Source organism: Polynucleobacter duraquae (assembly GCF_000973625.1).
Lineage (GTDB): Bacteria > Pseudomonadota > Gammaproteobacteria > Burkholderiales > Burkholderiaceae > Polynucleobacter > Polynucleobacter duraquae.
Genome location: NZ_CP007501.1, coordinates 1,718,850 through 1,776,520, shown reverse-complemented (window position 1 = coordinate 1,776,520; position 57,671 = coordinate 1,718,850). Strand labels below are relative to the sequence as shown.

Annotated in this window: 51 protein-coding genes (2 of these 51 cut by a window edge); 21 read left to right on the top strand and 30 right to left on the bottom strand. The window is 46.0% G+C overall.

Annotation, left to right across the window (positions count from 1 at the left end):
• Both CL55_RS09125 and CL55_RS09120 read left to right on the top strand, forming a co-directional pair.
• Nucleotides 1–73 carry the 3' end of a TerC family protein gene (locus CL55_RS09125; protein ID WP_046330803.1) on the top strand. The gene continues 626 nt to the left of window position 1, outside the view, so the window shows 73 of its 699 coding nt (coding positions 627–699); its start codon lies beyond the left edge, outside the window; the stop codon is at nucleotides 71–73.
• A 125-nt stretch (nucleotides 74–198) separates the two neighbouring features.
• Nucleotides 199–696 (top strand): pilin, encoded by a 498-nt coding sequence (locus CL55_RS09120; RefSeq protein ID WP_046330802.1) that lies wholly within the window; start codon nucleotides 199–201, stop codon nucleotides 694–696.
• 76 nt (nucleotides 697–772) lie between these two features.
• On the opposite strand, the gene moaC is transcribed toward CL55_RS09120, so the two are convergent.
• Nucleotides 773–1,246, bottom strand: coding sequence for a cyclic pyranopterin monophosphate synthase MoaC (gene moaC / locus CL55_RS09115; RefSeq protein WP_046330801.1), 474 nt, complete (start codon nucleotides 1,244–1,246; stop codon nucleotides 773–775).
• Nucleotides 1,247–1,269: 23 nt separating this feature from the next.
• Between moaC and CL55_RS09110 the strand changes: the two genes are divergently transcribed.
• Complete coding sequence (locus CL55_RS09110; RefSeq protein ID WP_046330800.1) at nucleotides 1,270–2,988, top strand: M48 family metalloprotease; 1,719 nt, start codon at nucleotides 1,270–1,272, stop codon at nucleotides 2,986–2,988.
• Here CL55_RS09110 and CL55_RS09105 read toward each other — a convergent pair whose 3' ends face one another.
• Genes CL55_RS09105 through CL55_RS09085 form a run of 5 tightly spaced genes read right to left on the bottom strand, consistent with a single transcriptional unit; the run spans nucleotide 2,989 to nucleotide 6,314 of the window.
• Nucleotides 2,989–3,603 (bottom strand): DUF2946 family protein, encoded by a 615-nt coding sequence (locus CL55_RS09105; protein ID WP_046330799.1) that lies wholly within the window; start codon nucleotides 3,601–3,603, stop codon nucleotides 2,989–2,991. It lies immediately after the preceding gene.
• Nucleotides 3,604–3,631: 28 nt separating this feature from the next.
• Nucleotides 3,632–4,066, bottom strand: coding sequence for a nuclear transport factor 2 family protein (locus CL55_RS09100; protein ID WP_046330798.1), 435 nt, complete (start codon nucleotides 4,064–4,066; stop codon nucleotides 3,632–3,634).
• Between the two features lie 35 nt (nucleotides 4,067–4,101).
• Complete coding sequence (waaF, locus tag CL55_RS09095) at nucleotides 4,102–5,139, bottom strand: lipopolysaccharide heptosyltransferase II (RefSeq protein ID WP_046330797.1); 1,038 nt, start codon at nucleotides 5,137–5,139, stop codon at nucleotides 4,102–4,104.
• A gap of 45 nt (nucleotides 5,140–5,184) precedes the next feature.
• Complete coding sequence (locus CL55_RS10560) at nucleotides 5,185–5,376, bottom strand: zinc-finger domain-containing protein (protein WP_082091923.1); 192 nt, start codon at nucleotides 5,374–5,376, stop codon at nucleotides 5,185–5,187.
• A 14-nt stretch (nucleotides 5,377–5,390) separates the two neighbouring features.
• Nucleotides 5,391–6,314 carry a branched-chain amino acid transaminase gene (locus CL55_RS09085; protein WP_046330795.1) on the bottom strand — a complete coding sequence of 308 codons (924 nt, stop codon included), beginning with the start codon at nucleotides 6,312–6,314 and terminating at the stop codon, nucleotides 5,391–5,393.
• Nucleotides 6,315–6,525: 211 nt separating this feature from the next.
• Here CL55_RS09085 and CL55_RS09080 point away from each other — a divergent pair, with 211 nt between their 5' ends.
• The 7 genes from CL55_RS09080 (at nucleotide 6,526) to CL55_RS09050 (ending at nucleotide 14,071) form a co-directional block, all read left to right on the top strand.
• A complete protein-coding gene (locus CL55_RS09080; RefSeq protein ID WP_046330794.1) occupies nucleotides 6,526–7,737 on the top strand; it encodes a phosphoglycerate kinase in 1,212 nt (403 codons plus the stop codon).
• A gap of 2 nt (nucleotides 7,738–7,739) precedes the next feature.
• Nucleotides 7,740–9,176 carry a pyruvate kinase gene (gene pyk / locus CL55_RS09075; protein WP_046330793.1) on the top strand — a complete coding sequence of 479 codons (1,437 nt, stop codon included), beginning with the start codon at nucleotides 7,740–7,742 and terminating at the stop codon, nucleotides 9,174–9,176.
• A gap of 64 nt (nucleotides 9,177–9,240) precedes the next feature.
• On the top strand, nucleotides 9,241–10,305 hold the full coding sequence (gene fba, locus CL55_RS09070; protein ID WP_046330792.1) for a class II fructose-bisphosphate aldolase: 1,065 nt from the start codon (nucleotides 9,241–9,243) through the stop codon (nucleotides 10,303–10,305).
• 7 nt (nucleotides 10,306–10,312) lie between these two features.
• Nucleotides 10,313–11,209 carry a phosphoribosylaminoimidazolesuccinocarboxamide synthase gene (locus tag CL55_RS09065; protein ID WP_046330791.1) on the top strand — a complete coding sequence of 299 codons (897 nt, stop codon included), beginning with the start codon at nucleotides 10,313–10,315 and terminating at the stop codon, nucleotides 11,207–11,209.
• Nucleotides 11,210–11,290: 81 nt separating this feature from the next.
• A complete protein-coding gene (gene purE / locus CL55_RS09060; RefSeq protein WP_046330790.1) occupies nucleotides 11,291–11,785 on the top strand; it encodes a 5-(carboxyamino)imidazole ribonucleotide mutase in 495 nt (164 codons plus the stop codon).
• A gap of 4 nt (nucleotides 11,786–11,789) precedes the next feature.
• The gene (locus CL55_RS09055) at nucleotides 11,790–12,974 is read left to right on the top strand and encodes a 5-(carboxyamino)imidazole ribonucleotide synthase (protein ID WP_046330789.1); all 1,185 of its coding nucleotides are present in this window, start codon (nucleotides 11,790–11,792) and stop codon (nucleotides 12,972–12,974) included.
• Nucleotides 12,975–12,976: 2 nt separating this feature from the next.
• Nucleotides 12,977–14,071: an L-threonylcarbamoyladenylate synthase gene (locus tag CL55_RS09050; RefSeq protein ID WP_046330788.1), complete on the top strand. Its 1,095-nt coding sequence runs from the start codon at nucleotides 12,977–12,979 to the stop codon at nucleotides 14,069–14,071.
• Here CL55_RS09050 and dacB read toward each other — a convergent pair.
• Genes dacB through CL55_RS09030 form a run of 4 tightly spaced genes read right to left on the bottom strand, consistent with a single transcriptional unit; the run spans nucleotide 14,017 to nucleotide 19,524 of the window.
• A complete protein-coding gene (gene dacB, locus CL55_RS09045) occupies nucleotides 14,017–15,588 on the bottom strand; it encodes a D-alanyl-D-alanine carboxypeptidase/D-alanyl-D-alanine endopeptidase (RefSeq protein ID WP_205621271.1) in 1,572 nt (523 codons plus the stop codon). The two genes, CL55_RS09050 and dacB, sit on opposite strands and share 55 nt — an antisense overlap.
• A gap of 48 nt (nucleotides 15,589–15,636) precedes the next feature.
• Entirely contained in the window at nucleotides 15,637–18,066 is a 2,430-nt protein-coding gene (locus CL55_RS09040; protein WP_046330787.1) for an ATP-binding protein, read from the bottom strand.
• A gap of 7 nt (nucleotides 18,067–18,073) precedes the next feature.
• Nucleotides 18,074–18,697 carry a response regulator transcription factor gene (locus tag CL55_RS09035; RefSeq protein ID WP_046330786.1) on the bottom strand — a complete coding sequence of 208 codons (624 nt, stop codon included), beginning with the start codon at nucleotides 18,695–18,697 and terminating at the stop codon, nucleotides 18,074–18,076.
• A complete protein-coding gene (locus CL55_RS09030) occupies nucleotides 18,697–19,524 on the bottom strand; it encodes a diguanylate phosphodiesterase (protein WP_046330785.1) in 828 nt (275 codons plus the stop codon). Before CL55_RS09030 ends, CL55_RS09035 begins: the two co-directional genes overlap by 1 nt.
• Nucleotides 19,525–19,841: 317 nt before the next feature.
• On the opposite strand from CL55_RS09030, the gene CL55_RS09025 reads away from it, so the two are divergent.
• From CL55_RS09025 to CL55_RS09010, 4 genes are all read left to right on the top strand, one after another.
• Complete coding sequence (locus CL55_RS09025) at nucleotides 19,842–20,132, top strand: co-chaperone GroES (RefSeq protein WP_015421939.1); 291 nt, start codon at nucleotides 19,842–19,844, stop codon at nucleotides 20,130–20,132.
• A gap of 26 nt (nucleotides 20,133–20,158) precedes the next feature.
• The gene (gene groL, locus CL55_RS09020; RefSeq protein WP_046330784.1) at nucleotides 20,159–21,811 is read left to right on the top strand and encodes a chaperonin GroEL; all 1,653 of its coding nucleotides are present in this window, start codon (nucleotides 20,159–20,161) and stop codon (nucleotides 21,809–21,811) included.
• A 151-nt stretch (nucleotides 21,812–21,962) separates the two neighbouring features.
• Nucleotides 21,963–22,724 (top strand): glycosyltransferase, encoded by a 762-nt coding sequence (locus CL55_RS09015; protein ID WP_046330783.1) that lies wholly within the window; start codon nucleotides 21,963–21,965, stop codon nucleotides 22,722–22,724.
• Between the two features lie 114 nt (nucleotides 22,725–22,838).
• Complete coding sequence (locus tag CL55_RS09010; RefSeq protein WP_082091922.1) at nucleotides 22,839–23,624, top strand: rhamnan synthesis F family protein; 786 nt, start codon at nucleotides 22,839–22,841, stop codon at nucleotides 23,622–23,624.
• A gap of 21 nt (nucleotides 23,625–23,645) precedes the next feature.
• On the opposite strand, the gene CL55_RS09005 is transcribed toward CL55_RS09010, so the two are convergent.
• The 4 genes from CL55_RS09005 to CL55_RS08990 all read right to left on the bottom strand — a co-directional run bounded on the left by CL55_RS09005 (nucleotide 23,646) and on the right by CL55_RS08990 (nucleotide 27,319).
• A complete protein-coding gene (locus tag CL55_RS09005) occupies nucleotides 23,646–23,999 on the bottom strand; it encodes a hypothetical protein (protein WP_046330781.1) in 354 nt (117 codons plus the stop codon).
• Between the two features lie 424 nt (nucleotides 24,000–24,423).
• Nucleotides 24,424–25,791: an NAD(P)(+) transhydrogenase (Re/Si-specific) subunit beta gene (locus CL55_RS09000; protein WP_046330780.1), complete on the bottom strand. Its 1,368-nt coding sequence runs from the start codon at nucleotides 25,789–25,791 to the stop codon at nucleotides 24,424–24,426.
• 34 nt (nucleotides 25,792–25,825) lie between these two features.
• Nucleotides 25,826–26,164, bottom strand: a complete 339-nt coding sequence (locus tag CL55_RS08995; protein ID WP_046330779.1) for a proton-translocating transhydrogenase family protein — start codon at nucleotides 26,162–26,164, stop codon at nucleotides 25,826–25,828.
• 24 nt (nucleotides 26,165–26,188) lie between these two features.
• Entirely contained in the window at nucleotides 26,189–27,319 is a 1,131-nt protein-coding gene (locus tag CL55_RS08990) for a Re/Si-specific NAD(P)(+) transhydrogenase subunit alpha (protein WP_046330778.1), read from the bottom strand.
• Between the two features lie 175 nt (nucleotides 27,320–27,494).
• Here CL55_RS08990 and mnmA point away from each other — a divergent pair, with 175 nt between their 5' ends.
• On the top strand, nucleotides 27,495–28,610 hold the full coding sequence (gene mnmA, locus CL55_RS08985) for a tRNA 2-thiouridine(34) synthase MnmA (RefSeq protein ID WP_046331286.1): 1,116 nt from the start codon (nucleotides 27,495–27,497) through the stop codon (nucleotides 28,608–28,610).
• 26 nt (nucleotides 28,611–28,636) lie between these two features.
• On the opposite strand, the gene CL55_RS08980 is transcribed toward mnmA, so the two are convergent.
• Nucleotides 28,637–29,251 (bottom strand): glutathione S-transferase N-terminal domain-containing protein, encoded by a 615-nt coding sequence (locus tag CL55_RS08980; RefSeq protein WP_046330777.1) that lies wholly within the window; start codon nucleotides 29,249–29,251, stop codon nucleotides 28,637–28,639.
• 93 nt (nucleotides 29,252–29,344) lie between these two features.
• On the opposite strand from CL55_RS08980, the gene purB reads away from it, so the two are divergent.
• Together purB and CL55_RS08970 are read left to right on the top strand one after the other, a co-directional pair.
• Nucleotides 29,345–30,724, top strand: coding sequence for an adenylosuccinate lyase (gene purB, locus CL55_RS08975; RefSeq protein WP_046330776.1), 1,380 nt, complete (start codon nucleotides 29,345–29,347; stop codon nucleotides 30,722–30,724).
• A 35-nt stretch (nucleotides 30,725–30,759) separates the two neighbouring features.
• Entirely contained in the window at nucleotides 30,760–32,109 is a 1,350-nt protein-coding gene (locus tag CL55_RS08970) for a 3-deoxy-D-manno-octulosonic acid transferase (RefSeq protein WP_418054934.1), read from the top strand.
• Here CL55_RS08970 and secF read toward each other — a convergent pair.
• The 5 genes from secF to queA all read right to left on the bottom strand — a co-directional run bounded on the left by secF (nucleotide 32,106) and on the right by queA (nucleotide 37,630).
• Nucleotides 32,106–33,080: a protein translocase subunit SecF gene (gene secF, locus CL55_RS08965; protein WP_046330775.1), complete on the bottom strand. Its 975-nt coding sequence runs from the start codon at nucleotides 33,078–33,080 to the stop codon at nucleotides 32,106–32,108. The two genes, CL55_RS08970 and secF, sit on opposite strands and share 4 nt — an antisense overlap.
• A 3-nt stretch (nucleotides 33,081–33,083) precedes the next feature.
• Nucleotides 33,084–34,943: a protein translocase subunit SecD gene (gene secD, locus CL55_RS08960; protein WP_046330774.1), complete on the bottom strand. Its 1,860-nt coding sequence runs from the start codon at nucleotides 34,941–34,943 to the stop codon at nucleotides 33,084–33,086.
• Nucleotides 34,944–34,968: 25 nt separating this feature from the next.
• Nucleotides 34,969–35,295 (bottom strand): preprotein translocase subunit YajC, encoded by a 327-nt coding sequence (gene yajC / locus CL55_RS08955; RefSeq protein WP_046330773.1) that lies wholly within the window; start codon nucleotides 35,293–35,295, stop codon nucleotides 34,969–34,971.
• A gap of 134 nt (nucleotides 35,296–35,429) precedes the next feature.
• Nucleotides 35,430–36,587: a tRNA guanosine(34) transglycosylase Tgt gene (gene tgt / locus CL55_RS08950; protein ID WP_046330772.1), complete on the bottom strand. Its 1,158-nt coding sequence runs from the start codon at nucleotides 36,585–36,587 to the stop codon at nucleotides 35,430–35,432.
• Complete coding sequence (queA, locus tag CL55_RS08945; protein ID WP_046330771.1) at nucleotides 36,584–37,630, bottom strand: tRNA preQ1(34) S-adenosylmethionine ribosyltransferase-isomerase QueA; 1,047 nt, start codon at nucleotides 37,628–37,630, stop codon at nucleotides 36,584–36,586. Before queA ends, tgt begins: the two co-directional genes overlap by 4 nt.
• Before the next feature lie 30 nt (nucleotides 37,631–37,660).
• Here queA and recG point away from each other — a divergent pair, with 30 nt between their 5' ends.
• Together recG and ubiA are read left to right on the top strand one after the other, a co-directional pair.
• Complete coding sequence (gene recG, locus CL55_RS08940; RefSeq protein ID WP_046330770.1) at nucleotides 37,661–39,757, top strand: ATP-dependent DNA helicase RecG; 2,097 nt, start codon at nucleotides 37,661–37,663, stop codon at nucleotides 39,755–39,757.
• A 48-nt stretch (nucleotides 39,758–39,805) separates the two neighbouring features.
• Nucleotides 39,806–40,657 (top strand): 4-hydroxybenzoate octaprenyltransferase, encoded by an 852-nt coding sequence (gene ubiA / locus CL55_RS08935; RefSeq protein ID WP_046330769.1) that lies wholly within the window; start codon nucleotides 39,806–39,808, stop codon nucleotides 40,655–40,657.
• Here the strand turns inward: ubiA and proC are convergent.
• Genes proC through CL55_RS08910 form a run of 5 tightly spaced genes read right to left on the bottom strand, consistent with a single transcriptional unit; the run spans nucleotide 40,640 to nucleotide 46,188 of the window.
• Complete coding sequence (proC, locus tag CL55_RS08930) at nucleotides 40,640–41,503, bottom strand: pyrroline-5-carboxylate reductase (protein ID WP_046330768.1); 864 nt, start codon at nucleotides 41,501–41,503, stop codon at nucleotides 40,640–40,642. The two genes, ubiA and proC, sit on opposite strands and share 18 nt — an antisense overlap.
• The gene (locus tag CL55_RS08925; RefSeq protein ID WP_046330767.1) at nucleotides 41,500–42,225 is read right to left on the bottom strand and encodes a YggS family pyridoxal phosphate-dependent enzyme; all 726 of its coding nucleotides are present in this window, start codon (nucleotides 42,223–42,225) and stop codon (nucleotides 41,500–41,502) included. Before CL55_RS08925 ends, proC begins: the two co-directional genes overlap by 4 nt.
• The gene (gene glcF, locus CL55_RS08920) at nucleotides 42,222–43,502 is read right to left on the bottom strand and encodes a glycolate oxidase subunit GlcF (protein ID WP_046330766.1); all 1,281 of its coding nucleotides are present in this window, start codon (nucleotides 43,500–43,502) and stop codon (nucleotides 42,222–42,224) included. The genes CL55_RS08925 and glcF overlap by 4 nt, the downstream gene beginning before the upstream one ends.
• 32 nt (nucleotides 43,503–43,534) lie before the next feature.
• Complete coding sequence (glcE, locus tag CL55_RS08915; protein ID WP_046330765.1) at nucleotides 43,535–44,683, bottom strand: glycolate oxidase subunit GlcE; 1,149 nt, start codon at nucleotides 44,681–44,683, stop codon at nucleotides 43,535–43,537.
• Nucleotides 44,683–46,188 carry an FAD-linked oxidase C-terminal domain-containing protein gene (locus CL55_RS08910; protein ID WP_205621358.1) on the bottom strand — a complete coding sequence of 502 codons (1,506 nt, stop codon included), beginning with the start codon at nucleotides 46,186–46,188 and terminating at the stop codon, nucleotides 44,683–44,685. The genes glcE and CL55_RS08910 overlap by 1 nt, the downstream gene beginning before the upstream one ends.
• A gap of 27 nt (nucleotides 46,189–46,215) precedes the next feature.
• Here CL55_RS08910 and CL55_RS08905 point away from each other — a divergent pair, with 27 nt between their 5' ends.
• Complete coding sequence (locus CL55_RS08905) at nucleotides 46,216–46,785, top strand: cob(I)yrinic acid a,c-diamide adenosyltransferase (protein ID WP_046330764.1); 570 nt, start codon at nucleotides 46,216–46,218, stop codon at nucleotides 46,783–46,785.
• Nucleotides 46,786–46,837: 52 nt separating this feature from the next.
• On the opposite strand, the gene CL55_RS08900 is transcribed toward CL55_RS08905, so the two are convergent.
• From CL55_RS08900 to CL55_RS08885, 4 genes are read right to left on the bottom strand one after another with little or no spacing between them, the layout of a single operon-like run.
• Nucleotides 46,838–47,962, bottom strand: coding sequence for a 3-deoxy-7-phosphoheptulonate synthase (locus CL55_RS08900; protein ID WP_046330763.1), 1,125 nt, complete (start codon nucleotides 47,960–47,962; stop codon nucleotides 46,838–46,840).
• Between the two features lie 19 nt (nucleotides 47,963–47,981).
• Nucleotides 47,982–49,472 carry a metalloprotease TldD gene (gene tldD, locus CL55_RS08895; protein WP_082091921.1) on the bottom strand — a complete coding sequence of 497 codons (1,491 nt, stop codon included), beginning with the start codon at nucleotides 49,470–49,472 and terminating at the stop codon, nucleotides 47,982–47,984.
• Between the two features lie 24 nt (nucleotides 49,473–49,496).
• Complete coding sequence (locus tag CL55_RS08890) at nucleotides 49,497–50,330, bottom strand: carbon-nitrogen hydrolase family protein (protein WP_046330762.1); 834 nt, start codon at nucleotides 50,328–50,330, stop codon at nucleotides 49,497–49,499.
• Nucleotides 50,331–50,333: 3 nt separating this feature from the next.
• On the bottom strand, nucleotides 50,334–54,503 hold the full coding sequence (locus tag CL55_RS08885) for a YhdP family protein (RefSeq protein WP_046330761.1): 4,170 nt from the start codon (nucleotides 54,501–54,503) through the stop codon (nucleotides 50,334–50,336).
• Between the two features lie 79 nt (nucleotides 54,504–54,582).
• Between CL55_RS08885 and glnE the strand changes: the two genes are divergently transcribed.
• The gene (gene glnE, locus CL55_RS08880; protein WP_046330760.1) at nucleotides 54,583–57,408 is read left to right on the top strand and encodes a bifunctional [glutamate--ammonia ligase]-adenylyl-L-tyrosine phosphorylase/[glutamate--ammonia-ligase] adenylyltransferase; all 2,826 of its coding nucleotides are present in this window, start codon (nucleotides 54,583–54,585) and stop codon (nucleotides 57,406–57,408) included.
• Here glnE and recN read toward each other — a convergent pair.
• Nucleotides 57,405–57,671: the 3' end of a DNA repair protein RecN gene (recN, locus tag CL55_RS08875; protein ID WP_046330759.1), read on the bottom strand. Its footprint extends 1,404 nt past the window's final position; only the last 267 of its 1,671 coding nucleotides appear in the window; its start codon lies beyond the right edge, outside the window; its stop codon occupies nucleotides 57,405–57,407. The two genes, glnE and recN, sit on opposite strands and share 4 nt — an antisense overlap.

Sequence of the window (57,671 nt, the reverse complement as noted above, 5' to 3'; positions counted from 1 at the left end):
CGCAGGCGCTGTAGGTGCTATTGGCGTCATGGCTCTTGGAGAGCTTGTGAAGCGGAGCGGCAAAAAAGCGTAATTATTTTCTTTTGCGTTAATCAGAAAAGCCGGCCTTGAAAGCCGGCTTTTCTTACATTTGGACATCTTGAATGCGTTAGGTATAGACTGGATGATGAGGAATTTAACCCTCAGGAGCTAATGAATATGTCTACACAAGATCAGCAACAAGAGTCCGGATTTACCTTGATTGAGGTGATGGTAGTAGTTGCCATCATCGGTATTCTAGTGGCAGTAGCCGTTCCTCAATATCAAGATTACATTGCTCGCAGCCGCATCGTAGAGGGCATGAATCTCTCTTCAAGCGCAAAGCTTGCTGTGACAGAAGCTTTTGCCAGTAGAGGCACCGTGCCAATGGATGACGCAACGCATGGTTCGTTTACTTTCGTGCCAACCCGAAGCGTGAAGTTAATTGAAATAACGCCATCTGGTGCTATTGCCATCGACTTTCAGAATAATGTTGCCCCAGAAAATAAAAATACATTACATCTCATTCCCACAAATGACCCAGATGCCAATGTTCCCAAGGCAATTGATTTATCCAAGCCGGAGGGATCGACTTGGGCTGGCGGATGGTCTTGCCGTTCCACCGAAACCAATCTACTATCTCAATTACTTCCTTCAGAGTGCCGCATTACGAAGTGAGATAGTTATTACGAGTACATAGGAAATTAAGCCACCCTAAGGTGGCTTAATCATTTATATCAAGTGGCTAATTAATTTATGCTCTCCACTCCCCAGACTTGCCACCACTCTTCTCTAGCAGATGGACATCACCTATCACCATGCCTCTATCAACCGCTTTGGCCATATCGTAGATTGTGAGAAGGGCAACTTGGACTGCGGTGAGAGCTTCCATTTCTACACCAGTAGGACCAGTGGTCTCAGCTCTGACTTGGCAGGTAATGCTACTAGAATCTTTATTTAGGACAAACTCCAAGCTGACGTGGGTTAGTGCCAAGGGGTGGCAAAGAGGGATCAAGTCAGAAGTCTTTTTAGATGCCTGAATACCAGCTATGCGGGCGATGCCCAAAACATCTCCTTTTTTATGGGTACCTGCTTCAATCATGCTAAAAGTCTCTGGGAGCATGGAGATTCTGCCTGTAGCAACGGCAATCCGATGGGTATTGGGCTTATCACCAACATTGACCATATGGGCTTGGCCGCTTGCATCAAAATGAGTTAGTTTGTTCATGGGATAAGTTTTACCATATAGGGATGCAAGTCATAAAGACATCACAAAGATCATCGCTATTTAAGCGAATTTTGGCTAGTCAGCTCATTCTGAGCCTGGCTTGGCCAAGTGCTGGTTTCGTCTATGCGGCTGGACCTGCGCCTTCCTCTGTAGCGGGTGATGTATCCGTGCAAGGTGAGTCAGCTGCCTTACAAAATTTGGGTAGAGCGGTTCAGTCACCTGATGCTCGCTCCTCAAATCTGCCGTCACGCAATGCACCACCAAGCCAACCCAGTTTTGTTCTCCCGGATATGGGGGATCCTGGTGGCGATAGCTTGAGTCGCATGGATGAGAAAAAGTATGGCGAAATGATCATGCGCCAGATTCGTCCTGATCCAGATTATTCGAATGATTTGCCGATCTATGACTATTTAAATCAAATGGAGCGCCGCTTATTGCAGGCAGCAAAACGTCTGCAATTGGGCGGTGCTAATGAGCAGGGTAGTGGTGCCTATAACTTTGAGGTATTCGCCGTTAAAGATAGCAGTATCAATGCATTTGCATTACCTGGTGGATTTATTGGTTTTCATACGGGATTATTGGTTAGCGCTGAGACTGACTCTGAGGTTGCTTCAGTCATGGGTCATGAGACTGGCCACGTTTTACAGCGCCACTTGGCTCGTCAGATGGATAAACAAACTACTAATACTATGATTGCCCTTGCTGGAATATTATTAGGCGCTTTAGCTGCCTCACGTAATCCTGGCGCTGCTTCTGGTTTGATGCAGGGGGGTCAAGCGGTTGCAGTGAATAATCAACTCTCCTACTCAAGAGATGCCGAGCGCGAGGCTGATCGTATTGGCTTTCAGATTCTGGCAGCGAGTGGGTATGACGTCAATGGTGCTCCAGGCTTTTTCCAACGCCTACAAAAGGCGACAGGGATTATGGACAGTGGAGTGCCGTCATATGTGCGCACCCATCCATTAACCACGGACCGTATTGCAGATATGCAAGATCGTGCTCGCAATATCGCCAACAGAAATGTGCCTACTGCAGTAGAGTTTTATTTCATTAAAGCACGTGCCCGTATGGAGCAATCAGGAAGTTCTAGTCAGATGTATGACTTAAAAAATACTTTTGAAAGCTTAAGTAAGCAGTCAGCCCCTGGCAAACAAATGGAGGGGTTTTATGGGCTTTCACTTGTCGCTCTAAAACAAGGTAAGTTTGATCAGGCTTCAAGCTATCTACAACAAGCGCGTAACCTGGCAAATAGCGTGAGTGCGCCAGGATCACCCATACTGCGACAAAGTCTGTCTTTAGACATTACTACTTCCGAGTTAGCATTGGCCAGGGGAAAAGGTGATGAGGCTTTGCAAATCGCTCAAGCCACATTAAAAGCTTTCCCGCAATCCTATGCTGCTGGAGCGGCGATGATGAATGCATATCTGAAACTAGGTCGTACCAATGACGCCATTACTTGGTTAAAGGCGCGTACTAGGTTACAGCCCAATGAGGTAGTTTGGTGGAGCATGCTTTCTAATGCTTACGATCAGGCTAAAAATGTGCCAATGCGCCATTACGCCCTGGGAGAAAAGTATGCGCTTGAAGGTGCATGGCCTTCAGCCATTGAGCAACTCAAGATTGCTAGATCTTCTAGCGGTGCAGATTTTTATCAAGCCTCCAGTATTGATGCACGCCTTCGTGAAATGCAAAGGGAATATCAAGACGAATTGAAGGAGCAGGGCAAAAATATGCCTAGCTAATTAATTGTTTGGTGCTTTGATGAAGTTAAAGCGATTCGCTAATTCAGAAGAATGAATTGGTTCAATGGGCAGTTGATTGCCTTTCCATTGCCAAGAGCCTCTAAAGCTACAGGCATCTTCCATCACTTTCGACTGATCTGAGAATAGATCTAAATCATGATCGTGTAATAGCGCGACGGATAGAGATTCTATTTTATTAAATACCGCACCATCGAGTTGATCAGAGAGTGATTGTTGAAATAATCCAGTGATGTAGATATTCCCTTTTTCATCACTCAGGGCACCCTGCGGTTTTATCTCTGTACCGCACTGGGTTAATAGTTGCGGACCAATTTCGCTCGGAAAGATTCTAGCAATGAATGGTGTGGCATCTAGCGTAACAAAAACTCGTTGAGGACCATTCTGGAAAAAAAATCTTCCAAAAGAGTCGTGCGCATAATTTCTAGAGATAAATTCATTGAGGGTTATATGGTGAATCACGTTCCCAGGTAGTTGATTGGCCTGGGCAAATTCATCGCGCATGCGCCATTGACCGCGACGATCAAGAGCTAGCCAGCCAAAGCAGTGCGGAACATTTGGCCACTTAATTAACGACCGAAGAACTTGCTCATCCATGAGGCGTCAATCTACATGACATTACTATTTAATGCAGTCCATGTGGAGTTGAGGGCGCATCAAACGTATCTTCGGTGGAGTGGCTAGCATGAAGATGTGCAATCCGCCAGCCTTGACTATCTTGCAGAAGCACTAAGGTGATATTAAGAAAGAATGCTGCTTCAATCTGATCGGGTCGGATGTGGACAGCCTCAGTAGTGTCGTAGACCGCTGCCCCTAAAACAGAATGACTAATGCAGGCAATCGGCTCCAAAAAAAGAGCTTGCTTGGCTAAGAGGCGCTCTAGACCGTCCCGAATTTCTGCATGACCACTGAGGCGCTGGCCTTCTGGAAGGACGCAAGTAATCGAATCATCATCTAGCCAGATTGCCAAAGCCCCTTTAACATCACGATTTTTTAAGGCCTCACGCCAAGCATCCACCACTTCATCGGCGTTGTGAAAAAGTCTGGCTAGTTTTGACATGGCTTACTTTCTGGTGATGTTTGGCGCTACAAAAATTAATGGGATGTTTGAATGGCGCCTAATACGGTGATGGGCAAAATATCTTTCAAGCATTTAAGGTGACCTAATGGACACTCTCTTTTATGGCAGGGGCTACAAGGTAGATTTAGCCAAAGCACTTTAGCTTTTTCGGATAGCGGTGGAGTGTGACGTGGATCACTTGAGCCAAAAATGGCGACTTGCGGTACTTTTAATGCGGCACCAATATGCATTAAGCCCGAGTCATTACTGACTAGTACCTTGCTCACCCCAATGAGTGCAATTGCTTCGTCTAATGAAGTCTTACCGCACCAGTTGTATATTCGTGAGTCATTATTTGCTTCAGCCTTAATGTGCTCACCCAAAGCGTGATCACCCTTGCTGCCCAAAATAATCACCTGAGCATCTGACTGATTGGTAATTAACTGCTGAGCAAGAGAGGCGAAGTGATCGGCAGGCCAGCGTTTTGTTGCGCCGTACTCAGCGCCTGGGCAAAGTACATAAATTAAATTTTCATTAATGACTGCAGCTTGTAATTTGGCGCTGATTGATTCTTTGGCTGCAGGTGAGATATTGAGCTTAGGATCTACAGGTTTGTTGGTATCAATCTCTTGTGAGTGCTCTAGGGAGTTAGCAAGTGCAAGGTAGTGATTCGCCATCGGCGGACGATTCACTTTGCTCGGATTATCTAGAGCAAGATTAATCAGCCCAAAGCGCATCTCACCACGATAGCCAATTCGAAATGGAATATTGGCAAGCCAAGGAATAAGGGCAGACTTCAAACTATTGGGCAGAACATAGCAGGTGGTGTATTGATTTAACTCAAGTTGGTTTGCTAGCTGCTTACGTAAGCCCCATTGCAATTGCTTATGTTCTAGTCGCGCTTCAATGACTTGATGAACTTCTGAGCAGGCACGATAAATCGGTGCAACCCAAGGGCTTGCTAAAACATCAATCTGTGACTGCGGGTAAATTACTTTGAGATGCGCTAGTAATGGCTGTGACATTACGGCATCACCAATCCAGTTGGGGGCGATGATCAGAATACGATTCATATGAGGTATCCCGACACAGCACCCCGCTTTAGGGTGCTGCTAGGCTTAGTGCCCGTGGGGCTCGGTACCGGGAGTGAGTTTGTACTCAGTGCCGCAGTAAGGGCACTTAGCGTCACCCGTTTTAGCGACGTCAAGAAATACGCGTGGATGCGAATTCCAGCTGGGGGTTTTATTGGTTGGGCAATGTAAAGGTAAGTCTTTATTGCCATCAACCATTACAACTTGGGCTTCACTCATTATCTGATTTCCAATTACTTGACGTAGGTTAACCAAGACTTGTATTGATCGCTTCTGCCGTAGACCGCATCAAAGTAGGTCTTCTGGACTTGCTCTGTAATCGGACCACGCTTACCGTCGCCAATGGTTCGATCATCTAACTCACGAATAGGTGTTACTTCAGCAGCAGTACCAGTAAAGAAAGCCTCATCTGCTGAATACACTTCATCACGAGTGATACGCTTCTCACGCAATTCATAGCCAAGATCTTTGGCGATTTGGATGATGGAGTTACGAGTGATGCCGTCTAAACAAGAGGCCAGATCCGGGGTGTAAATAATACCGTTATTAACGATAAAGATATTCTCGCCAGAACCTTCGGATACATAACCCTCTGTATCTAGTAAGAGGGCTTCATCGTAGCCATTAGCCGTTACTTCTTGGTTGGCTAAAATCGAGTTAATGTAGTAGCCGGAGGCCTTAGCGCGAACTAGTGAGGAGTTCACAAAGTGGCGGGTAAATGAGGAGGTTTTAACGCGAATACCTTTGTTAAGTCCGTCTTCACCCAAATAAGCACCCCATTCCCAGGCGGCAATTGCAGTATGAATGCTATTCCCTTTTGGAGAGATACCTAGTTTTTGGGAGCCAATAAAGATAATTGGGCGGATATAGCAAGATTCCAGCTTATTGCTGTTCACGACCTCAATAATGCCCTTACTGATCTCTTCAGGGGTCCAAGGCATATTCATCTGGAAAATCTTGGTTCCGTTGAATAGACGCTTAACGTGCTCTGGAAGGCGGAAAATAGCGGTGCCTTGGGAGGTATTGTAGGCACGAATACCCTCGAATACACCCATTCCGTAGTGAAGACTGTGGGTTAGCACATGAACATTGGCCTCACGCCAGGGAACCAGCTTCCCATCGGACCAAATAAAGCCATCGCGGTCGGACATCGACATTTTCTCTACCTTTTAAATATTTAATAAATTGGGTGATTCAATTCAGTAAAACAGGGTTCTAGGCTGTTGGGGTGTCTCCAGACCTAAAAAACGCCTAAGCCTTTATTGTAGAGCAGGCAGGGCAGTCTGACAGCCCAATTCCTTTGGGGTGGGAAGCTCGGACGATTTAGAATGGAGCATTCCCTCTAAACCACTCTATTTGCCTATTCTCATGCCGGAAACCCTCTTTAAAGTAAAGCGCCTTAGTGAACTAGCTGCTGCAGGTCTTCTCAAGGGAAAGCGAGTTTTGATCCGTGCTGACCTCAATGTTCCTCAGGATGATATGGGCAATATCACGGAAGACACTCGCATTAAAGCGTCCATGCCGGCAGTACAAATGTGTTTGGATGCAGGTGCAGCGGTTATGGTGACCTCCCACTTGGGACGTCCAACTGAAGGTGAATTCAAACTCGAAGATAGTTTGGCTCCGGTAGCCGATCGAATTGCCACACTTTTGAATCGTAAAGTTCCTTTAATCAGCGATTGGGTAGACGGTAATTTTGAAGTCAATTCAGGCGATTTGGTATTACTAGAGAATTGCCGTCTTAATGTGGGCGAGAAAAAGAATAATGATGAGTTGGCTAAGAAGATTGCCGCACTTTGCGATGTGTATGTCAATGATGCCTTTGGTACGGCTCACAGAGCAGAAGCAACCACCCATGGCGTAGCCAAATATGCGCCGATTGCTTGCGCGGGTCCATTGATGGCAGCGGAGTTAGATGCCTTAAGTCGTGCACTAGCAAGTCCTAAGCGCCCCTTGGTCGCAATTGTGGCGGGCTCAAAAGTATCTTCCAAGCTCACCATTCTTAAAGCATTGGCTGACAAGGTAGATGAGTTGATTGTGGGTGGTGGCATTGCAAATACTTTTATGTTGGCCAAAGGTTTGCCAATCGGTAAATCATTAGCAGAGCCAGATTTGGTTAATGAAGCTCGAGAAATCATGGACATTATGGAAAAGCGAGGTGCGCATGTTCCTATTCCTGAAGATGTCGTTGTTGCAAACGAGCTCTCTCCATTAGCGCGTGCAAATCGTGTTGCAGCTGATCAAGTGGCTGATGACGATATGATTTTGGATATTGGTCCCAAGACTGCAGCACGTTTATCTACCATGCTGGCTCACGCTGGCACGATTGTATGGAATGGCCCATTGGGCGTATTTGAGATTGATCAGTTTGGCGGTGGCACTAAGATGTTGGCAGCAGCGATTGCCCATTCACCTGCATTTTCTATTGCTGGTGGTGGTGATACCTTGGCGGCGATTGCGAAGTACGGTATTGAAAATCAAGTGGATTACATCTCTACTGGCGGTGGCGCTTTCTTAGAATTCTTAGAAGGTAAAACCTTGCCAGCCTTTGCAGTATTAACTGAAAGAGCGAAAGACTAAATATGTTGAGAGCAACTAAAATCATAGCCACATTAGGACCTGCATCAGAAAAGCCTGAAGTACTGCGCGAGATGATTCGTGCGGGTGTAGATGTTGTGAGAATGAACTTCTCTCATGGCACCATTGCAGATCACAAAGCGCGTCACGATTTAGTTCGTAGTATTTCTGCGGAAGTTGGCAAAGAGGTTGGCATCATGGCTGATCTTCAAGGTCCAAAAATTCGGGTTGGTAAATTTGTCGATAGCAAAATTCTCCTAAAAGAAGGTGCGCAATTTATTTTGGATGTTGCTTGTGAACTAGGTAACCAAGAGCGCGTAGGGCTGGATTACAAAGAGTTGCCACAAGATGTGAGGCCAGGTGATCGACTGCTATTGAACGATGGCTTAGTTGTTCTTCGAGTCGAGAGCGTAAAAGGTGGAGAAATATTTACCCTGGTAGAGCAAGGTGGTCCACTTTCAAATAACAAAGGTATTAACCGTGCTGGCGGCGGTTTGACTGCACCAGCACTGACTGAAAAAGACATTACTGATTTAGATGCCGCAATTGCGATGGGCGTAGATTTTTTAGCGATCAGTTTCCCCAAAGATGGTGCAGACATGGTCTATGCCCGCAAGCTGGCAAATGCTGCTAGTGCAAAGTATGGCGTTGGGAAGGTTCGTACGATTGCTAAGGTAGAGCGCGCTGAAGCTATTGAAACTGAAGCTCTAAAGAGCATTATCGCGGAGAGTGACGGCATTATGGTTGCGCGTGGTGACTTGGCAATTGAGGTTGGTAATGCTGCTGTCCCTGCTTTGCAAAAGCGCATGATCTCACTCGCACTTGAGGCTGATAAATTTACGATCACTGCCACGCAAATGATGGAGTCCATGATTAATGCTCCAGTGCCTACGCGTGCTGAAGTGAGTGACGTAGCCAATGCAGTGTTAGATGGTACGGACGCAGTGATGCTCTCTGCAGAATCTGCTGCTGGTAACTACCCGGTACAAACTATCAAGGCAATGGCCGAGATTTGTGTTGAAGCGGAGAAGTCAGACCCTGTAAAGCTAGACGCGGATTTCTTGGATCAAACCTTCTCACGCATTGATCAAACGATTGCCTTAGGCGCTCTATTTACAGCACACCATCTGAAAGCCAATGCGATTGCCGCCCTGACAGATTCTGGATCTACTGCAGTTTGGATGAGTCGTCACAATATTCATTTACCTATCTTTGCTTTAACTTCGAAGATTTCCACTCAGCGTGCCTTAAGCACTTATCGCAATGTTTTCCCTATCGGCTTGGATTACACCAAGCAACGTGACACTGCATTGCAAGAGGTGGAAGATTGCTTGAAAAAAATGGGCGCGGTGAAGAAGGGTGACGTTGTTGTCCTGACCTCTGGTGAGCCAATGGGAGAGCCAGGCGGTACGAATTCACTCAAAATTATTCAGGTGAAGTAATTCGCTTTTTTAAAATATTGATCCAAATTATTTATTACCAACATTTTTTAATGAAGAGACCATCATGGCTTTAGTATCTTTACGACAACTCTTAGATCATGCCGCTGAAAACGGCTATGGCTTGCCAGCGTTTAACGTTAACAATTTAGAGCAAGTTACAGCGATCATGGAGGCTGCTCATGAGGCAGATTCTCCGGTCATCATGCAAGCTTCTGCCGGTGCTCGTAAATATGCTGGTGAATCATTTTTACGCCATTTGATTTCAGCTGCAGTCGAGGCTTATCCCCATATTCCAGTTGTCATGCATCAAGATCATGGCCAAAGCCCAGCAGTGTGTATGGCTGCCATTAAAAGCGGCTTTACTAGCGTGATGATGGATGGCTCTTTAGAGGCTGACGGCAAGACTGTTGCCAGCTATGAATACAACGTGGATGTTTCTAGAGAAGTAGTGAAGTTCTCCCACTCTATTGGAGTTACTGTTGAAGCAGAGTTGGGTGTACTCGGTTCGCTAGAGACGATGCAAGGTGATAAAGAGGATGGTCATGGCGCTGACGGCAAGATGACGCGTGAGCAGTTGTTGACAGACGTTGAGCAAGCAGCTGACTTTGTAAAAGCCACCCAATGTGACGCCTTAGCAATTGCGATTGGTACTAGTCATGGCGCCTATAAATTTACTAAGAAGCCTACGGGCGATATTTTGGCAATCGAGCGCATTAAAGAAATTCATACCCGCATTCCAAATACACATTTAGTAATGCATGGTTCATCCAGTGTTCCACAAGAGCTGCTCGCTGAGATTCGTGAGTTTGGTGGCGATATGAAGGAAACTTACGGTGTGCCTGTTGAAGAAATTCAAGAGGGCATTAAGAACGGTGTTCGTAAGATCAATATTGATACCGATATTCGTTTGGCGATGACTGGCGCCATTCGTCGTTACCTGTTTGAGAATCCAAGTAAGTTTGACCCACGTGACTATCTGAAGCCTGCACGTGAAGCGGCTAAGAAAGTTTGTATTGCGCGCTTCAATGCTTTTGGTTGTGCAGGTCAAGCATCAAAAATTAAGCCAATTCCTCTAGAAAAAATGGCTGAGCTATACAAGAGTGGCAAATTAGCCCAGATCGTGAAGTGAGTTAAATATGCCCGCTTTGTACGCCACTTCCATTAAGTCACTCCCTTTGTTCTCCAAAGGAAAGGTGCGTGATGTATACGCACTGGGTGACGACAAGCTACTCATGGTCACTACAGACCGCTTGTCTGCCTTTGACGTAGTGATGGGCCAACCAATTCCTGAAAAGGGAATTGTGCTTAATCAAATGGCTAATTTCTGGTTTGAGAAGTTGGCTAAAGTGATTCCGAATCACTTGACGGGTATTGATCCTGAAAGCGTAGTGACTGTCGATGAGCTTGATCAGGTCAAAGGTCGTGCGGTTGTGGCTAAACGCCTCAAGCCAATCTTGGTCGAAGCAGTAGTGCGAGGTTACCTGGCTGGTAGTGGTTGGAAGGATTATCAAGAAACTGGTAAGGTCTGCGGTATTACATTACCGCCTGGCCTTGAAAATGCACAAAAGTTACCTGAACCTATTTTTACTCCTGCTGCAAAAGCAGAAATGGGTGAGCATGATGAAAATATCTCTTTTGACAAAGTGATCGAGATGATTGGTGAAAAGTTAGCCAATCAAATTCGTGAGGTCAGTATTCGTTTGTACAAGGAGGCCTCCGAATTTGCCGCGACTCGCGGAATCATCATTGCAGATACCAAGTTTGAATTTGGCTTGGATGACGCCGGTCAGTTGGTATTGATGGATGAAATCCTCACTGCTGATTCTTCCCGTTTTTGGCCTGCCGAAACCTATTATGTGGGTGCAAATCCCCCCTCCTATGACAAGCAATTTGTGCGGGACTGGCTGGAAACGGCGATGGTTGATGGCAAGCCTTGGCCAAAAACTGCCCCAGCACCTGCTTTGCCAGTAGATGTGATTGATAAAACAGCGCAAAAGTACCGCGAAGCACTCACTCGCTTAACTAAGGTCTAATTTCTATAGAGCTCTAAAAAGGCTGGGATAATAATGCCTTAGATAGATTAACGATGTAGATCAGGGCATTTGGAGAAGGAAATGAGCAAAAAGCCAGTAGTCGGAATAGTGATGGGATCCAATTCAGATTGGGACACCATGCAGCATGCTGCTCAAATGCTTGATCAATTTGGTATTGCTCATGAGGCTAAAGTAGTTTCTGCCCATCGCATGCCAGACGATATGTTTACCTATGCAGAAAATGCTTCAAAAAATGGCCTCAAGGCGATTATTGCTGGTGCTGGTGGTGCTGCGCATTTGCCGGGCATGTTGGCATCAAAAACAATTGTTCCGATTTATGGCGTTCCAGTCGCTAGCAAATACTTACGTGGCGAAGACTCTCTCTATTCCATCGTGCAAATGCCTAAAGGTATTCCGGTAGCGACATTTGCGATTGGTGAGGCTGGGGCTGCAAATGCAGCCTTACATGTCATTGCTAATTTGGCAGTTAATGATCCTGTTTTAGCAAAACAGCTAGAAGAGTTTCGTGCAAAGCAGTCCGACACTGCGCGCTCTATGAAACTGCCGGGATATTAATCAGATGGTAGATCGTTTGGAGCCCATCTTGCCGGGCTCGTATTTAGGAATTTTAGGTGGTGGTCAATTGGGGCGGATGTTTACACAAGCCGCTCAAGCAATGGGTTACAAGGTCTGCGTTTTAGATCCTGGATCAGATAGTCCGGCTGGCTCCATTGCGGAAAAATTTATTCAAGCTGATTACACTGACTATGCTGCCTTAAAAGAAATGGCAGCATTATGTAAATCCGTTAGTACCGAATTTGAAAATGTTCCAGCGCAAGCCCTCGATGAGTTGGAATCTTTAGGTGTTTTCGTGGCACCACGCAGTAGCTGTGTATCTTTAGCGCAAAACCGCGTGGCTGAGAAAAAATTCTTGGCCACCTGGAAAACAGAGACCAATATTGGTCCTGCTCCTCACTTTGTGCTTGAACATAATGCAGATATTGAGCATGTGCCTGCAGATCTGTTCCCTGGCATTCTAAAAACCGCTCGCATGGGTTACGACGGCAAAGGTCAAATCACCGTTTATGACTCTGCCAATTTAGTTGCAGCTTGGGCTGAATTAGGTAAGGTGCCTTGTGTTCTTGAAAAGCGCATGGATTTGGATTTCGAAGTATCTGCTTTGGTAGTGCGCGGATATGATGATGCGGTGGCGGCCTATCCTGTTTCTCAGAATATTCATCGTGACGGTATCTTGCATACCTCAACTGTGCCAGCCCCATCACTAAAGCCTGCTCAAGAGAAAAAAATTATTGAAGCCGCTAAAGCGCTAATTCGTAAGATTGATTACGTGGGAGTGTTGTGTGTAGAGTTTTTTGTACTTAAGAGTGGCGATATCGTTGCTAATGAAATTGCTCCACGTCCGCATAACTCAGGCCACTACACTATGGATGCCTGTGTGAGCAGTCAGTTTGAACAGCAGGTCAGAAGTATGGCCCGCTTACCTTTGGGTGATACCCGCTTGCTAGCGCCAGTCTCCATGCTTAATCTCTTGGGAGATCTTTGGTACGACGGCAGCGAGGATAAGGCAAGAGAGCCTGCTTGGGATAAGGTGCTTGCTTATCCAGATGCTAAGTTACACCTATACGGCAAGTCTGATCCACGTATGGGTCGTAAGATGGGTCATATCAATTGTTTAGGTGAGTCACTCAACCAGGCTCGCCAAAATTGCACAGCTGTCGCCGTTGAATTAGGGATCGAGCCCTAACAATGTCCAGCGACAGTAGCGCCCTGCATTTATCTGCAATCATTAACGAAGCGGTACAAAATTTGCGAGATGGTGGCTTAGTCGCCTTTCCGACTGAAACGGTATATGGCTTAGGAGCAGATGCAAAAAACCCCGATGCAATTAAGCAAATTTTTACTGCTAAGGGCAGACCATCCAATCACCCATTAATTGTTCACTTGGCAGCTCCTGATAAATTTGATCAGGAACAAATTGACTGGGTACCGATAGTAGCCCCATGGGTAAGAGATTTATCAGAAGATGCATTAAAGCTCATGAATGCATTTTGGCCTGGCCCACTGACATTGGTCTTTAAAAAAGACAAAAGCGTTTTAAATGAACTCACCGGTGGTCAGGATACGGTTGCAATTCGTGCGCCTGCTCATCCAATTGCACAGGAGTTACTCCGTAAATTCAAGGGTGGAGTTGTTGCTCCTTCAGCCAATCGTTTTGGAAAGGTATCTCCAACCAGTGCGGCTGATGTCCGTAGCGAGTTTGAGGATATGTTGGATCTCATGATTTTGGATGGTGGTGATTGCGAAGTCGGTATTGAATCAACCATCATTGATTTATCTTCTGGCGATCATCCAGTTTTATTGCGCCCAGGACTCATTACTCCTAGAGAAATTTTTGCTAAGACAGGCATTCCAGTTTATTTGCCTGGTGAAAGCAGTTCAACAAAGCAGGGTGGTGATATACCGCGGGTGTCTGGCAGTCTGCGTGCCCATTACGCCCCTACAACTCCATTAAGAATGTATGCGCCAGGTAGGGTCTTAGATGCTCTGAGTGAGTTCCCAGATATTAAGTCGCGGGTAGCGGTTGCGGTTTGGGATTCAGATTCTTCATTAGGTGAGGATGGACATCCATCAGTACATTTTGAGGAAGTGATTGTGCCCAGTGATAGCGTTGCCTTTGCAAGTCGTCTGTACCGATCTCTGCGGGATCTAGATCAACAGGGTTGGGATTTAATTTTGTTTCCTGAGCCCCCAGCAGGCGAGGAGTGGGATGGGGTTCGGGACCGACTTCAGCGTGCCTGTTTTGGATCTGGCCCATCATTTAGTAGCCACGCCAATAATTGATCATGCGCCTCTAAGCCTCTCAAAGCATTGGGATGGTTTATGAAGGAGGTCACCGCATACATCTTTCCGGACTTACTCATCACATAGCCTGATATTGCCCTGACATCTACCAGCGCTCCTGTTTTGATTCGAGCCTCAGGCTTTTTCTTCAAATGCAAAAATTTCCGTAAATGTGCAATGAGGCGATTTTTCATTGTGCCATCTGTCCCTGCAATCGGAAGGCTGTTGTAAAACGTGTCCGCAACGGATAAGTTACGAGCCGCAACTAATAATTGCGTCATATGTTCAGCAGAGATTGCTTCAGTACGGGATAAGCCAGAGCCATTCTCAATGACGAGCTCTGGAAACTGAAGGCCCAAGCCTTTTAACCAACTCTGAATCACAAGCTCACCATTTTCAGTAGTTGCTGGTTTGCCCATTTTCTCCAAAGCCAGAGTTAGCATAAGCTGCCTAGCCATCACATTGTTGGAATGCTTATTAATATCTTGTACATCATCTGCCAGCGAAATGCCTTCAAACTGTAGTAGTAGTCGCGATGCCAGGGGAACAGTGCCAGACTTTCCGGTGGGTGCTTGAGCCCAAGTGCCACCAGCGAGTTCCCAGGCTGCAGCAAAACCTTGAGTAATAAAGGTATTGGCATCCAAAGCAACGACGTTGTAGCTCACCCCTTTGCAAGCATTGGGAAAACTACCGGAGAACTGGGCAGTCAGAAGTTGGTTAGTAGGGGCTCCGTCGCCCTCAGGGTCTAGGTTAAAACGAAGATTGCTTCTCCAGTTATCGCAAGGCTGATTAACTAACTGCATTTGGTTAATCACTTTGAGTTGTGATAATGGCGGTGTGTAGCTGATATCGATAAAGTCAGCAGTGCGCGATTTTCCTAGCTGAAACGAGAGAGTTCTAAAAGCATAAAGCAGAGGATCTGGCGGCACGTTATAGGCGCGAAGCGATTCTCCATCAATAGTGTTATGTTCCATGACGCTGGGAGCATAAGCACTTCTATCAAAGAAGAGATTGCCATCAATTTTTTGAATACCCAGATTTTGTAAGGCCTTCATCATTTTGGCGAATTCTTCGGGAATCAGCTTGGGATCACCGGTGCCTTGTAAATAAAGATTACCTTTGAGAGTCCCTTGACGAATCAGTCCATCGGTATAAATATTGGTACGCCAGCGATACTGAGGCCCCAAAATATCTAAGCCTGTGAGTGTAGTGACTAGCTTCATCGTTGATGCGGGGTTCATTGCCTGTTTAGAGCGCCAATCCACTGCTGTTTTTGCCGTAACTTTACCCGCTTGCCCTGGCTTAATTTCAAGCACTGAAATACTGATTGCCTCTTTGGGGATCTGATTTTTTTCAAGGCTGGCGGCTACAGCTTTAGGTACGTACTTCAGGGTAGCCTCTTGGGAGGCTGGATCAGCAGAATGCGCCTGTGGGCTGAATAATAAGTAGGTGAGGACGCAGACCAGTAAACGATTAACCGGAGTCTTATTAGAAGGCGAAGTATTTTGGGTGCGCATTCCCCATAGAATAAACCTTGTCGACTAATACGCCATTACTACCTCAAATTACTGCCGGTATTTTTCCTTGTAATACTCGATGGTTTGGTTTTGTTGTTTGAGTAGAGTGGTGAAACGCTCAATACGATCTAAGAGTGAACCTTCAATTTCAAGAGATTCGCAGGCATGAATAAAGCCAGTAGCTTCCAGCAGTTGCGCCCCACCTTTTACTTTATGAATCAGGCTCTGAAACTGCGTCTCATCAATAGAGCTCGCAATAACATCAGAGTGTAATTGCTCCAAAGTCTCTAGATGAACCTTTTCAATTTCCTCCAAAATTACAATGATTTGGAGGGGATCGTCTTTGATAAGATTGGAAAAAGCATCGAACGAATACTCCTCATCAATGTGGAATTTTTTTTGGCTGGTTTCAAAATAGCGCATGAGTTCATTCTCAAGAGCACCTAAGCTCAATGGCTTGATGAGGACACCGTTCATACCAGAGGATAAGAATTGATGGCGTGAGTCTAGTGCGTATATATCAGCAGTGACAGCAATAATGATTAAGTCACGATTACCTAGGGATCGGACTTGTTTCGCCAATTCAGAGCCCTGCATGCCCGGCATAGATTGATCCGTTAGCATCAAGTCAAAATGATGGTCTTTCAATAGCTCTAGTGCAATAGTGGCATTCTCGCAAACGCAAGCACTAATTCCAAGCGCCTGCAACTGTAGTGACAAAATTTGACGACTAGCCGAATGGTCTTCAACTACCAAAGCCTGAATTTCGCAGTTCTTTCGATCTGACCTTTTAGGGATTAAGCTCCTAGATGACGCTGCGCGAGAATCAAAGCTGGTGGACTGAGGTGCGGCAATGCTAGTTCTCGGCAGGGCCACAGAAAAATGGACATTGCTTCCAAATCCCGGAGCACTCTCAAAATAAAGATGGCTATTCATAGAATTCACCAAATGATTGGTGATGGTGAGCCCAAGACCCGTCCCCCTCGTTTGCTCTGATAGATAAGACTCTTGCGTGGCTGGTAATTGTTCAAAAGCTTGCAGAGCCAATTTGATTTGATCGCTCCCCATTCCAACCCCAGTATCAATCACCCGGAACTCGAGTAGTTGGCCGGCATGATCATCGGCGAGGACACTGACAGAAAAGTACACTTCACCCTCAGCGGTGAACTTGATCGCATTGCTGAGTAAATTCTGTAGAACTTGTCGCAGGCGTAAAGAATCAATCATGAGTACTTCAGCAATCCTGGGATCAATTGTGGTGTGGAGTATTAAATCCTGCTTTTTTGCTACTGTAGAAAATGCTGCATGAATATCCATAATTAATTGATGTGGATTGCAAGGCTCCAAGTTGAGGGTGAGTTTTCCAGCCTCAATCTTAGAAATATCTAACACTTGATTTAGCATACCCAAAAGAGATTCGGCAGAAGCTTGCGCACTCTTCAATAGCGTCTTATCTTTCTTAGGAAATTGCGCGCTACCAAGCAGTAGTTCTTGAACCCCTAAGATGGCATTCATTGGCGTCCGAATTTCATGGCTCATAGTTGCTAGAAAGGCTGACTTTGCAGCATTCGCTTTTTCAGCCAGCTCTTTTGAGTGCAGTAATTCACGAGCGGTTTTCTTTTGGTAAAAATATTTTCTTTGGAGTTGATAAAACATCGCTCCGCCAATCATGAGAATAAGTGTGGCGCTCAGCCAAGGAAGTAGGGTTGAACCTCGCTTGTACTCATCGTCTAGTGCAAAAATCTGGCGTGATGTAATAGGGTTTAAGTCATTTAAGAAGTGGCTCAGTACGTCGTGAAGTGGGGCGTCCTGGTCTGAGATGAGCCAGCGATAGGCAAAAGGATCGCGACTATATAAACCATCAATTTTGAGATCTGAATTTTGGGTTTCACGTAACAGTTGACGGGCCAAGCGAATGGGCATGACTAGTGCCTCGATGTCACTTTTAATGAGAGATTGAATTAAGCTGGCGGGCGACTGTTCTTCTTTAATGTCACTGAAACTATTAATGCTGGCGGGCGCGTTTTCAAGACCTCGATCAAAGTAGCCAATCTTCACAGAGCTTGAGTCCAGCTTGCTTGAGGACTTAGTGACAATAGCATCATGACCCCAAAAGATAGCTTCAGATAGAGATCCAAATTGCAATACGTGGTCATCAATGTTTGGTGGATCAATGATGAAATCCACCTCACCTTTTATGAGTTGCTTTAAGCCTTCTGGGTCTGATTTTCTCCATACTGGAACATATTGCTGTTGTGTGCACTCTTCAATTTTGGATAGCAGCGCCATAAAGGGTGCCGCACCCTGCTGATGACTAGATGGGCTGAGATAGGAGGCATATTTTTCGTGAATACTAAATCGTACAACTGGATGGGCATCGATCCATGATTGCTCAGCAACGCTAAAGGGTCCGGCATCCGCTAGACCTGCATAGACATAGCAGAGTATGAATACTTTTTTCAATATGAACCGATGCATACAGTTTTTAGCTTTCGATGATGTTGTTCATGCGGCAGAACAAGATCAAGTCAGCAATATTATTAATACCTAGTTTGTCAAAGACTCTGGTCTTGTAGGTTGCTACTGTCTTATTGCTAATGTGCAGTAGGTCTGATATCTGCTGGTTGGTATTGCCTTTGCCCAGATACTTCATGACTTGTAGCTCACGATCCGATATCAAGGCCAATTTGTCGTTATCGCTCAGGGAGGTATTACCGTTTTTGCCATGTGTAAAGAAGGTATATCCCTGGGAGATAGCAACACATGCAGCCAAAATGACATCAGCCCCAGCAGTCTTATTCACAAAACCATGCGCACCTAAGGACCGCACTCTGCCACCATAGACTGCTTCATCCAGGCTAGATAGCACCAAAATACGAACTTCTGGATGCATCAAGCCAATGCGGCGGATGACATCAAAGCCATCTGTCTTGGGCATATCTAAATCTAAGATGACCATATTAGGATTTACTTCTTTGATTGAGCGTAGGCACTCTTCACCATGCTGCGCCTGTCCTGCGATCTCAAAAAGCAATTGATCTTGCAACATACTTTTTAATGCCATCAGCATAGCTGGATGGTCATCTACCAACATCACGCGTTTTCTCATTACTTGTCTCCATTTTGGGTTTTATGAGGGTGCAGCGAAAAAATGGCCTTGGCGATGCGGCTATCGCTCAGGTGTAGCATTTGATGTCGGCTTACTGGAGGCATCATGAGTCCGCCATAGCTATGGCGCGCTCCCATTGCCATGACATTTTCTAAATCCTTTACCAGGGTGATGTTGCTGGCATAAATTTGGGTGCGAAACTTCTGGCCAAGAGCAATCATTTCTTTTGGTAAGCCATCGGCTCGAAATTGCCCCATCTCAATATGAATGCCATCGGGCTCAATTTCTTCAATCAAGCGGATTTGTGGGCTGGTGCCAGAAAAATGAAGCAGATGGATAAGGACACCAAGGCGACGCATTCGCAACAAACCTTCCATACACGATTCCATGGAATCGATATCGCTGAGTTTATGCATGCCTAAACTCACTAAGCCAACAGGGAGTCGTGAATTCAGCATCAGATCGCTTAAAGCATCTATAAAACTACTGGATGCAAGATATTGTGCTGGCATCGGTAAGATGCCCGGAATGAAGCGTCCGCTACGGTACCAATACGTAATAGTGTCTAAGCCCTCCATGAACAATCTGAGGAGCTGTGAGTCGGTGGCGGTCAGTAATGGTCTAAATAAAGAGCTCGTCAGCTTGGTTCCTTGGCTATTAAAGATGGGTTCGTTACTAATCGCTTGTCGCTGGGACCAGGATTGGTGTTCTTCTAGCGCTTCGCCACTAAGACCAAGCCAAGGCTGGCCGCAGGCATCGCGTACTTCTTGGAAGGGTTTGTTCTTCCAAGCCTTTACAAGCGTGTACAGCCGGGATTTCGGGCTCATCAGCATTCTCCAATCATTGAACAGTCAGTCTAGGCAGGACAGATTGGAGGAGTAAGGGCTTAAGGCTTATTTGTGTGTAGGAATCTACCTACTTGCCTAGCTCCATTATAGAAAGAGCAGGAGTCTCATTTGAAATTTAAGGTGAATTTGCCCTTGAAATCCTTAGAAACAGACCTATATAATCAGCACTCCCTACACGCGAGTGCTAAAACAGGCTTATTCAGCTGAAAAGCTTGTTTTTGCGTGTTAGGAGAATGCAACATATTGATTTATATTGGTTTTTTAATTAGTTAACACTTACTAACATAGGAGAAGGAATGAATCTGCGTCCTTTACATGATCGCGTAATCATTAAACGTTTAGATCAAGAATCAAAAACTGCCTCTGGAATCATCATTCCGGATGCTGCTGCTGAAAAGCCGGATCAAGGCGAAGTATTGGCAGTTGGCCCAGGCAAGCGTGATGACAGCGGTAAGTTGAATGCACCAGACGTCAAAGTTGGCGATCGCGTGTTATTTGGCAAATATGCAGGTCAAACAGTTAAGGTCGGCAGCGATGAGCTTCTCGTCATGCGCGAAGAAGACATCATGGCTGTTGTACAGAAGTAATTAGTACCTAAGAAAGGAATTCAATCATGGCAGCAAAAGACGTCGTATTTGGAGATAACGCCCGTACCAAGATGGTAGAGGGTGTCAATATTCTCGCAAACGCAGTAAAAGTAACTTTAGGACCAAAGGGTCGCAATGTGGTGATCGAGCGTTCATTTGGCGGCCCAATCATCACTAAAGATGGTGTATCCGTAGCAAAAGAAATCGAACTTAAAGACAAGCTCCAGAACATGGGTGCTCAGATGGTGAAGGAAGTTGCTTCTAAAACCAATGACATCGCTGGTGACGGCACCACTACCGCTACTGTATTAGCTCAGTCTATCGTTCGCGAAGGCATGAAATACGTAGTTTCAGGCCACAATCCAATGGACTTGAAGCGCGGTATCGACAAAGCAGTTACAGCGGCACTCGAAGAGCTTAAGAAAATTAGCAAGCCTTGCACAACTACTAAAGAAATTGCTCAAGTTGGCTCTATCTCGGCTAATAGCGACCAAAGTATTGGTCAGCGTATTGCTGAAGCAATGGAAAAAGTAGGTAAAGAAGGTGTAATCACTGTTGAAGATGGTAAGTCTTTGGAAGATGAGCTTGAAGTAGTTGAGGGTATGCAGTTTGACCGCGGTTATCTCTCTCCATATTTCATTAACCAACCTGAAAAGCAAGTTGCCGTATTGGAAACTCCGTACGTTCTCTTGTTTGACAAGAAAGTTAGCAACATCCGTGATTTGCTCCCAGTACTCGAGCAAGTAGCCAAATCTGGTCGTCCATTGTTAATCATTGCAGAAGATGTTGAAGGCGAAGCCTTGGCAACTTTGGTCGTGAACAACATTCGCGGCATCATCAAGACTTGCGCTGTTAAGGCTCCAGGCTTTGGGGATCGTCGTAAAGCCATGTTGGAAGACATCGCAATCTTGACTGGCGGTACAGTCATTGCTGAAGAAATCGGCCTGACACTCGAGAAAACAACTCTTGAGCACTTAGGTCAAGCTAAGCGTATCGAAATTGGTAAAGAAAACACCATCATCATTGACGGTGCTGGCGATGCTAAAGCAATCGAAGCGCGCGTGAAGAACATCCGTGTTCAGATCGAAGAAGCGACTAGCGACTACGACAAAGAGAAATTGCAAGAGCGCGTTGCCAAATTGGCAGGTGGTGTTGCAGTGATTCGTGTTGGTGCTGCTACTGAAGTAGAAATGAAAGAAAAGAAAGACCGCGTTGATGATGCATTGCATGCAACTCGTGCAGCGGTTGAAGAAGGTATTGTTCCTGGCGGTGGCGTAGCTTTGTTACGTGCAATGCAGGGCATTAAAGGCTTGAAGGGTGATAACCCCGACCAAGACGCTGGTATCAGCATCGTATTGCGTGCAATGGAAGAGCCAATTCGTATTATCGTTTCTAATGCAGGAGATGAAGCCAGCGTAGTTGTGAACGCAGTATTGGCAAGTAAGGGCAATAACGGTTACAACGCAGCAACTGGTGAATACGGCGACCTCGTAGCTCAAGGTGTGATCGATCCAACCAAGGTAACAAAAACTGCATTAGTTAATGCGGCATCTGTTGCAGCCTTATTGTTGACTACCGATTGCGCAATTTGCGAAGCCCCAAAGGATGATTCTGCTGGTGGTGGCATGCCTGATATGGGCGGTATGGGTGGTATGGGCGGTATGGGCGGCATGATGTAATTGCTGTTAATTTCCTCAGCTATCTAGCTGTAGAAACTAAAACGCCTGGTTCAAAAGACCAGGCGTTTTGCATTAAATGATAATAGTTTCGATTAAATGAGAAAAGTAAAATAAAATTGAGTGGCTAAACTATCGATATATTTAGATAAAAATGATTCCAATCATAATTCCGTACTATAAAAATCCAGAAGCTCTAGCAGGCTGCAAGCTATCAATAGAGAGTCAAGCATATTCACCTGTTGAAGCATATATTCGCGATAACAGTGACGACAACATTCTCTACACCAGAGCTGTCAATGAAGGATTAAGAAAATATAGCCAGATGACTGGTATTAAGTACATTCTCGTTTTGAATCAAGATGCTTTTCTTCAGAAGGAAACAATCAATAAACTTGTCAATTCCATGGATAACAATCAGAAATGCGGGATATGCTGCCCAATCCAGATTAATCCAAGCGGAGGAGAGGTTTTTTGGAGTGGGAGTTATGACGCCTTTCCTGTTGGGAGGCACTCTACCGAGAAATTAGCTACGATCACAGCAGATTTTGATACCTATTGGGCAAATGGCGCTGCGATGTTATTGCGAGTAGAGATGATTAGGGAGATCGGTTTGCTGGATGAAAATATGCAATTTATTTGCTCGGATGCAGACTATTCATTTACGGCTAGAGCTCGCGGCTGGAGAGTTACTGTTGCTCATGATGCATATGTCAATCATGTTGGAACATCATCTACTGAGTCAAAAAATGACCATTTGAATACTATTAAAGCTAGAGACGCACTATATTTCTCTAATAAATGGCTATCTGGAGATTTATATCGCCAGCTTTCATATGAGGGCTTAAGAATTTCGAATACACAGATCCGTGCAAATTCAATCACACTTAATAAAATTATTAATGGCCGCGGTTAAAGGATGAAATTAATCGATTCTTTTACATTTTTTAACGGGCATGAGAAAGTACCCTCATCTTTTAAAAAAAGAATTACTTTAATCTCAACCTATATTTACGCGGCTTAAATAAAAATGCATCCATCAAATCAAGCTCTTGTTGTGGCTCATTTTCATCAAGATGGACAATTACGGTCTGATACATTAAATTTTTTAGAGGCCTGCCAGGGCTCATTTAAGAGATTAATTTTTGTATCGACAAATTTATCTGAAGCTCAAAGAGCTTTAATTCCTGATTTTGTTGAGTGCCATCTCCGAGAAAATATTGGCTATGACTTTTTTTCTTATCGACTAGGTGTTTCCCTATTAGTTGACACCAGTATTGGATGTGAGGGTCTTGGGGAGACTTTCGATAGGTTAACTCTAATGAATACGTCTTTTGTTATTAGTGATGCGGAAAAATTTATAAAGAATTATTTCTTTGATGGGTTATCGAAATTGGATTCAGATTTTGTAGGCCTAACATTGCACTTATCCGATGGGACTATATATCCACATTTACAAAGCTTTTTGCTTTCATTTGGGAAAAGAGTCCTAAACGATGAGAGATTCATTGCATGGTGGAGTGGCTTGGAGTTGCTTGTTAATAAGGATCAAATAATTAGAAATTACGAAATTGGATTGAGCAAATTCATAGATGAACTTGGCTATACAAAAACTTCAATTTATTCCCCAGCTAAATCGCAAATGATTCTTGACCCGATGCATGGGAATTTTGAGGAAATACTTGATAAATATGGAGTTTTGAAGATTGGACTGTTCAAAATTAACCCCTTCAGGTTAAAGTTAGATCCCCTTATATTAAGGGCCCAAGCAGATGAAAAATTTAGACTGTTATTAGTTGATGGAATGGAAAATTAGACTCTTTAGCGTTACTTTATATTAAGTGGCTATAGTTTTTTCTCGATATGGCTGACTGCCACATTTTGCACAGATGTATGTTTTGAAAAAGGATTTCTTTGAAACTGATATATCTATAAATCCAAATTTAGGTTGATATGGCAAAACCATTTCTAAATTAGGTAGTAGCCTGTCATTCTTGCAGTAATCGCATAGTGGTGCCTCAAAGTCAAAATTATGCAATTTGCAATATTCCTCAGCATTCGGTCTTTCCGCAAGCCAATTCGTCCACCTTGCTTCATCTTTTTTTATTTTTTTTAAGATAAGATAATTTTTTAAAGGGAATGCTGCAAGGAATACTGCGACGCAGATCGCTAGGATGATTGCTATTTGCATGTCTAATGGGGTGTTTATATACTATTCTGATTCGAATTTAATATTTTATTAAAATTTATTTGTTGGCTCTCCCTGTAATTGTTGGTCATAAAAAGCCACTCTTTAGTTTCTAGATATGACCACGCTAGAGGGGTGTACAAGGGCTTATTTGCGCCATAAGCAAAAAGAATTTTCGGGATATCAGAGGCGAATAATTGCCTTTTGCTTGGAGCGTATTCATTCCCATCTAACTCTTAAAAAGGTTGCAAAATATAATCTCGGCAATTCCAGTCTTGGATATCAGACTTTAATTAGTGAAGATGGTGTGGCTAGACCATCTAGTAGAGATCGGGCATCTGAATAGATTTTTGCTTGAAAACTTCTATTTTCTTTGCCAAATAAAAAAGCCGCTTTTAGGCGGCTCTTTTATTTGGTTGGAGAAACACTAGCTGACAGACTTCACCATATCCTCCACAACCTTCTTCGCATCACCGAAGACCATCATAGTTTTATCCATATAGAAGAGTTCGTTATCAAGGCCGGCATAACCTGCAGCCATCGAGCGCTTGTTGACAATAATTGTTTTAGCTTTAAATGCCTCCAAAATCGGCATGCCAAATATTGGGCTACCTGGCGTACGAGCAGCAGGGTTTACCACGTCGTTTGCACCAAGTACCAACACGACATCAGCTTGACCAAAGTCGCTGTTGATATCTTCCATCTCAAATACTTGATCGTATGGAACTTCAGCCTCAGCCAAGAGTACATTCATATGACCAGGCATGCGACCCGCTACTGGATGAATGGCGTACTTCACGGTCACACCATGATGAGTCAGTTTTTCTGTTAATTCTTTTAGTGCGTGCTGAGCACGAGCAACTGCCAAGCCATAGCCAGGAACAATCACAACTGTATCGGCATTCTCCATCAGGAAGGCAGCATCTTCTGGTGAACCGGTTTTATAGTTCTTTGGACCACCATCATCAGCACCACCGGCAGAAGCTTCGGCACCGAATCCACCAAGCAAGACTGCCAAGATAGAGCGGTTCATTGCCTTACACATAATGTAAGACAGAATCGCGCCAGAAGAGCCTACGCAAGCGCCAGCAATAATTAATACAGGATTGTTTAATGTAAAACCAATACCTGCAGCCGCCCAACCAGAGTAACTGTTAAGCATCGATACAACCACTGGCATATCTGCGCCACCGATTGGGATGATCAAAGTCACACCTAACACCAAAGCAATCGCACACATCACTAAGAATGCTTCGTGACTACCTGTCATGAAATACATGACGCCACCAGAAACCATAGCAATTGCGAGAATGAGGTTGAGTAAGTGCTGGCCAGCAAAGGTCACCGATTTGCCACTGACCTTGCCGGACAATTTCCCAAAAGCGATGATAGAAGCAGTGAAGGTGATCGCGCCAATAAATGCGCCAATAAAGAGCTCAATTTTTTGCGCGCCAGTATGGTCTTGGGCTGGATTAAATACTGCTGCAATCGCAATCAATACCGCTGATAAGCCAACAAAAGAGTGCATTAATGCTACGAGCTCTGGCATCTTGGTCATTTGCACGCGTTTAGCAGCAAGTATTCCGATGATTGCACCCGCAACAACCGCACCAATAATCAATGAGAAGACAGGTTTAAAGTCAGGAATCATGAAGGTGGTGATCACGGCAAGCAGCATGCCGATCATGCCGAAGGTATTACCTTGACGTGATGTGGTTGGTGAAGACAATCCACGCAAGGCGAGGATGAAGAGCACCGATGAAATGAGGTAGGAAATCGCGGTTATGTTTGACATGATTATGGTCTCTATATAGATCTTGTTCTAGTTTTTATTTGGTTCCAGTCGCATCAGCTTTAGGGGCTTTTTTCTTGAACATTTCAAGCATGCGACGGGTGACCATAAAGCCACCAAAAATATTAATTGATGCTAAGAAGACGGCTACAGCACCAATGATGCTGGTGAGAGTGATCTCGTCGCCACCAATAACTTCAGTTTGAAGCAGTGCGCCGACAACAATAATTCCAGAGATCGCGTTTGTAACCGCCATTAGTGGAGTGTGTAGTGCAGGGGTCACATTCCAAACTACTTGATAGCCAACAAAAATGGCCAAAACAAACACGGTGATGTTTTGGACTGTGAGAATGCTTTGAAAAGCAGCGAGATCCATGATGTTTCCTTTGAATATTCTGTATTAGTTTTTACGGATAGCCTGGCCATCACGACACATAAGGCAAGCAGTAACGATGTCATCATCGGTTGGGATAACCAACTTCGCTTCTTGGCCAACGATTAGCTTCATGAAGTCGAGCAAGTTGCGTGCGTACAAAGCAGAAGCATCCGCAGCCACCATGCTGGCGAGATTACTGTAACCAATAATCTTCACACCATTTTTCTCAACAATCTTGCCCTCTTCTGTCAAAGGACAGTTGCCTGATCCATTGTCACCACGACCAGCTGCTAAGTCGATCACGATCGAACCGGGTTTCATATTGGCAACGGTATCGCTATGCAATAAGACTGGCGGCTTGCGACCTGGAATTAAGGCGGTAGTAATAACGATGTCAGCTTGTTGAGCACGTTCCGCAACTAATGCTGCTTGACGTTTCATCCAAGCCTCTGGCATTGGGCGCGCATAACCACCAACGCCTTTAGCAATTTCACGCTCTTCATCTGTTTCGTAAGGAACGTCAACAAACTTTGCTCCTAGAGATTCAATTTGCTCTTTAGCAGCAGGGCGCACGTCAGATGCTTCGATCACGGCACCCAAACGCTTTGCAGTTGCAATGGCTTGGAGGCCGGCAACACCAGCACCCAAGATCAGTACGCGTGCTGCTTTAACAGTTCCTGCTGCAGTCATGAGCATTGGCATAAAGCGCTGATACTCATTAGCGGCAACCATCACCGCTTTATAACCTGCGATATTGGCTTGCGAAGACAAGACGTCCATACTTTGTGCACGAGTAGTACGTGGGGCAGCCTCTAATGAGAATGCAGTCACGCCTTGGGCGGCCATCGCGGCGATATTGTTGTTATCAAATGGATCGAGCATGCCAATGAGCACGCTACCAGATTGAATTTGTTTAAGTTCTGCGGCTTCAGGTGCGCGGACCTTTAGAACAATCTCTGCTCCAAATGCATCAGCAGCGCTACCAATCGTCGCACCAACAGCTTCATATGCGGAATCAGGCTGGCTGGCTGTAACGCCCGCATCTTTTTGAATAACAACTGTGTGACCTTGGCCAATCAGTTTCTTAACGGTTTCCGGTGTGGCGGCAACTCGAGTTTCCCCAAGTCTGATTTCCAGCGGTACTCCTATGCGCATGGCATTTCTCCAAAAGCAAATTTTTCAAAAAAATCTATTTTAGTTAGTTAGGCGAGAAGCTACCTATCTATTTACCCTTAATGCCATTTATTTGGTTTTGCCACAAATCTCGTAAATTTGGAGCAAGACTTCTACAATGGGTTTTTTAGCTGATAACGAATTCTCGCATTTTTTGATGATCTCCCTCGATTCTGTCGTAATACCCGCCTCAAAACCCTCCAAAGTCGTGATTGGGATGTCTGGAGGGGTAGATTCGTCTGTTGCAGCCTGGATGCTCAAGCAACAAGGCTACGAAGTGATTGGACTTTTCATGAAAAACTGGGAAGATGATGATAGCGATGAATACTGCTCTGCACGTCAGGATTGGCTAGATGTGGTGTCTGTGGCTGACCTCATTGGGATTGATGTCGAAGCCGTCAACTTTGCTGCCGAGTACCGCGAACGCGTTTTTGCGGAGTTTTTGCGGGAATACGCTGCCGGCAGGACACCCAACCCAGATGTTTTGTGCAATGCAGAAATTAAGTTCAAAGCTTTTTTAGATCATGCCATCAGTTTGGGCGCGGATGCCATTGCAACAGGCCACTATGCGCGGGTTCGACATGTGAATGGTCGCGTACAGCTATTAAAGGCCTTGGATGCTAGTAAAGACCAAAGTTATTTCTTGCACCGCTTAACCCAGAGTCAATTGGCCAATGTGCTTTTTCCTTTGGGGGAGATTCCAAAGACGCAAGTGCGCAAGATTGCCGAGCAAATCGGCTTGCATAATGCCGCTAAAAAAGACTCCACAGGGATTTGCTTTATTGGGGAACGCCCTTTCCGCGAATTCTTAAACCGTTATCTGCCACGCACTCCCGGACTCATTAAAACCCCAGAAGGTAAAACGGTGGGTGAGCATATGGGCCTTGCCTTTTTCACACTAGGGCAGCGCAAGGGTATTGGTTTGGGTGGCAGCCAGGATGGCAATGGCGATGCTTGGTATGTCGCTCGCAAAGATGTCGCTAATAACACCTTATACGTCGCTCAGGGCCATGAGCACCCGTGGCTATTGGCCAATCAGCTTTCCACAATTGACGCTAGTTGGGTTGCTGGAGTTGCACCCACGCCTGGACAGTACTCTGCAAAAACCCGCTATCGTCAGGCAGACTCACTATGCACGTTTGCTGCTGGAATTGCAGGGCCTTTGAGTTTTGAATTAGTCTTTCCGGAAGCGCAATGGGCAGTCACTCCGGGTCAGTCTGCTGTTTTGTACGACGGAGATATTTGCTTGGGTGGCGGAATTATTTCCGCCTGAGTCTTTGCGGCTGCTGGTGCCCTGATTTAAGCGGGTGGAGGCGCTGTTTCTGCAAAGGAGGGCCTTTGCATCAACTTTTGATACAAGGTATCTAAATTGGGGAATTGGGCTTGCCAAGCAATATTGGGAAAGCGGAATAGCAGATAACCCAAGGCACAGCCAACAGCAATATCAGCCAAAGTCATCTGGTTGCCGTGGCACCAAGCGCTGTCACCTAATTTAAGGGACATTTGGGTAAGGGAGCCATTGATTTTGCCCATTTGACGCTCAGTCCAAGCGGCACTCTGCTGCTCGGGTGGACGCAAAGTGACTTCTAATCGAGCCAGAATCCCTGCATCCTCCACCCCATCTGCTAAGGCTTCCCAGGTTTTGACTGTTGCCCTCTCACGACTACCCGCTGGAATAAGCTTGCTAACTGGGCTCAGGGTATCGGCATACTCCGCAATCACGCGAGAGTCATAAATTGCCTCACCATCGTCCAAAAGGAGGCAAGGAATCTTGCCCAAAGGGTTGTTGAGGGCTATTTTGGTATCTGCTGCCCAGACATTCTCAAGTTCTAGGTCTAAATCTACCTTTTTTTCCAAGAAAACAATGCGTACCTTGCGTACGTAGGGGCTAGTGAGGGATCCGATCAGTTTCATAGGCTTAGTATAGCGATGCCAATCAAACTGAATTGCTTCTAAGAGCGATTAAAATCAGGTTTTATTGAAATAATCAATGTAAAGGCAATATTTGTGAGTCAGCCGATTTCTACTCTTAATGCACTATCCCCTTTAGATGGTCGCTATGCCGGCAAGCTGGATGCCTTGAGGCCCTGGTTATCCGAAGCTGCATTTATGCGGCAGCGCGTGTTTGTAGAGATTCATTGGTTGTTGGCTTTGGCCTCTGCGGGCCTGCCAGATGTACCAAAAATTAGTTCAGCAGATGAGACCTTCTTATTATCTTTGCCGGAAAACTTCTCTGATTTCGATGCGCAATGCATCAAGGATATCGAGGCAGTTACCAATCACGATGTCAAAGCGGTGGAGTATTTCTTAAAAGAAAAAGTAGCCGGTCGCCCAGATCTCTTGAAGGCCAGTGAATTTATACACTTCGCATGCACCTCTGAAGATATTAATAATACTTCGCATGGCTTGATGTTACGCGGGGCGCGTGATGAAGTGCTTCTGCCACAACTCAGAAAAGTTCTCTCAGTATTAACGGATTTAGCAATTGAGAATGCTAAGGTACCCTTGTTATCACGTACTCATGGCCAGCCTGCTTCTCCAAGCACGTTAGGTAAAGAGTTAGCTAATATTGCCAAACGTTTAGAGCGTGCAATTGCAACAATTGCAGCAGTACCTTTATTGGGAAAAATGAATGGTGCAGTAGGTAACTACAATGCGCATCTATCTGCTTATCCTAATTTTGATTGGGAAAACTTTTCTAAGAATGTCGTTGAAAAACGCTTAGGCCTGACCTTTAACCCATATACGATTCAGATTGAGCCGCACGATGGCATGGCTGAATTGTTTGATGCAATTGCTCGTGCCAACACAATCCTCTTGGATATGGATCGTGATTTCTGGGCGTACATTTCAGTTGGTTATTTTAAGCAACGCACTAAAGCAGGTGAGATTGGCTCTTCAACGATGCCGCATAAGGTAAATCCAATTGACTTTGAAAACTCTGAAGGTAACTTAGGGGTAGCAAATGCGCTGTTGCGTCATCTTGCAGAGAAGCTGCCAATTTCTCGTTGGCAGCGTGACCTGACTGATTCAACTGTATTGCGTAACCTTGGCCCAGCCTTTGGCCACAGCGTTTTAGCTTATGACAGCGCCCTACGTGGTCTAGGTAAGCTTGAAGTGAACCATGCAGCGATTGCAGCTGATTTAGATGCATGTTGGGAAGTATTGGCTGAGCCAGTGCAAACGGTGATGCGTCGTTATGGTATCGAGAATCCGTATGAGCAACTTAAAGAGCTCACTCGTGGCAAAGGTATTAACCAGGCTGATTTACAAACCTTTATTCGTGGCCTGAAGATTCCAGATGATGCAAAAACCCTGTTACTTGAGATGACCCCATCTTCTTATTTAGGTAAGGCGGTCGAATTGACCGAACGTCTGAAAAAGTGAGTTTGATTCCAAGCCTTGGGTCTGCACCGCAGGATTTGCAATACGGTGCTCGCCCCAAGATCTGGTTTGCTGTTTATCAACTGCTTTGGCATCTACTTCTGCCTTTTGCATTTATTCGCCTAGCTTGGCGCACACGCCACTCTTCGGAATATTTACATCACTTCTCTGAGCGTTTGGGTTTTGCTTATGGCAAGAAAAATACTCAGGGATCTGTATGGATTCATGCGGTATCTGTTGGTGAGACTAGAGCGGCTCAACCTTTGGTGGAAGCTTATCTAGCTCGTGGCGAGACGATTCTGTTGACGCATATGACGCTAAATGGTCGCCGCACTGGCAAGGCTCTATTTGAAGGAGCGATTACTGCGGGTCAATTGCGTCAGGTTTATCTGCCCTATGACCTCTGCTGGTCTGTTACTAATTTCATTCGCGCATTTAAACCCAAGCTCGGTTTATTTATGGAGACCGAAGCTTGGCCAACCATGGTGTTTTATTGTGCAGAAATTGGCCTGCCATTATTTTTAGTAAACGCACGCCTATCTGAACGAAGTGCTCGTCGTGTGAAGCGATTTGGTAATGTGGGAAGGTCTTTATTCCAAGCATTTTCAGGTATCTTGGCTCAAACACAATTAGATGCTGATCGGTATCGTAGTCTTGGCGTAAAACAAGTCAAGATTGTTGGCAACCTGAAGTTTGATGTGCCACTTGATCCTAGCTTAGTTCAGCAAGGTCAAGCTTGGAAGCAAGAACTCCATAGCAAACAACGCTTGATGGTCTGTGCTGCTAGCACTCGTGATGGTGAAGAGGCAATCATTCTCAAGGCTTGGAAGAATCTCTTGCTTGGCAACACTTTTGAGATTGCCCCATTGCTCTGTTTAGTCCCACGTCATCCTGAGCGCTTCTCTGAAGTAGCTAATCAAATTGAGGATGCGGGTCTGACATTTCGATGCCGTACCGAATGGCTTGAGACGCCAAAGGACGATGCCAGCGTAGATGTGATTCTGGGTGACTCAATGGGTGAGATGCCGATGTATTACAGCGCTGCTGACTTAGTAGTCATGGGCGGCAGCCTACTTCCCTTTGGTGGTCAAAATCTCATTGAGGCTTGTGCTGCCGGTTGCCCAGTAGTACTCGGTGAGCATACCTATAACTTCCAACAAGCTACTTTAGATGCCATTGAGATGGGTGCTGCAAAGCGTATTGAGGGAGATTTCAGCTTGAGAGATTCTGTAGCCCTCATGGATGCTTTAAAAGAGTTGCTGTTGAATACCGCTGAATTGGCAAAGATGTCGAGCGCTGCGAAGTCTTATGCGCTCGAGCATCAAGGTGCGACCCAAAAGATTATGGCCGCCCTTGAGAATTCAAACGAACTCAGATTGAAAGATTAAATCTGAGCCCCAAAGTTGGGATCATCGTTGCGTGTAACATCATCCGGCTTTTTATCACCCTTCACTAAATCTTCGCGGGTTACGCCAAGCCACATGGCTAGAGCTGCTGCCACGAATACTGAAGAGTAAATACCAAACAAAATACCAATAGTAAGCGCTAAGGCAAAGTAAAAGAGGGTGGGGCCACCAAAAATCAACATTGCCAAAACCATCATCTCCGTACTGCCGTGAGTAATCACGGTACGGCTGATTGTGCTGGTAATGGCGTTATCAATAATCTCGGAAGTACTCATCTTGCGATACTTACGAAAGTTTTCGCGAATACGGTCAAAGATCACCACGGACTCATTTACTGAGTAACCTAATACAGCCAATACCGCAGCCAGAACAGAGAGTGAGAACTCCCACTGGAAGAAGGCAAAGAAGCCAAGAATAATCACGATGTCATGTAAGTTTGCGATGATGCCTGCGACTGCAAATTTCCACTCAAAGCGGAAGGAGAGGTACACCACAATACCAATGATCACAAATAGCAGTGCCATCAATCCATCTATTGCCAGCTCACGTCCAACCTGTGGACCAACAAACTCGACACGTTGCAGTTTTACACCTGAAGTAGCTGGCTCAAGCGCCTCCATGACTGATGCACTTTGATCTGCAGAGGAAATTATTTTGCCTTCGGCATCTTTTTGGAGTGGCAGGCGAATCATCACATCACGCGAGCTACCAAAATTCTGAATCTGGGTATCGGAGTAACCCAGTTTTTCTACCTTAGATCTGATTGAATCTAGAGGGGCTGTTTGTGGATAAGACACTTCCATCACTGTGCCGCCAGTGAACTCAATTGATAAGTGAAGACCGTTTTGCCAAAGGAAGAAAACGGCTGCGAAGAAGGTGATGAGAGAAACTGCGTTCAGCGCCAGTGCATGGCGCATAAAAGGAATGTCTTTTTTAATTCGGAAAAATTCCATGACTTATTTCTCCTGTGATCGCCAAACTTGGCCGATAGCGAGTTTCTGAACTTTTTTACCTCTGCCGTACCAAAGGTTAACCAGGCCACGTGAGAAAAAGACTGCTGAAAACATCGAAGTCAAAATACCAAGGCAATGTACTACCGCAAAGCCTTTAATCGGTCCAGAGCCAAATGCCAGCAATGCAAGACCAGCGATTAAGGTGGTGACGTTTGAATCCAAGATCGTTGCCCATGCTTTATCAAAGCCAATGGCAATCGCAGTTTGTGGGGCAGCACCATTACGCAGCTCCTCACGAATACGTTCGTTGATTAACACGTTAGAGTCAATTGCCATACCTAGCGCCAATGCCATCGCAGCGATACCTGGCAGTGTTAAGGTGGCTTGCAGCATCGACAATACAGAAATTAAGAGTAGCAAGTTCACTGCTAGGGCTATTACTGAGAAAGTACCAAATAAGAGGTAGTAAGCAATCATGAAAATAGAGATTGCTCCAAAGCCAATGATCAGAGATTTAAAGCCCTTCTCAATATTCTCTGCACCTAGGCTTGGTCCAATCGTGCGCTCTTCAATGATTTCCATTGGCGCTGCTAATGAGCCAGCGCGCAACAAGAGTGCTAAGTCATTTGCACTCTCGGTAGTTGGTTGGCCAGTAATTTGAAACTTAGAGCCAAACTCACCTTGAATCGTGGCAATCGTAAGAACCTCACCTTTACCTTTTTCAAACAAAATCATGCCCATCGGTTTGCCGATGTTTTCACGGGTCACTTCTTGCATGACGCGACCACCAGCAGCATCTAAAGAGATATTGACTGCAGGGCGTTGGTTTTGATCGAAGCCAGCGCTGGCATCAGTAATGCGATCACCACTGAAGATGACCGATTTTTTGAATACGCCCTGACGGTTCTCACCAAAGCGGAATACATCCATACCTGGAGGTGGGGTCTCACCAATGGCGATAGTCGAAACGATTGGGTCGGCTAGTCTAGACTCTAAAGTTGCGGTGCGACCAATGATGTCCTTAGCGCGCGCAGTATCTTGCACACCAGGAAGCTGCACCACAATTCGCTCTGCACCTTGTTGTTGAATCACAGGCTCTTTAACGGCTAACTCATTAACGCGCTTATTGAGTGTGACGATATTTTGTTTTACTGCGTTATCTTGAATTTCTTTTAAGGCAGTCGGTTTAAATTCGCCAACCAGTTTTGGAGACAAGCCGGTAGGCCTCACTTGCCAGGTCAGATCAGGCTGGCTAGTCATCAAGACAGAGCGTGCTTTTTCAGCATCTTCAGTGCTGCCGAAAGTTAAAGTGATAGAGTCTTGGCCTCGCTCGATACCTTGTTGACGAATCGATTTGTCACGCAGTTGACTACGAATATCTGTTGCTAAAGAAGTAACCTTCTTTTGAACTGCGCCTTTCATGTCCACTTGTAGCAAGAAGTACACGCCGCCACGTAAGTCAAGGCCAAGGGGCATCGGTAAGGCATTGAGTGCGCTTAACCAGCTTGGTGTGTTGGAGAGTAAGTTTAATGCGACTGTGAAATTAGGTTCGTTTTGATCGATGTTCAATTTCTGTTGCAGCAAGTCGCGTGCACGAAGTTGGATGTCAGTATTGTTAAAACGAATTTTGATTGAGCCTACATTGCCTGTAGATTCAAAGAAGATGCCGGTATTACCAATGTTGTCATCAGCCAGGATCTTTTCGACTCGAGACTGTGTCGCCAAATCAACCTTGATGGTTGGCTTGGCGGACGAGACTTGAACCGCTGGAGCCTCTCCGAAGAAATTGGGTAATGAATATAGTCCTCCAATCAATAAAGCAAAGAGGATGACTATGTATTTCCAGAGAGGGTAGCGATTCATATTGAGATACTTTTAAACAAGCGTATTAAGCAGACTTCAATGAGCCTTTTGGCAATACTGCTGTGATGGAGCCTTTTTGCATTTGTACTTCAGTACCGGTAGCTATTTCAACAGTGACTACCGGGTCTTTTAATGCAGTTACTTTGCCCATGATGCCGCCAACAGTCACTACCTCATCGCCAACAGCAAGAGACTCCAGCATTGCTTTAGTTTCTTTTTGACGCTTCATTTGAGGACGAATCATGATGAAGTACAACACTGCGAACATCAACACGAGGGGAAGGAAGCTCATCAATCCACCAGAATCTGCACCCGCGGCTGGAGCCTGGGCAAAAGCGTTACTAATCCACATACAAAACCTCCATTAATTACCAGTTGAGAACTGCTTTGGGAACTGCTTCAGTTTTAGGCTTTTAAAGCGAAGCCGTAAACCCGCAATTCTAAACTGTATGAGGCTCTGAGGGCTTATTTATGCTCCTAAGGCCATTAATCCTGTCCGGGCTCTACGCCGCGCTGGCGATTCCGATGAAATTCCTCACGATAGGCGCTAAAACGGTCTTTAGCCAGAGATTCTCGGACCTCCTCCATCAGCTGTAGGTAATAAGAAAGATTATGGATGGTGTTGAGCTGCGACCCCAGGATCTCATTCGCCTTTTGGAGGTGATTTAAGTAGGATCTGGTGAAGTTTTTACAGGTATAGCAAGAACAAGTAGGATCGACAGGGCGATCATCGTCCTTGTACCCTGAATTACGCAGCTTGAGATCACCAAAGCGGGTAAAGAGCCAGCCATTGCGAGCATTGCGGGTCGGCATGACGCAGTCAAACATATCAATGCCCAGACTAACGCCTAGCATCAAGTCTTCAGGTGTTCCAACCCCCATCAGGTAATGGGGCATGTGCTCTGGTAGCTTAGGAGCTGTGAAATTGAGAATGCGCTCAAACTCGGGCTTTGGCTCACCAACCGAGAGGCCGCCAATGGCAATGCCATCAAAGCCCTGCTGACTGACGGCATCTAGGGAGAACTCACGGAGATTTTCAAACATGCCGCCTTGGACGATGCCAAAAAGGCCGTTACCAGTCTCGAGCTCGCGAAAGCGTTTTAAGGAGCGATCACCCCAACGAAGTGACATCTCTAATGAGGCGCGTGCAGTTTTCTCTGAGGTTGCCTGTCCTTTGACTTCGTAAGGGGTGCACTCATCAAACTGCATCGCGATATCGCTATTGAGGACCGCCTGAATTTCCATTGACACTTCTGGAGACATAAATAATTTATCGCCATTGATCGGGGAGGCAAAGGTCACGCCTTCCTCTGAGATTTTTCTCAGGGCTCCCAGGCTGAAAACCTGAAAGCCACCAGAGTCAGTGAGGATGGGCTTATCCCAGCCCATGAAGCGGTGCAAGCCACCATGCTTCTTCACAACATCTAAACCGGGCCGCAGCCATAAATGAAAGGTGTTACCTAAAATAATTTGGGCTTTAGCCTCATGCAGATCCCGTGGGGTCATCGCCTTCACGGTGCCATAAGTCCCTACCGGCATAAAGATTGGCGTTTGAACACTGCCGTGGGGGAGGTCAAGCTGGCCAAGGCGTGCAGGGCTGGCAGAGTCACGCGCGAGGATATTAAAGTGCACAGGTTTTGTCATGAGCTTATTGAGTTAAGGCGACTTAAGAACATCGCATCGCCGTAGCTAAAAAAGCGATATTTATTCTGAATAGCATGTTGATAGGCATTGCGGATATTGTCTACACCAGCAAAGGCGCTCACCAACATCAGTAGAGTCGATTTTGGCAGATGAAAGTTAGTCAGTAAGCAATCTACGGTTTTGAATGTATAACCAGGTGTAATAAATAAATTCGTTTCGCCAGTAACCTGCTGGGTTTGAGCCTGACTCTCTAGGGCGCGTAGACTGGTCGTGCCAACTGCAATGACTCTACCGCCTGCCTGTTGGGTGGTCTTAATTGCTGCAAGAGTTTCTGCAGGAATTGAAAACCACTCGTAATGCATCTTGTGTTTAGAGAGATCTTCTTCGCGAACCGGTGTAAAGGTGCCTGCGCCCACATGTAGAGTGACTGTGGCCTGTTGAACGCCGAGCTCACTCAGTTGCTGAAGAATGGTTTCATCAAAGTGCAAGCCTGCAGTAGGAGCTGCTACAGCACCCGGATTCTTGGCGATAACAGTTTGATAGCGATTGGCATCCTCTTGATCTGGTTGATGCTCGATGTAGGGTGGTAGAGGTAATTCACCGAATCGCTCCAGCAAATCCAACACATTCTCGGGGAAGCGCACTTCATAGAATCGGCCATCATGGCCAATCATTTCGACGGGGAAGGTTTCTCCAGCCTGATTGTGTACATGAACAATGCTGCCGGTCTTAGGAACCTTAGAGGCTCTGATTTGTACCCAGGCTTGTTTATCTCCGCTGATGCGCTCAATCAAGAGTTCTACATTGCCACCCGTCTCCTTTTTGCCATGTAGGCGAGCAGGAATTACCTTGGTGTCATTAAAGACGAGTAAATCCCCAGTTTTCATTAGCTTCAGAATGTCTGGGAACTGTCGATCAATTAATTGGGCGACATTACCCCCCTCTATATTGAGCTCTAAGAGGCGACTATCCGTTCTATTTGCTAGCGGGTGCTGGGCAATCAGTTCGGGCGGAAGGTCGTAATTGAAGTCGGAAAGTTGCATAGCATTACCATCAGGTATTGGATTTTAACGATGACGACTAAGCGACCGCCAACTGCACTCGAAAAGATGGGTTTAAATAGCCCTATGGCACTTGCTTTGCATCTGCCATCCCGCTACGAGGACGAGACTGAGCTCTTTACCATTGAAGAGGCCTTGGGCCTTGGGAGATTTCATTCGATTCAGACTCAGGGCGTCGTGATTCGCAATCAGGTGATGTTTCGCCCCAGAAGACAGCTATTGGTCACGATTGAGGACGATACTGCTTCGCTACAACTACGCTTTCTCAATTTCTATCCTAGCCAACAAAAGCAAATGGCAGTCGGTAATCACATCCGAGTGCGGGGTGAAATTCGAGAGGGCTATCAAGGCGCGGAGATAGTTCACCCTACTGTTCGTGCAGTTATTCCAGAAGCACCATTGCCGGCGAGCTTGACTCCCGTCTATCCAGCTAGTGCTGGTATCTCACAAACCATGATTCGTAAGGCGGTGCTTAAGGCTCTGCAGGATGCTAGTCTCAAAAATAGTTTGGCAGAATTTTTACCATCCACACTCATGGCAGAAATTCTGCCAAAAAATGATTGGCCACCGCTGCAAGATGCCATTACCTATTTGCACCAGCCACCTGCCGATACCAATACCCAATCACTTTTAGAGCGCACTCATCCCGCTTGGCGCCGCGTGCAGTTTGAAGAATTGCTGGCCCAGCAGATTTCTTTAAAGCGGGCGCATGCTATCCGGAGAGAAAGGCGTGCCCCTAGTTTTGTGAAGGGGCAGCAGGCAAGTAAGCTCAGTAAAACAAGCAAAACAAAAAACAGCATTGAAGAAGGCTTGCTTAAAATCTTACTCTTCGAGCTAACTGGTGCCCAAGCTCGAGTCTGGTCTGAAATTGGATACGACCTATCAAATACTTTTCCAATGAATCGCTTATTGCAAGGTGATGTGGGTAGTGGCAAAACAGTGATTGCAGCATTGGCTGCTGCGCGTGCCATGGATCATGGTTATCAAGCTGCCATCATGGCCCCGACAGAAATTCTGGCGGAGCAACACTATCTCAAAATGCAGGAGTGGTTTGGACCTATAGGGGTAAAGATTGCATGGCTCTCGGGCAGCTTGAAAGCTAAGGAAAAACGACTTGCACAAGAAATGATTGAGAGCGGTGAGGCGCAACTCATTATTGGTACACATGCACTCATTCAGGATAAGGTGAGTTTTGCGAAGTTGGGTTTAGCAGTCATTGATGAGCAACATCGATTTGGCGTAAGGCAGCGCTTAGAAATTCAGCAACGCGTTAGCTCGGAACTGTTTTATTGCCACCAATTAATGATGTCGGCTACTCCGATTCCACGGACTCTGGCAATGACCTATTACGCTGATCTGGATGTTTCAGTAATAGATGAATTGCCTCCAGGACGAAAACCGATTGCCACTAAGGTAGTGAAGGCGGCGCGCAGAGATGAAGTGATTGGAGGACTGCATGATTGGTTGGTTAAGGGATTACAAGCCTATTGGGTTTGTCCTTTGATTGAAGAGTCTGAAGTCTTGCAATTGCAAACCGCAGTTGAAAGTTTTGAGCAGCTCACACAGGCACTTCCGAACTTTAAGGTTGGTCTAGTACATGGGCGCTTGAAGAGCGAGGAGAAGGCTGCAGTGATGGCAGCTTTCAAAGCCAATGAAATCCAGCTCTTGGTGGCGACAACGGTGATTGAAGTTGGCGTGGATGTGCCCAATGCAGCACTCATGGTGATTGAACATGCAGAACGATTTGGCTATGCGCAGATTCATCAGTTACGAGGGCGTGTTGGGCGCGGTTCGGCAGATTCAGTCTGTATCTTGATGTATGCAGAGCCACTATCCATGGCGGCTAAAGAGCGCCTACAAACTTTACGAGAAACGTCAGACGGATTCGTAATAGCAGAGCGCGACTTATCGCTTCGTGGCCCAGGTGAATTATTGGGCGCCAAGCAATCTGGGGATGCTATGTTGCGATTTGTCGACCTTCAACGTGATGCATGGCTGATTGAGTTAGCTCAGACAGCAGCAGAGCGTCTGTTAGCTGAGCATGCCGACTTAGTTGAAAGACATCTTGAGCGTTGGCTTGGCTCTCGTACTGAGTTTCTAAAAGCTTGATAATTGCACTATGACTATGATTGCGAATAAAGAAAGACTATTGATCTGATGCGCGATCGTATTATTGCTTACGCTTACCTAATCCGTCTGGATAAACCAATCGGAACGCTACTTTTATTGTGGCCAACTTTATGGGCACTTTGGCTAGCAAGTAGCGGCTTTCCCGATTGGCATCTACTCATTATTTTTATCTTGGGAACATTTTTAATGCGCAGTGCCGGGTGCGCTATGAATGACTATGCGGATCAAGATTTTGATCGCCATGTTTTAAGAACTAGAGATCGCCCCATTACGAGTGGCAAGATTTCTGGAAAAGAGGCGCTGGCTGTGGCAGCCACTTTGGCATTGATAGCTTACTTACTTATTCAACCCCTGAATGCTTTAACTCAAGAGCTCTCTTTCTTTGCCTTAGCGGTTGCGATTATTTACCCTTTCACCAAACGTTTCTTTGCGATTCCGCAAGCAGTTCTTGGTATTGCCTTTGGTTTTGGTATTCCGATGGCCTATGCCGCCATATTGGATTTCATTCCAATGGAGGCTTGGGTTTTGTTTGTTGGCAATATCTTCTGGGCGATTGCTTACGATACAGCTTATGCCATGGTTGATCGTGATGATGATTTACGTTTAGGTTTGCGCACCTCGGCCATTACCTTTGGTCGATTTGATGTTTTAGCAATTGCCTTGAGTTATGCCCTGCTATTTCTGAGTCAGATTTGGGTCGCTCAATTAGCTAATCTGAATAATTTCTTTTGGGTGGGTTGGTGCTTTGCTGTAGCTTGTGCTCTATATCACCTGAAGTTAGTGGCTAGTCGTAAACGGGAAGATTGCTTTAAGGCATTTCGCCACAATAACTGGTTGGGCGGATTCCTATTTCTGGGAATCCTACTGGGTCTTACCTAATTCATCACCCATTGCCTTGCCACGTTGACTGGCTGCATCAACTGCCTTTTCAAGCGCACCATGCCAATCGAGTTGCTTGAGTATATCCAGTGCAGCAGCAGTAGTGCCACCCTTGGAAGTGACGCGTTCACGCAATACGCCTGCATACTCATCTGAGTTGTGAGCTAATTGTGTAGCACCCTCTAAAGTGGCATAGGCAAGTTTGCGAGCGGTGGCTGAGTCCAGTCCAAGTTTCTCGCCACTCGATTGCATAGCCTCCAAGAAAGCAAAAACATAGGCAGGGCCGCTGCCAGAAACAGCAGTAACAGCGTCCATGAGTTTTTCTTCACTCACCCAAACTGCTTGACCTACTGCATTGCAAATCGTTTCCGCAAGGGCGCGGTCAGATGCATTGACCGCAGCATCAGCGAATAGCCCAGTAATGCCCTTACCAATTAATGCTGGAGTATTGGGCATCGCACGCACACAACGCTCATGATCAAGCCAACGACTCATGTCTTTGAGGCGAATGCCGGCGGCTATGCTGAGAATGAGTGGGCCTGGTGCGGTCGCATGCTTGAGTTTTGCATTTAAAGACTTGGCTACTACATTGAAGTCCTGAGGCTTAATGGCCATCACTACGACATTATTTTTGGAGAAGTCAAAATTAATTTGATCCAAAGTACCAATGATCTGCACACCAAAATCTTGATGCAATTGCAAGCCAGTACTAGCATTGGCCTCGACTACAGATAATTGATTAGCCTCAAAACCATTGCTCAATAAGCCGCTAATTAAAGCGCGGCCCATATTGCCGCCGCCAATGAAGGTGATGTGGACGTTTTGGTTTATTTGTTGTGTGCTCATGCCTTGATCTTATCGCGCTTCCCAAAAATCGCGCTACCTATACGTACCATGGTGCTGCCTTCAGTGATTGCAGCCTCCAGATCATCAGACATCCCCATGGAGAGCGTATCAAAGAAATCAAACCCAACATCATTACTGTGTTTTGCCTTAATTCCGACGAAACACTCTCGAACGGCTGCAAAAGATTGATGTTGTTGGCTAACGTCATCGCTAGGTGCAGGAATTGCCATGAGTCCGCGAAGAGCTAAATGAGGTAATTTGGAAATCGCATCGCAAAGAGCATCAACCTCTTCGAGAGAAATGCCGCTTTTACTGTCCTCTTCGCTAACATTAATTTGAACGCAAACTTGCAATGGGCCTAGGTTAGAAAATTCTCCACGTTGAGTAGAAAGGCGTTCTGCGATTTTGAGGCGATCAATACTATGCACCCAGTCAAAGTGTTCTGCAACATCGCGTGTCTTGTTGCTTTGTAGTGGGCCAATAAAGTGCCACTCAAGCCAAGGGCGCAATTTAGATAGCTGCTGAATTTTTTCAACACCTTCTTGGGCATAATTTTCACCAAAGGCAGTTTGCCCGGCATGCATGGCCTCCTCAACCGCTATAGCGGGAAAGGTTTTACTGACAGCGAGAAGCTGAATATCCTCTGGCTCACGTTTAGCAGCCAAAGCTGCCAGCTCAAGCCTCTGCCTCAGCATCATGAGCTTGGTGGTGACTTGACTCATGATTGGATTTGACTTTGTTGATGAATGAGTTGGTCAACAATCTCAATCCAATGCAGAACTGGAGTGTCCTCTTGTTGAAGGTGGGTGATACAGCCAATATTTCCGGAAACAATCACTTGTGCGCCAGACTCTTCGCAGGCAGCATTGAGGTGAGTTAGTTTGTTATGGCGTAACTGTTCTGAGAGTTCTGGCTGGGTTACTGAATAAGTTCCTGCTGAGCCACAGCAGAGATGGCTATCAGCGCATAAGCGCACTCCAATGCCAATACCAGCCAAAAGGCCCTCTACCTTGCCGCGAATTTGTTGGCCATGTTGCAGCGTGCAGGGAGGGTGATACACCACACCAGGTTTTGGATCAACACCCACTAGAGCAACAAGCTCTTCTTGAAGCGCTTGCAAGATTTCTGAAATATCTTTAGTGAGATCGGAGATAGTCTTAGCCTTAGCGGCATATTTTGGGTCACTCGAAAATAGATGGCCATAATCTTTGACCATCACACCACAACCAGAAGCAGTCATCACAATAGCTTCAATGCCTTGCTCAACTTGCGGCCACCAAGCATCGATATTTTGTTTGGCATTTTCTAAGCCGCCAGCTTGATCATTTAAGTGGTAACGCAATGCACCACAGCAAGTGGCGTTAGGTGCAGAAATTAATTCAATCTTGAGCGCATCTAAAACACGTGCAGTTGCTGAGTTGATATTTGGCAGCATGCCAGGTTGAACGCAACCCTCAAGCAATAGCATCTTGCGTGAGTGGCTAGTCTGTGGCCTTGCATAGGGATCCGTATTTGTATTGAGCGCTTTATTTTTAGCTTCCGGAATCTTGCGCTGTATACCAGTGGGCATGAGTGGTCGAACTAAGCGGCCAATAGCCATCGCTGAATTAAATAACTTAGGACTGGTTAAACCCTCTTTCAGAGCCCAGCGGGTGAGGCGCTGACTAAGAGGGCGCTCGGGAGTATTTTCTTCTGCCCACTTGCGACCAATATCGACTAAGTTGCCATATTGCACACCACTTGGACAAGTACTTTCGCAATTGCGGCAAGTCAGGCAGCGATCCAAATGCAGACGTGTTTTTTCAGTAGGGGCTTGGCCTTCCGCCATTTGCTTAATGAGGTAGATGCGACCTCGAGGACCATCGAGCTCATCACCAAGCAATTGATAGGTGGGGCATGTCGCTGTGCAGAAGCCACAGTGCACACATTTACCAAGAATTCTGGCAGCTTCAATACCTTCAGGGGTATTGACAAATTGGGGGGCGAGTTGAGTTTGCATAAGAGCGCTAAAAGAGGGGCTAAAAGAGATGCTTAGGGAAGACGTGAAGTAGCAAATATGCCCGCAGGATCAAAGGCGGTTCTGAGGCGTGCTTGTACTGCCTCTAAAGCAGTTGAGTGCGCTTGCTCGCTCAAAAGGGTAAAGCGTTGCTTGCCCAGATCAACATTACTCCCTTGCTTAAAACGAGTTGCATGCCCGCCATGAGCACTAGCTAAGGTTTTGATGGATGCAAAAGTAGCATCATCACCTGGCGCCTTTAGCCAACGTTGCTGGCCATGCCATTCCAAAGCAATGTCACCGCTGATATTCTCTAGAGTGAGTGGTCCGCAGGCGGCTGGAAGTGCGAGACGATACAAAGTCTCATCACTGTTCAGGATTGAAAAAACAGCTAATTGTTGTTCGCGCAAAGCAGCCCAAAATTCTGAAGCAAATTGAGTGTCTAATTCTTTTGCGTTGACAGCTGCGCCCATAATCGGAATCGCCGCTTTGACTGCAGCAGCGGCACCGGCTAAGCGAATAGTGAGTTCACCATCTCCACCTGTTGAGCTTCCGATCCAGCAGCTTGCCGAGAGCGGTAAAGGTTGCCCTGCCCATTCATTTACGAGTTGCAGTGCGCGTGCTTGGGTAATGTTGCAACGAAGAGATGTTGTAGCAGCTGGTCGCGGTAATACTTTGACAGAAGCCTCTAGTAACAGCGACAAGGTTCCCATTGACCCAGGTAACAAGCGTGAGACATCATATCCCGCAACATTCTTCATCACCTTGCCGCCAAAGGATAAGTCTTGACCTTTACCATCAAGAATACGAACTCCTAGAACAAAATCACGTAAATTACCCGCGCTAATACGCCCTGGACCTGCTAAGCCTGCAGCGATGGTTCCACCAAAAGTTGCGTCCTCACCAAAGTGGGGTGGCTCAAATGCCAACATTTGATTCTTATCGGCTAAAGCAGCTTCAATTTCTTTTAGTGGTGTGCCGGCGCACGCAGTGATCACGAGCTCTTCAGGCTGGTATTCCAGAATTCCAGAGTAAGTGCGGGTATTTAACTTGGCATAAGAATTAGCATTCCCATACCAAGACTTTGTGCCGCCGCCTTCAATGGATAAAGGAGTTTTGTTTTTAACTGCTGCCAAAATTTGCTCGCGAAATAGATCAATATTGGTATTGCTAGCTGTCGACATTAAAAGCGCTCCAACTCAGGATGCGGTAAGTTGCCACCACTAATCCGCATGCGACCATATTCAGCGCAGCGATTCAAAGTAGGAATAGCCTTGTCAGGATTTAATAGTCGCTCTGGATCGAATGCTGATTTAACACCCCAAAATGATTCACGTTCACCTTCCCCAAATTGAATACACATGGAGTTAATTTTTTCAATACCAACACCGTGCTCACCAGTAATCGTGCCATTAAGCTCAACACAAGCTTCTAAAATTTCAGTACCAAATTCTTCGGCGCGATGCCACTCATCCTGATCAGCACCGTTAAATAAAATGAGGGGATGCATATTGCCATCACCTGCATGAAATACATTTAAGCAGACAAGGCCATATTTCTTTTCCATGCCCTGAATACGTTTTAGTAGTGTGCCAATATTTCTGCGCGGGATGGTGCCATCCATGCAGTAGTAGTCGGCTGCTAAGCGGCCTGCTGCTGGAAAAGCATTTTTACGACCGCTCCAAAACTTCAGGCGCTCTGCTTCATTCTGAGAAATCTGAATGCCGCTAGCGCCAGCTTGCTCTAGAACTTTAGTCATACGCTCAATCTCTTCTGCAACCTCTTCAGGCGTGCCGTCGGATTCGCAAAGCAGAATAGTTTCGGCTTCAAGGTCATATCCTGCATGAACAAATTCTTCTACTGCGCGAGTGGTGGCTTTGTCCATCATTTCCAGACCAGCTGGAATAATCCCGGCGGCAATGATGGCCGCTACTGCATCGGCACCTTTTTCAATATCGTCAAAGCTAGCCATAATGACTCGCGCCAACTTGGGTTTAGCAACCAACTTTACTGTAACTTCGGTCACTACAGCAAGCATGCCTTCACTGCCCATCACGATCGCCAATAAATCAAGTCCCGGAGAGTCGGGTGCAAGACTACCGAACTCTACGATCTCACCGTTCATCAAGATGCCACGCACTTTCAAAACGTTGTGAAGCGTCAAGCCGTATTTGAGGCAGTGCACACCGCCGGAGTTTTCATTGACATTTCCGCCAATAGAGCAAGCGATCTGTGAGGATGGGTCTGGAGCGTAATACAGTCCGAGATGGGCTACTGCTTCGGAAATCGCTAAATTACGAACGCCCGGTTGCACAACTGCAGTTCTGGTGAATGGATCAATATTGATAATCTTTTTGAGTTTGGCAAGTGAAAGCACTAAACCCTGAGATATGGGCATAGCACCACCAGATAATCCAGTCCCAGACCCACGGGGGACAATGGGCACTTGCATCGCAAAGCAAGTCTTCAGAATCTGAACAACCTGCTCCTCAGTTTCTGGCAGAGCTACTGCCAGGGGCATACGTCGATAGGCTGCGAGGCCATCGCATTCATAAGGAATGGTGTCCTCGGGCTCCCACAACAAGGCATGTTCGGGGAGGATAGGGCGCAGGGCCGATACCAATTTGGATTGCAGGGCGGTAATAGCCGCTAGTTCGGGGGGTGGGGTCACCATATTCATAGGAATCATTTTAGCCATTTACCTATAATTAGTTTTATGGGAAATCGACTTTCAAAAATAGCCACCAGAACTGGTGATGCAGGCATGACCGGACTTGGCGATGGTAGTCGGGTCGAAAAGGATCATTTGCGCATTTGCGCCATGGGCGATATCGATGAATTGAACTCTGAAATCGGGGTTTTGATGACTGAATCGATCCCCGAAAGTCTTGCAGAGGAGTTCAAAAGTCTATTTTTGCAAGTACAGCATGACTTATTCGACTTAGGTGGGGAGCTCTGTATTCCCAATTACACCCTACTCAAGCCAGAGCAGGTAGCTCATTTGGATATTTGGCTTGAAAAATACAATGCGACTTTGCCTCCTCTGACTGAATTTATTCTTCCAGGCGGCACTCGCGCAGCTTCTCAAGCTCATGTCTGTCGCACGGTCTGTAGACGGGCGGAGAGATCGATTGTGCGCTTGGGTTGGGAGGAGCCTTTATACGATGCCCCGCGTCAATACGTCAATCGCTTATCAGATCTATTGTTTGTATTAGCGCGGGTACTCAATCGTGCGGCGGGTGGTCAAGACGTTCTATGGAAGCACGAAAAAAAAGAGACTAAATAAATTAGTCTCTTTTAGGATTAATAAAGCAGATCCACTTTATTTTCTTAACTCATTATTTCTTTGCTTTTCTGCGGTTCTTGACAGCTAAAGCCAAGCGTTGCAACACATTGACTGAGTCTTCCCAGTTAATGCAAGCATCCGTAATACTCTTGCCATATTCCAATTTGTTTGGATCATCTTTTCCAGGCGAGAATTTTTGTGCGCCATCGTTAAGATGACTTTCAATCATGACACCAAAAATTTGCTTTGAGCCAGATTCAATTTGCTCAGCAATATTTTCTGCCACCACAATTTGACGCTCATGTTTTTTGCTAGAGTTTGCGTGCGATAAGTCAACCATCAAACTGGCTGGAAGCTTGGCTGCTTCAAGCTCAGAGCAGGCTGCTTGCACATATTGCGCTTCATAGTTAGGCTCTTTACCACCACGTAAAATAACGTGACAGTCTTTATTGCCTTTAGTTTCCACAATAGATACTTGACCATTCTTGTGAACTGATAAGAAATGGTGTGGACGACTAGCTGCCTGAATGGCGTCGGTAGCAATCTTGATATTGCCATCAGTGCCATTCTTAAATCCGATTGGTGCCGAGAGGCCTGAAGCTAATTCACGATGCACCTGACTCTCGGTTGTGCGTGCACCAATAGCGCCCCAAGAAATCAGATCTGCAATATATTGCGGAGAAATCACATCTAAAAATTCGCTACCTGCAGGCATGCCTAGGCGATTAATTTCCATCAACACTTGGCGAGCCATGCGTAAGCCTTCTTCAATGCGATAGCTCTCATCCAAGTACGGGTCGTTAATCAAGCCCTTCCAACCAACAGTAGTGCGTGGCTTTTCAAAATAGACTCGCATCACAATTTCAAGTTCACCTGCAAAACGATCACGCTCTGTGATTAGTCTTTGGCAATACTCTAGTGCTGCACGAGGATCATGAATCGAGCAAGGTCCGATGATGACAAGTAGGCGATCATCTTTTCCATGAATGATGTCGCGAATCTTTTTACGTGTCTTACTGATGAGTGCTTCTGTAGGTGTTCCAGCAATCGGAAAGAAGCGAATCAGATGCTCTGGTGGCGGCAGAACAGTAATGTTGTGAATGCGTTGATCATCCGTATCTGACGTTTTATCAACGGCAGCGTACCAGTTTGCGGGATTCGTATTTTGTTGGCTCATTCAGCTATTTTAAGCCGTATTAAGCCGTTCCTCCGACAGTCAGGCTATCGATGCGTAAAGTTGGCTGCCCAACGCCCACGGGAACGCTCTGACCCTCTTTGCCGCAAACCCCGATACCACCGTCTAATTTCAGGTCATTTCCGATCATGGAGACCTGTTTTAAGGACTCTGGGCCACTACCAATAATGGTCGCGCCTTTGACAGGATATTGAATTTTGCCGTTTTCTACCCAATAGGCTTCAGAGGCTGAAAATACGAATTTACCGCTTGTAATGTCGACTTGACCGCCCCCAAAGTTGACGGCGTAAAGGCCGCGTTTAATACTGGCCACGATTTCTTGGGGATCATCCTTGCCGGCCAACATATAGGTATTAGTCATGCGTGGCATCGGTAGGGAGGCAAAACTCTCGCGGCGTCCATTGCCTGTCAGAGGCATATTCATGAGTCTGGCATTCAGGCTGTCCTGAATGTAGCCCTTCAAAATGCCATCTTCAATGAGGGTGGTGCATTGAGTGGGGGTGCCTTCATCATCGATATTGAGTGAGCCGCGACGACCGGAGAGTGTTCCGTCATCAACTACCGTGACACCTTTAGCAGCAACTCGCTGCCCAATACAGCCAGCAAAAGCAGACGAGCCTTTGCGATTAAAGTCGCCCTCAAGGCCATGACCTACTGCTTCGTGTAGTAATACTCCAGGCCATCCTGGTCCCATCACTACTGTCATTGGGCCCGCTGGGGCAGGGCGAGAATCTAGATTAATCAGTGCACCATCAACAGCCTCATCAACATATTGGTTAATTAGTTCTGTATTGAAGTAGTGATAATCATGACGAGCGCCACCGCCCGAGGATCCGGATTCGCGTCGACCATTTTGTTCAGCAATCACATGGACTGATACCCGTACGAGTGGACGTACATCAGCTGCTAATAGGCCATCAGCTCGAACTACGAGCACCACATCAAACTCACCAGCCAAACTAGCCATCACCTGAATGATCCGTGGGTCACGCGCTTTTGCACGACGCTCAATACCCTCGAGTAAAGCAATTTTTTCTTGGGGTGCTAGTGAATCTAAAGGATTTAAGTCTGAGTAGAGTCCGTTGGAAACCGGCGTAAAGATTTTGTTTGCAACAGCACGTGTACCGCCTTGGGGTCCAATTACTCGAGTAGATTTGGCTGCTTTATTTAGGGCCTCTAAATTAATTTCATCAGAGTAAGCAAAGGCAGTCTTATCTCCATAGATTGCGCGCACACCAACACCCTGATCAATACTAAAGCTGCCGGATTTCACAATACCTTCTTCCAGGCTCCAGCTCTCGCTACGGGTGTGTTGGAAATACAGGTCAGCATCGTCGAGCTGATGCGTAAACATATTGCCAAAGGTGTGATGCAAATCTTGCTCAGAAAGGCCGGTCGGCTCAAGGAGAATGGATTTAGCCAGCTTGAGAAGATCGGCCTGTTTCTTGGGCTTAGTCCAATTACTTGGAAATAATGCTTCTGGTGCTTTCATCTTGATTTTGCTGAACTTTCTATATTAAAGCTTGCGGTGTTTTAGTGCAGGTAGCTTAGAGCGTACCTCTTTTAATTTATCTTTGCTGAGCATGCCCTGAATAAAACCCTCCCCCTCAGGAAGATTACTCAATATCTCTCCCCATGGATCGACTAGCATGCTCTCACCCCAAGTGCGTCGTTGATTCAAGTGAAGGCCTCCTTGAGCTGAGGCTAGAACATAGCATTGGTTTTCAATTGCGCGAGCGCGCAGAAGAATTTCCCAATGATCTTTACCGGTGGTGTGGGTAAACGCAGCTGGAATAATGTGACAGTCCACTTGGCCAAGGGCGCGGTATAACTCTGGAAAACGTAGGTCATAACAAATGCTTAAGCCAAAACGCCATTCCACTCCATTAAGCTGGATTACAAATTGGCCTGGCTGGCTTCCTGCTGAAATAGTTTCAGACTCTTCGTAACGTTCGGTTGGAGTTTGAAAGCCAAATAAATGAATTTTGTCGTAACGAGCGATTTGCATGCCAAGAGGATCAAATACTAAGGAGGTATTGAGAACCTTATTGGATTCTTTAGCCTCCAGAGGGATGGTTCCGGCAACTAGATAGATATTATTTTCTTGTGCAATCGCGGCAAGTCGTTCTTGAATCGGACCAGACCCTGCCGTTTCCCGAACATTGACCTTATCGGTATCTTTCAATCCCATTAAGCAAAAATATTCCGGCAGCACGGCAATCTGTGCCCCGCAATCTGTAGCAGCTTTAATTAAGCGAGCTGCAGTCTCGAGATTTTCATGGAGGCTGGGAGTCGACACCATTTGTATCGAGGCTATATTGAGTTCAGAAGCATTTCTTGGTGCGTTCATCTATTAACCTGGCATTTGGGTGGGCGCGTTTTGGTTTGCAGGCGGGTTTGCAGGAGCAGAATTAGGGGAGTTCGGTTTTGTTTGCTCTTTCAAAAGATTCTTGGTGCGAATCGTCTCTAAAGTTTTAGCATCGAGCGGTTGACCTTTTTGATCAAGCGGAATTACTTCAGGATTTTCCCAAGATCCCTGAACTAAATAATCTGTTTGCATAGTGCGATTAATTTGATTGGTAATGAGGTACTGCCCCAACACTGCTCCTAAGCCAATGATGGGGTTGATTGCAAATGCTGCTAGGGAGCCTGCAGTGGCATCAATCGTAGGAAATATAGTAATTCGGAGATCTTGGGTTTCTTTGGCGACATTGATTTGCCCCGTCATGGCAACCCGAGCTTGATCCAGAATCATGGTGAATTGTTTGGTTTGCGCAACTCCTTGGGCAACCTCAAAGTTGCTAGTGATGGAATTGAAAGGCGTACCTTTAGTTGCTAAGTTTCCTAGACTACCTTTTAGGTCAAAAGTTGCAAATCTAAAGAGACTCTGCAGACTGAGAACATCTAATAACTTAGCCCCATCAGTATTGACTTCTAGTAAGCGGCCTTTAGCAAGGTCTAGGCTAACGTTGCCAGCAAGAGAATCATAGGATGGAGAAAATGGTGACCCACGCCACGAGAGTGAGGCATTGAGCTTTCCTTCACCACCCTCTACCGACTTAGAGTTACTCCAATGAGCAATAATTTGTCCCGCATCTTTAATATTCACATCCGCAGTAAATGAACTTAGTTCAGGGTTATTTTGGATGCTGGCCTGCCACTGACCTTTGATAGTGGAATTGCCTTGAGGATTATTAATTTGCATTGACTCAAGCTTCATAAGGTCACGACTGGTTTTGGACTTGATTTTTACGGCACCCAGTTGCACCTTTGTCCAACTCAAATCATCGATCGTTAAATCTAGGCTAGGGATAGCATTCGGGTCTACCGGACTCTTGAGGGAAGTCGCTTTTTTTGTAGCACCCTCCTTGGATAGCAAGTCTGCAGATGTGCGTTGATCTGGAACTTTTAAGCGCGCAAGTCTTCCAGAAATAAATCCGCTAGGGTGATCATTGTTGCTGGGTTGCCATTGCATTTGACCAGTAATCTGGGGTGAATTTAAACGCAGTTGCCAAGTAATATTTTTTTTCTGAGACTGCATACTGATATCAATCCACTCACGATCTAGAGCGATTAATTTCTTAACTTGAGCGGAGATTTGTATGTCTTCCTGGGGGGCATTCGGCGAATTGACTTCATTCGTTTTACTCTTTGATTTCCCTGTCCCTAAAAACTCTACCCACTGATCAAGATCTAGTTCATTGCTTGTTAGGTTGAGTGAAAGGCCTTGCTGTGGCAGCGGTGTTGGAGACCCAATACCTATTGCATTTTTTACTAAATTGGTGGAATTGAGATTTCCCTGAAGAAAATATTGGTCTCCTAATTTTCCAGACCAATCTGCACGTATTAAATTATTCTTGCTAGCTGGGTAAATTTTTAGGCTGAGTTCACCCAACATAGGAGTTCCTGCTAATTTCTTGGCAGGTGAGGGGGCAGAGCTTGCCCAGTTGCGTAAATCAAAATTAAGCTTAGTTTGGCTACCTGCTTTATTAAAGTTGATCAGACCTTCATATTTGGCTGTTCCGCTCATCGCGGTTAGGAGTGCTGGGTGAGCTCGAGATTTTAAATTTCCTGAAATGTAATCTTTGATAAAGCTAGCATTGATATCGCCCCCAATACTAAAGCTCGTGTTGCCTGGCGAAGAGGGCGCACTAGCAATCTTTAAGACCCCGCCTAAAAAGTTTGCAGTGACACTATCAAACTCAGGATTGACTTCGGTAATGCGCACCTTGCCTTTCAGGTTTTCTAAGGGGGGAATCTGCCCCCATTGCACTTGATTTCCGGGAAGATTCATTTTTGCATCAAAGTTGACATCGTCGCCTCCAGATAGCGGAATTTTTAAGTCAATACCCATATTCACTGGGCCTTTAAGGGAGAGATTCTTGGCTAAGTTTGCTTGCGCAATACCGACGGGTGATGCAAATACATATTCGAGGATTTCAGAGCCATCACCCTCAATTGAGCCATTGATGAGCAATGCCAGATTTTTAGCGCTAAGATCCGGAATTTGTGCTTTGACCTTGGTGATTGCCACCTTTTTGTAGCTTGCTTTATCGACGTCAATATTCAAAGCCGCTTGTTTCATGGTGATACTGCCACTGACATTGTTGAGCGCTGACCAAACCCCTTGGCTTTTTGGTAGCAGAGGCACTGGCTTGAAGCTTGCCTTGGAGAATGGCAGGTTTAAGTTGAGCTCTCCCACGGTACCAGCTGGGTAAGGCGCCTGATTGGGGTCACCTTTAATATGCAAAGAGCCATTTTGAATTTCCCCGGATTCAAAGGCTTTGCTTAGGTATAAGCGGCTATCCTTATCCATTCCAACTGGCAAATAGCGATGTGCTGTAGCTAACTTAGCCTTAACAAACTCCATATCTAGAGTTATCTGATCGGGTTGTTTAGCGGCGCCGATCAGATAGTTGAGATCAAAATTGGTAGTGATTTCAGAGTTACTGAGTTGTAATTTCTTGGCATTAATTAGCCAGCCACCTTTTTGTTTGGACCAGCTAATCTCACCTTTTGCACGGTCCAGTTGAATTTCAGAATCGGATAAAAAGTCACTCATCTCCAACTCAAGATTTCTGGAATCTAGTGTGAAGTTACCTTGTTTCTGATTGCTAACTAAGTTGCCAGATAAATTTGCAACTGAGGGCATCGATTTATTAACCCCAGTGAAGCTAACGTCACTGAGCTTTGCGCTGATAGTGAAGTCGAGCTTATTGGAGGAAAACCAATTTCCTGGAATAGGTAAGGCTGATAGGGCAGATTGGCTCTCGGACCAATTCATATCTACATTCTGTAACTCACCATCTGCTTCAGAAAGCTTGATCCATTGATGAATCTTTTTAGGCAGCGGAAGATTGAGAGCGAAGAGTGCAATATCCTCCAATTGTATTTTCGGTGATGAGAAACCGAACTCTTTGATCTCGCCACCCTCTTTTGGTGGACGCCAGCGGAAAGTAATGGGGCTTAATTTTTCAAGTGGTGCAGTTTGTGGACTATCGATATTGCGCCATGCCAAGGTTTTTGTTGTAAGGGAATTTAAGCCGCCATCTGTATCTTGGATCAGCTCTGTCTCTAGCCTGCCAAACTCAAGGGGATCTTCATCCTTATTTAATTGCACTATGAGCTGATCTGCTGTTAAGGACATTTGTCCACCATTAGCATTACTACCATCCAGCTTCAGGCTGCCCTTGGAGTTGACCTTGCCACCTAGCTCGTGGATCGGAAGACTCAGGTCTTTAGAAATTTGACTGAGCTTGAGCTCAGTCAAATCCCATGAAATGGTTCCGATCCAGTCACGCCAATTGCCTGCCTGACCGCCAAGATGATGGACAAAGTCAGCTTCGAGTTTGATTGGACTTGGACTCCAAGGTGTTTGAGTGATGAGCTGACCCTCATGACTGCGAATGCCGTTGATTAAGTAGAAGCTTTGAATATCAATGGCGGTTTTTAACCTCCGACTTTGTTGGTCTTCCCAGTAAATTTTGGCATTGTTAACTCGGATATTGTTTTGAGCGAGTAACCAGTTTCCGGTTGAAAAATTATTGGCATCGCCTTGAATTGGAATTCCGGCAATTGAAACAATACCTTTTACATCTCGCTGAGCGTATAGCTGCGCCCGATCAATGGTGATCTCGTGAAAATAGGGCGCTAAATAATAGAAAGAAAGCCAACTGAGTTGCCCGCTGATATCTTCAATGAGTAAGGGCGGAGTGGAATTGCCTGCGCTATTGAATCGCAAGCCTTGAATTGCAAAGCTTGGTCGAATTCCAGTCCAAGATACCTGGACATCATCCATCGTGACATTGGCGCCTAAGCGAGCACTCATTAAGCGCTCTATGGTGGATTTTGATTTTTCAATCTGTGGCCATAGAACAAAACGCACCCCAAGATGGCCCAATACAAAAAAAGCCACAGCGATACCTGCAAGAATGAGGGCACGCTTACGCCAGCGACCACCAGAACCTGGAGGACGCTTTTGAAGCACGCTCTGCAGGCGAGTCCGGATGATGTTTACAAGCATGGCCTCTATTATCCGTCAGCTATTAGGTGATCGCCAAGCTTCTGCAGGTTTAGGTCTAGAGTCAGATTAAGATGGAGAAATGACTGACTTTGCCGCCCAAATTGAATTTCTAAAGCAGCACTCTAGCTATGCGCAGCGGTGGCTCAATTCTCGCCCTGATTGGGTTGATTGGCTTCGTTCTCAGGGCGCCCAAAAAGTGGATGTAGTTGGAATCGAAGATTTATTGGCCCCTTGCCAAGATGCTTTAGCTGCCCCTGAGCAAGATGAGGCTCAGTTTATGGCGGATCTGAGGCTGGCAAGGCAACGCCTCATGCTCTGGATTGCCTTCCGAGACCTCAATGGTATGGCTGACCTCAGTGAGGTAACGCATGCACTGAGTCATTTTGCTGAGGAGACGGTAGCCCTTTCGATTGCCTATATCCGAGTAGATCAGCAACGTCGTTTTGGCTTGCCTTGGAGTCGGGTCACAGATTCAGAGATGCCTTTAATGGTGGTGGGTATGGGTAAGTTGGGTGGGCTAGAACTCAACCTTTCTTCTGATATCGACCTGATCTTTTTGTATGAACACGAAGGTGATACTCAGGGCGGACCTAAGAGTCTGTCCTATCACGAGTGGTTTACGCGAATGGGTAAGCGCCTGATTAAATTATTGGCAGAGCATGACGCCAATGGGTTTGTATTTCGGGTGGATATGCGCTTAAGGCCCAATGGAGACTCTGGTCCCCTGGTCTGTAGTCTCGATATGCTCGAAGAATATTTATTGGTACAAGGCAGAGAGTGGGAGCGCTACGCTTGGATTAAGGGTAGGTTGATCTCACCTTTACCTGACTCCTCCCCTTTTGCTTATTGCGAGCGTGAGCTCGATCAACTTATTCGCCCTTTCGTATATCGTCGACATTTAGATTATGGTGTGATTGCATCCATCCGTGAGCTGCATGCGCAAATACAGCATGAGGCTGAGAAGCGCTCCTCTAATCATCATGGTCGATCTAGAGATATTAAATTGGGTCGTGGCGGCATCCGAGAGATTGAGTTCTTAGCGCAAATGTTTCAGTTGATGCGGGGTGGTACCGATCCTCGATTTCGTATTCGACCTACTCTAGAGGTATTGGAGTTGATAAAGCAGCAAGGTATTTTGCCTGCCAAAGAAAGTGATGATTTAAAGACTGCATACATTTACTTACGTCGCTTAGAGCATCGGATCCAGGTTTGGGAGGATCAGCAGACACACTATTTGCCCGAGGATGAGGCTCCTCGTGCTCGCTTGGCGGCGAGTATGGTCGGTCCTGATCAGACTCAAGAACAAGCCCGTTTTTTATCTGAGCTCGACACACACCAAACGGCAGTAGCTCAGCATTTTGAAAAAGCTTTTGTACTCGATGATGCTGCACGCTTAGACAATACCTCTCTTCCGGCAGGCTGGGAGCCTGACATCACCCTATTCCCAGAGTCTGCTGCCCGATGGTTGGCTTGGGCTGATAGCTCTAAGCAAAGACAGTTGCCAGAAAAAAGTAGAATTATTTTTAACAACCTGATTCGCAAAGCTGCAGAGAACTTACAAGTGGATCAGCCAATTGTGATTAGCGCAGATCAAACCTTGCTTCGCTTTTTTGATTTGCTAGAAGCGGTTGCAAGGCGCAGCGCCTATCTCTCTATCTTGTCTGAATATCCTCAGGCACTATTCAATGTATTGGCTTTGCTCAAGACCTCTCAATGGGGTGCGCAATATTTAACTCGGCATCCTCATCTCTTGGATTATTTGCTCAACTCGCGGACTGAGAAAGCCCTGATCGAAGATCCGGAACAGTATTGGCAAGAAGTAAAAGCGACCCTGGATATGCGTCTTGATGACGTGATGGCAGATGGTGATGGCTCAGAGCAGGCGATGGATATTTTGCGCATTACCCATCACACCGAAACCTTTATCACTTTGCTCGCAGACTTAGGAATTGGCATGGATCACGAGCTTTCGGTTGAGAAGGTAAGTGATCATCTATCTGCTTTGGCAGACTTGATATTGCAGACCACTTTTGAGCGGGTATGGCATAGCGTTGCCCAGAAGTTTGCATTACCGCTTGATGCGAATGCGCCATTCGCAGTAATTTCTTATGGCAAGTTGGGTGGCAAAGAGTTGGGATACTCCTCCGACTTAGACTTGGTTTTCTTGTATCAAGCCGAAGAAACTGATTTTGCTGCCCAAGAAATTTATGCGCTACTCGCTAAGCGGATGATCAACTGGTTAACCGCCTATACGTCGGCCGGGAGTCTCTTTGAGATCGACACACGACTTCGCCCAAATGGTTCCGCTGGATTTCTAGTAACAAACGCCGATGCATTTAAGAAATACCAGATGCGGGAGGGTGACAACGCCGCATGGGTTTGGGAGCATCAAGCTCTGACACGAGCTAGATCCTCGGCGGGATCAAGAGTAGTTGGAGAATTTTTTGATAGTGTGCGATTTGACGTTTTAAGTCAGAAGCGCGATGTCGGGCAACTACGCCACGAGATTTTAGAGATGCGTCGTAAGGTTCATGCTGGACATCCAAACCCTAGTCCCGACTTTGATTTGAAGCATGATGCCGGCGGTATGGTGGATATTGAATTTATCGTGCAATTTTTAGTCTTGGCATTCTCAAACGCCTATCCACAGTTGATTGGTAATCTGGGAAACATCGCCTTACTTCGGATTGCTGGAGAGGTGGGCTTAATTCAAGCTTCAGTAGCGCAAGAGGTGGGGGATGCCTATCGTTTGCTGCGGGCACGCCAACATCGCTTGCGTTTAGATGGCGCAGAAAAGACGCGGGTAGATTTAGCACTTGAGCCTGGGCTGGTTCAAGCAAGAGAAGTGGTGCTGAATTTATGGCAAGAAATCTTTCTGGCCCCTTCGGATACTGAAGAAGCTTAGTTTTGCTCTAATAACTCGCGAGCGTGTCGGCGTGTAGTGTCGGTAATCGTTGCTCCGCCCAGCATGCGCGCAACTTCCTCTACTCGCTCGGACCTTCCAAGTGGCATGACCTGTGAGAGGGTTTTATCACCCGCTTGAGATTTGCTTACTTTGAGGTGGTGATTACCTTGCGCAGCCACTTGTGGCAAGTGAGTCACACACAGAATTTGATGCGACTCACCGAGTTGACGCAACAACTTTCCAACCGTCTCTGCAACGGCTCC

What these genes read in the sequence shown, in the direction of transcription:
- pyk (WP_046330793.1), top strand. Translation starts at nt 7,740, where the DNA reads ATGTTGAGAGCAACTAAAATCATAGCCACATTAGGACCTGCATCAGAA.
- CL55_RS08900 (WP_046330763.1), bottom strand. Translation starts at nt 47,962, where the DNA reads ATGAGCCAACAAAATACGAATCCCGCAAACTGGTACGCTGCCGTTGAT.
- CL55_RS08890 (WP_046330762.1), bottom strand. Translation starts at nt 50,330, where the DNA reads ATGAACGCACCAAGAAATGCTTCTGAACTCAATATAGCCTCGATACAA.
- secD (WP_046330774.1), bottom strand. Translation starts at nt 34,943, where the DNA reads ATGAATCGCTACCCTCTCTGGAAATACATAGTCATCCTCTTTGCTTTA.
- CL55_RS08910 (WP_205621358.1), bottom strand. Translation starts at nt 46,188, where the DNA reads ATGATTCCTATGAATATGGTGACCCCACCCCCCGAACTAGCGGCTATT.
- CL55_RS09120 (WP_046330802.1), top strand. Translation starts at nt 199, where the DNA reads ATGTCTACACAAGATCAGCAACAAGAGTCCGGATTTACCTTGATTGAG.
- CL55_RS09015 (WP_046330783.1), top strand. Translation starts at nt 21,963, where the DNA reads ATGATTCCAATCATAATTCCGTACTATAAAAATCCAGAAGCTCTAGCA.
- CL55_RS09030 (WP_046330785.1), bottom strand. Translation starts at nt 19,524, where the DNA reads ATGAGCCCGAAATCCCGGCTGTACACGCTTGTAAAGGCTTGGAAGAAC.
- CL55_RS08995 (WP_046330779.1), bottom strand. Translation starts at nt 26,164, where the DNA reads ATGGATCTCGCTGCTTTTCAAAGCATTCTCACAGTCCAAAACATCACC.
- CL55_RS09035 (WP_046330786.1), bottom strand. Translation starts at nt 18,697, where the DNA reads ATGAGAAAACGCGTGATGTTGGTAGATGACCATCCAGCTATGCTGATG.
- proC (WP_046330768.1), bottom strand. Translation starts at nt 41,503, where the DNA reads ATGAGCACACAACAAATAAACCAAAACGTCCACATCACCTTCATTGGC.
- CL55_RS09040 (WP_046330787.1), bottom strand. Translation starts at nt 18,066, where the DNA reads ATGCATCGGTTCATATTGAAAAAAGTATTCATACTCTGCTATGTCTAT.
- glnE (WP_046330760.1), top strand. Translation starts at nt 54,583, where the DNA reads ATGACTGACTTTGCCGCCCAAATTGAATTTCTAAAGCAGCACTCTAGC.
- CL55_RS09085 (WP_046330795.1), bottom strand. Translation starts at nt 6,314, where the DNA reads ATGTCGATGTCCGACCGCGATGGCTTTATTTGGTCCGATGGGAAGCTG.
- tldD (WP_082091921.1), bottom strand. Translation starts at nt 49,472, where the DNA reads ATGAAAGCACCAGAAGCATTATTTCCAAGTAATTGGACTAAGCCCAAG.
- CL55_RS09005 (WP_046330781.1), bottom strand. Translation starts at nt 23,999, where the DNA reads ATGCAAATAGCAATCATCCTAGCGATCTGCGTCGCAGTATTCCTTGCA.
- glcE (WP_046330765.1), bottom strand. Translation starts at nt 44,683, where the DNA reads ATGTCGACAGCTAGCAATACCAATATTGATCTATTTCGCGAGCAAATT.
- glcF (WP_046330766.1), bottom strand. Translation starts at nt 43,502, where the DNA reads ATGCAAACTCAACTCGCCCCCCAATTTGTCAATACCCCTGAAGGTATT.
- CL55_RS08885 (WP_046330761.1), bottom strand. Translation starts at nt 54,503, where the DNA reads ATGCTTGTAAACATCATCCGGACTCGCCTGCAGAGCGTGCTTCAAAAG.
- groL (WP_046330784.1), top strand. Translation starts at nt 20,159, where the DNA reads ATGGCAGCAAAAGACGTCGTATTTGGAGATAACGCCCGTACCAAGATG.
- fba (WP_046330792.1), top strand. Translation starts at nt 9,241, where the DNA reads ATGGCTTTAGTATCTTTACGACAACTCTTAGATCATGCCGCTGAAAAC.
- queA (WP_046330771.1), bottom strand. Translation starts at nt 37,630, where the DNA reads ATGCAACTTTCCGACTTCAATTACGACCTTCCGCCCGAACTGATTGCC.
- CL55_RS09050 (WP_046330788.1), top strand. Translation starts at nt 12,977, where the DNA reads ATGTCCAGCGACAGTAGCGCCCTGCATTTATCTGCAATCATTAACGAA.
- CL55_RS09080 (WP_046330794.1), top strand. Translation starts at nt 6,526, where the DNA reads ATGCCGGAAACCCTCTTTAAAGTAAAGCGCCTTAGTGAACTAGCTGCT.
- CL55_RS09065 (WP_046330791.1), top strand. Translation starts at nt 10,313, where the DNA reads ATGCCCGCTTTGTACGCCACTTCCATTAAGTCACTCCCTTTGTTCTCC.
- mnmA (WP_046331286.1), top strand. Translation starts at nt 27,495, where the DNA reads ATGATCTCCCTCGATTCTGTCGTAATACCCGCCTCAAAACCCTCCAAA.
- CL55_RS08980 (WP_046330777.1), bottom strand. Translation starts at nt 29,251, where the DNA reads ATGAAACTGATCGGATCCCTCACTAGCCCCTACGTACGCAAGGTACGC.
- CL55_RS09055 (WP_046330789.1), top strand. Translation starts at nt 11,790, where the DNA reads ATGGTAGATCGTTTGGAGCCCATCTTGCCGGGCTCGTATTTAGGAATT.
- CL55_RS09100 (WP_046330798.1), bottom strand. Translation starts at nt 4,066, where the DNA reads ATGTCAAAACTAGCCAGACTTTTTCACAACGCCGATGAAGTGGTGGAT.
- recG (WP_046330770.1), top strand. Translation starts at nt 37,661, where the DNA reads ATGACGACTAAGCGACCGCCAACTGCACTCGAAAAGATGGGTTTAAAT.
- moaC (WP_046330801.1), bottom strand. Translation starts at nt 1,246, where the DNA reads ATGAACAAACTAACTCATTTTGATGCAAGCGGCCAAGCCCATATGGTC.
- waaF (WP_046330797.1), bottom strand. Translation starts at nt 5,139, where the DNA reads ATGAATCGTATTCTGATCATCGCCCCCAACTGGATTGGTGATGCCGTA.
- purE (WP_046330790.1), top strand. Translation starts at nt 11,291, where the DNA reads ATGAGCAAAAAGCCAGTAGTCGGAATAGTGATGGGATCCAATTCAGAT.
- CL55_RS09105 (WP_046330799.1), bottom strand. Translation starts at nt 3,603, where the DNA reads ATGGATGAGCAAGTTCTTCGGTCGTTAATTAAGTGGCCAAATGTTCCG.
- CL55_RS08925 (WP_046330767.1), bottom strand. Translation starts at nt 42,225, where the DNA reads ATGAGTCAAGTCACCACCAAGCTCATGATGCTGAGGCAGAGGCTTGAG.
- CL55_RS09010 (WP_082091922.1), top strand. Translation starts at nt 22,839, where the DNA reads ATGCATCCATCAAATCAAGCTCTTGTTGTGGCTCATTTTCATCAAGAT.
- tgt (WP_046330772.1), bottom strand. Translation starts at nt 36,587, where the DNA reads ATGACAAAACCTGTGCACTTTAATATCCTCGCGCGTGACTCTGCCAGC.
- CL55_RS09110 (WP_046330800.1), top strand. Translation starts at nt 1,270, where the DNA reads ATGCAAGTCATAAAGACATCACAAAGATCATCGCTATTTAAGCGAATT.
- CL55_RS09000 (WP_046330780.1), bottom strand. Translation starts at nt 25,791, where the DNA reads ATGTCAAACATAACCGCGATTTCCTACCTCATTTCATCGGTGCTCTTC.
- CL55_RS08905 (WP_046330764.1), top strand. Translation starts at nt 46,216, where the DNA reads ATGGGAAATCGACTTTCAAAAATAGCCACCAGAACTGGTGATGCAGGC.
- ubiA (WP_046330769.1), top strand. Translation starts at nt 39,806, where the DNA reads ATGCGCGATCGTATTATTGCTTACGCTTACCTAATCCGTCTGGATAAA.
- CL55_RS08990 (WP_046330778.1), bottom strand. Translation starts at nt 27,319, where the DNA reads ATGCGCATAGGAGTACCGCTGGAAATCAGACTTGGGGAAACTCGAGTT.
- dacB (WP_205621271.1), bottom strand. Translation starts at nt 15,588, where the DNA reads ATGCGCACCCAAAATACTTCGCCTTCTAATAAGACTCCGGTTAATCGT.
- yajC (WP_046330773.1), bottom strand. Translation starts at nt 35,295, where the DNA reads ATGTGGATTAGTAACGCTTTTGCCCAGGCTCCAGCCGCGGGTGCAGAT.
- CL55_RS10560 (WP_082091923.1), bottom strand. Translation starts at nt 5,376, where the DNA reads ATGAGTGAAGCCCAAGTTGTAATGGTTGATGGCAATAAAGACTTACCT.
- CL55_RS09025 (WP_015421939.1), top strand. Translation starts at nt 19,842, where the DNA reads ATGAATCTGCGTCCTTTACATGATCGCGTAATCATTAAACGTTTAGAT.
- secF (WP_046330775.1), bottom strand. Translation starts at nt 33,080, where the DNA reads ATGGAATTTTTCCGAATTAAAAAAGACATTCCTTTTATGCGCCATGCA.